The 57,671-nt window shown below is 45.1% G+C and carries 52 protein-coding genes, 1 tRNA gene and 1 pseudogene (1 of these 54 running past the window's edge); 22 read left to right on the top strand and 32 right to left on the bottom strand.

The features are described 5' to 3' along the window. From ACFPFU_RS24685 to ACFPFU_RS24670, 4 genes and pseudogenes are all read right to left on the bottom strand, one after another. A pseudogene (locus ACFPFU_RS24685) lies at positions 1-154 on the bottom strand (alpha/beta fold hydrolase); its annotated part reaches 515 nt to the left of the window's first position; the annotation flags it as partial. A 230-nt stretch (positions 155-384) separates the two neighbouring features. Continuing rightward, the gene (locus ACFPFU_RS24680; RefSeq protein ID WP_377069250.1) at positions 385-1,041 is read right to left on the bottom strand and encodes an NAD(P)-dependent oxidoreductase; all 657 of its coding nucleotides are present in this window, start codon (positions 1,039-1,041) and stop codon (positions 385-387) included. A 59-nt stretch (positions 1,042-1,100) separates the two neighbouring features. Continuing rightward, a complete protein-coding gene (locus tag ACFPFU_RS24675; RefSeq protein WP_377069248.1) occupies positions 1,101-1,511 on the bottom strand; it encodes an Rrf2 family transcriptional regulator in 411 nt (136 codons plus the stop codon). Between the two features lie 145 nt (positions 1,512-1,656). After that, a complete protein-coding gene (locus ACFPFU_RS24670; RefSeq protein ID WP_377069246.1) occupies positions 1,657-2,589 on the bottom strand; it encodes an AraC family transcriptional regulator in 933 nt (310 codons plus the stop codon). A 201-nt stretch (positions 2,590-2,790) separates the two neighbouring features. Here ACFPFU_RS24670 and ACFPFU_RS24665 point away from each other — a divergent pair, with 201 nt between their 5' ends. Further along, the gene (locus tag ACFPFU_RS24665; protein ID WP_377069244.1) at positions 2,791-3,363 is read left to right on the top strand and encodes a dihydrofolate reductase family protein; all 573 of its coding nucleotides are present in this window, start codon (positions 2,791-2,793) and stop codon (positions 3,361-3,363) included. A 467-nt stretch (positions 3,364-3,830) separates the two neighbouring features. Here ACFPFU_RS24665 and ACFPFU_RS24660 read toward each other — a convergent pair whose 3' ends face one another. From ACFPFU_RS24660 to ACFPFU_RS24645, 4 genes are all read right to left on the bottom strand, one after another. Further along, positions 3,831-6,236, bottom strand: coding sequence for an ABC transporter permease (locus ACFPFU_RS24660; RefSeq protein WP_377069242.1), 2,406 nt, complete (start codon positions 6,234-6,236; stop codon positions 3,831-3,833). Positions 6,237-6,381: 145 nt separating this feature from the next. Further along, positions 6,382-7,116 (bottom strand): DUF72 domain-containing protein, encoded by a 735-nt coding sequence (locus ACFPFU_RS24655; RefSeq protein WP_377069240.1) that lies wholly within the window; start codon positions 7,114-7,116, stop codon positions 6,382-6,384. 85 nt (positions 7,117-7,201) lie between these two features. Further along, a complete protein-coding gene (locus ACFPFU_RS24650; RefSeq protein WP_377069238.1) occupies positions 7,202-7,636 on the bottom strand; it encodes a DoxX family protein in 435 nt (144 codons plus the stop codon). 224 nt (positions 7,637-7,860) lie between these two features. Further along, entirely contained in the window at positions 7,861-8,325 is a 465-nt protein-coding gene (locus ACFPFU_RS24645; RefSeq protein WP_377069236.1) for a VOC family protein, read from the bottom strand. A gap of 208 nt (positions 8,326-8,533) precedes the next feature. Here ACFPFU_RS24645 and ACFPFU_RS24640 point away from each other — a divergent pair, with 208 nt between their 5' ends. Both ACFPFU_RS24640 and ACFPFU_RS24635 read left to right on the top strand, forming a co-directional pair. After that, on the top strand, positions 8,534-9,787 hold the full coding sequence (locus ACFPFU_RS24640) for a serpin family protein (RefSeq protein WP_377069234.1): 1,254 nt from the start codon (positions 8,534-8,536) through the stop codon (positions 9,785-9,787). 97 nt (positions 9,788-9,884) lie between these two features. Beyond that, the gene (locus tag ACFPFU_RS24635; RefSeq protein ID WP_377069232.1) at positions 9,885-10,277 is read left to right on the top strand and encodes a DUF302 domain-containing protein; all 393 of its coding nucleotides are present in this window, start codon (positions 9,885-9,887) and stop codon (positions 10,275-10,277) included. A gap of 8 nt (positions 10,278-10,285) precedes the next feature. On the opposite strand, the gene ACFPFU_RS24630 is transcribed toward ACFPFU_RS24635, so the two are convergent. After that, positions 10,286-11,824, bottom strand: a complete 1,539-nt coding sequence (locus ACFPFU_RS24630; protein WP_377069230.1) for an FG-GAP-like repeat-containing protein — start codon at positions 11,822-11,824, stop codon at positions 10,286-10,288. 128 nt (positions 11,825-11,952) lie between these two features. Continuing rightward, positions 11,953-12,600: an FAD-binding oxidoreductase gene (locus ACFPFU_RS24625; RefSeq protein ID WP_377069228.1), complete on the bottom strand. Its 648-nt coding sequence runs from the start codon at positions 12,598-12,600 to the stop codon at positions 11,953-11,955. Between the two features lie 413 nt (positions 12,601-13,013). Here ACFPFU_RS24625 and ACFPFU_RS24620 point away from each other — a divergent pair, with 413 nt between their 5' ends. Both ACFPFU_RS24620 and ACFPFU_RS24615 read left to right on the top strand, forming a co-directional pair. Beyond that, on the top strand, positions 13,014-13,628 hold the full coding sequence (locus ACFPFU_RS24620; RefSeq protein ID WP_377069226.1) for an NADPH-dependent F420 reductase: 615 nt from the start codon (positions 13,014-13,016) through the stop codon (positions 13,626-13,628). 219 nt (positions 13,629-13,847) lie between these two features. Then, on the top strand, positions 13,848-14,885 hold the full coding sequence (locus tag ACFPFU_RS24615; RefSeq protein WP_377069224.1) for a hypothetical protein: 1,038 nt from the start codon (positions 13,848-13,850) through the stop codon (positions 14,883-14,885). Here the strand turns inward: ACFPFU_RS24615 and ACFPFU_RS24610 are convergent. Next, positions 14,850-16,079 (bottom strand): hypothetical protein, encoded by a 1,230-nt coding sequence (locus ACFPFU_RS24610; protein ID WP_377069222.1) that lies wholly within the window; start codon positions 16,077-16,079, stop codon positions 14,850-14,852. The genes ACFPFU_RS24615 and ACFPFU_RS24610 overlap by 36 nt on opposite strands. Before the next feature lie 232 nt (positions 16,080-16,311). Between ACFPFU_RS24610 and ACFPFU_RS24605 the strand changes: the two genes are divergently transcribed. After that, complete coding sequence (locus ACFPFU_RS24605; RefSeq protein ID WP_377069220.1) at positions 16,312-17,415, top strand: DegT/DnrJ/EryC1/StrS family aminotransferase; 1,104 nt, start codon at positions 16,312-16,314, stop codon at positions 17,413-17,415. A 648-nt stretch (positions 17,416-18,063) separates the two neighbouring features. Here ACFPFU_RS24605 and pgi read toward each other — a convergent pair. Together pgi and ACFPFU_RS24595 are read right to left on the bottom strand one after the other, a co-directional pair. Beyond that, positions 18,064-19,710, bottom strand: a complete 1,647-nt coding sequence (gene pgi, locus ACFPFU_RS24600) for a glucose-6-phosphate isomerase (protein ID WP_377069218.1) — start codon at positions 19,708-19,710, stop codon at positions 18,064-18,066. Positions 19,711-19,795: 85 nt separating this feature from the next. After that, positions 19,796-21,160 (bottom strand): HTTM domain-containing protein, encoded by a 1,365-nt coding sequence (locus tag ACFPFU_RS24595; protein ID WP_377069216.1) that lies wholly within the window; start codon positions 21,158-21,160, stop codon positions 19,796-19,798. Between the two features lie 602 nt (positions 21,161-21,762). Here ACFPFU_RS24595 and ACFPFU_RS24590 point away from each other — a divergent pair. From ACFPFU_RS24590 to ACFPFU_RS24575, 4 genes are all read left to right on the top strand, one after another. After that, positions 21,763-22,671 carry a sensor histidine kinase gene (locus ACFPFU_RS24590; protein WP_377069214.1) on the top strand — a complete coding sequence of 303 codons (909 nt, stop codon included), beginning with the start codon at positions 21,763-21,765 and terminating at the stop codon, positions 22,669-22,671. A gap of 104 nt (positions 22,672-22,775) precedes the next feature. Further along, positions 22,776-23,438, top strand: coding sequence for an MCP four helix bundle domain-containing protein (locus ACFPFU_RS24585; protein ID WP_377069212.1), 663 nt, complete (start codon positions 22,776-22,778; stop codon positions 23,436-23,438). 260 nt (positions 23,439-23,698) lie between these two features. Further along, complete coding sequence (locus ACFPFU_RS24580) at positions 23,699-25,483, top strand: alpha-amylase family glycosyl hydrolase (RefSeq protein ID WP_377069210.1); 1,785 nt, start codon at positions 23,699-23,701, stop codon at positions 25,481-25,483. Then, the gene (locus tag ACFPFU_RS24575) at positions 25,480-26,475 is read left to right on the top strand and encodes a DNA topoisomerase IB (protein WP_377069208.1); all 996 of its coding nucleotides are present in this window, start codon (positions 25,480-25,482) and stop codon (positions 26,473-26,475) included. The genes ACFPFU_RS24580 and ACFPFU_RS24575 overlap by 4 nt, the downstream gene beginning before the upstream one ends. Before the next feature lie 15 nt (positions 26,476-26,490). On the opposite strand, the gene ACFPFU_RS24570 is transcribed toward ACFPFU_RS24575, so the two are convergent. The 6 genes from ACFPFU_RS24570 to ACFPFU_RS24545 all read right to left on the bottom strand — a co-directional run bounded on the left by ACFPFU_RS24570 (position 26,491) and on the right by ACFPFU_RS24545 (position 33,839). After that, on the bottom strand, positions 26,491-27,981 hold the full coding sequence (locus ACFPFU_RS24570) for a sodium:solute symporter family protein (RefSeq protein ID WP_377069206.1): 1,491 nt from the start codon (positions 27,979-27,981) through the stop codon (positions 26,491-26,493). A 44-nt stretch (positions 27,982-28,025) separates the two neighbouring features. Next, positions 28,026-28,994, bottom strand: a complete 969-nt coding sequence (locus ACFPFU_RS24565) for a dihydrodipicolinate synthase family protein (protein WP_377069204.1) — start codon at positions 28,992-28,994, stop codon at positions 28,026-28,028. Between the two features lie 19 nt (positions 28,995-29,013). After that, positions 29,014-30,174, bottom strand: a complete 1,161-nt coding sequence (locus ACFPFU_RS24560) for a sialidase family protein (protein ID WP_377069202.1) — start codon at positions 30,172-30,174, stop codon at positions 29,014-29,016. 10 nt (positions 30,175-30,184) lie between these two features. Continuing rightward, positions 30,185-31,792 carry a fucose isomerase gene (locus tag ACFPFU_RS24555; RefSeq protein ID WP_377069200.1) on the bottom strand — a complete coding sequence of 536 codons (1,608 nt, stop codon included), beginning with the start codon at positions 31,790-31,792 and terminating at the stop codon, positions 30,185-30,187. A 134-nt stretch (positions 31,793-31,926) separates the two neighbouring features. Then, positions 31,927-33,180 carry an FG-GAP repeat domain-containing protein gene (locus ACFPFU_RS24550; protein WP_377069198.1) on the bottom strand — a complete coding sequence of 418 codons (1,254 nt, stop codon included), beginning with the start codon at positions 33,178-33,180 and terminating at the stop codon, positions 31,927-31,929. 14 nt (positions 33,181-33,194) lie between these two features. Continuing rightward, positions 33,195-33,839, bottom strand: a complete 645-nt coding sequence (locus ACFPFU_RS24545; protein WP_377069196.1) for a hypothetical protein — start codon at positions 33,837-33,839, stop codon at positions 33,195-33,197. A gap of 323 nt (positions 33,840-34,162) precedes the next feature. On the opposite strand from ACFPFU_RS24545, the gene ACFPFU_RS24540 reads away from it, so the two are divergent. Together ACFPFU_RS24540 and ACFPFU_RS24535 are read left to right on the top strand one after the other, a co-directional pair. Further along, on the top strand, positions 34,163-35,530 hold the full coding sequence (locus ACFPFU_RS24540) for a Gfo/Idh/MocA family oxidoreductase (RefSeq protein WP_377069194.1): 1,368 nt from the start codon (positions 34,163-34,165) through the stop codon (positions 35,528-35,530). Positions 35,531-35,694: 164 nt separating this feature from the next. Next, a complete protein-coding gene (locus ACFPFU_RS24535; protein WP_377069192.1) occupies positions 35,695-36,783 on the top strand; it encodes a hypothetical protein in 1,089 nt (362 codons plus the stop codon). A gap of 12 nt (positions 36,784-36,795) precedes the next feature. Here ACFPFU_RS24535 and ACFPFU_RS24530 read toward each other — a convergent pair whose 3' ends face one another. The 4 genes from ACFPFU_RS24530 to ACFPFU_RS24515 are packed head-to-tail and all read right to left on the bottom strand — an operon-like array spanning position 36,796 to position 38,971. Further along, positions 36,796-37,353 carry a DUF1349 domain-containing protein gene (locus ACFPFU_RS24530; protein WP_377069190.1) on the bottom strand — a complete coding sequence of 186 codons (558 nt, stop codon included), beginning with the start codon at positions 37,351-37,353 and terminating at the stop codon, positions 36,796-36,798. Between the two features lie 2 nt (positions 37,354-37,355). Continuing rightward, entirely contained in the window at positions 37,356-37,787 is a 432-nt protein-coding gene (locus tag ACFPFU_RS24525; RefSeq protein ID WP_377069188.1) for a hypothetical protein, read from the bottom strand. Between the two features lie 14 nt (positions 37,788-37,801). After that, positions 37,802-38,521: a hypothetical protein gene (locus ACFPFU_RS24520; protein ID WP_377069186.1), complete on the bottom strand. Its 720-nt coding sequence runs from the start codon at positions 38,519-38,521 to the stop codon at positions 37,802-37,804. 21 nt (positions 38,522-38,542) lie between these two features. Further along, positions 38,543-38,971, bottom strand: coding sequence for a hypothetical protein (locus tag ACFPFU_RS24515; protein ID WP_377069184.1), 429 nt, complete (start codon positions 38,969-38,971; stop codon positions 38,543-38,545). 163 nt (positions 38,972-39,134) lie between these two features. Between ACFPFU_RS24515 and ACFPFU_RS24510 the strand changes: the two genes are divergently transcribed. Beyond that, positions 39,135-39,350 (top strand): hypothetical protein, encoded by a 216-nt coding sequence (locus tag ACFPFU_RS24510; protein WP_377069182.1) that lies wholly within the window; start codon positions 39,135-39,137, stop codon positions 39,348-39,350. Positions 39,351-39,357: 7 nt separating this feature from the next. Here ACFPFU_RS24510 and ACFPFU_RS24505 read toward each other — a convergent pair whose 3' ends face one another. Together ACFPFU_RS24505 and ACFPFU_RS24500 are read right to left on the bottom strand one after the other, a co-directional pair. Then, a complete protein-coding gene (locus ACFPFU_RS24505) occupies positions 39,358-40,431 on the bottom strand; it encodes a metallophosphoesterase (RefSeq protein WP_377069180.1) in 1,074 nt (357 codons plus the stop codon). 124 nt (positions 40,432-40,555) lie between these two features. Next, complete coding sequence (locus ACFPFU_RS24500; protein WP_377069178.1) at positions 40,556-41,593, bottom strand: hypothetical protein; 1,038 nt, start codon at positions 41,591-41,593, stop codon at positions 40,556-40,558. 287 nt (positions 41,594-41,880) lie between these two features. On the opposite strand from ACFPFU_RS24500, the gene ACFPFU_RS24495 reads away from it, so the two are divergent. Next, complete coding sequence (locus ACFPFU_RS24495) at positions 41,881-42,885, top strand: polysaccharide deacetylase family protein (protein ID WP_377069176.1); 1,005 nt, start codon at positions 41,881-41,883, stop codon at positions 42,883-42,885. A 109-nt stretch (positions 42,886-42,994) separates the two neighbouring features. Here ACFPFU_RS24495 and ACFPFU_RS24490 read toward each other — a convergent pair whose 3' ends face one another. Beyond that, positions 42,995-43,963 carry a Kelch repeat-containing protein gene (locus tag ACFPFU_RS24490; protein ID WP_377069174.1) on the bottom strand — a complete coding sequence of 323 codons (969 nt, stop codon included), beginning with the start codon at positions 43,961-43,963 and terminating at the stop codon, positions 42,995-42,997. A 392-nt stretch (positions 43,964-44,355) separates the two neighbouring features. Between ACFPFU_RS24490 and ACFPFU_RS24485 the strand changes: the two genes are divergently transcribed. Next, a complete protein-coding gene (locus tag ACFPFU_RS24485; RefSeq protein ID WP_377069172.1) occupies positions 44,356-45,105 on the top strand; it encodes a carboxypeptidase-like regulatory domain-containing protein in 750 nt (249 codons plus the stop codon). Here the strand turns inward: ACFPFU_RS24485 and thrC are convergent. From thrC to ACFPFU_RS24460, 5 genes are all read right to left on the bottom strand, one after another. Beyond that, positions 45,083-46,375 (bottom strand): threonine synthase, encoded by a 1,293-nt coding sequence (gene thrC, locus ACFPFU_RS24480; RefSeq protein ID WP_377069170.1) that lies wholly within the window; start codon positions 46,373-46,375, stop codon positions 45,083-45,085. The genes ACFPFU_RS24485 and thrC overlap by 23 nt on opposite strands. 27 nt (positions 46,376-46,402) lie before the next feature. Next, complete coding sequence (locus ACFPFU_RS24475) at positions 46,403-47,341, bottom strand: homoserine kinase (RefSeq protein WP_377069268.1); 939 nt, start codon at positions 47,339-47,341, stop codon at positions 46,403-46,405. Positions 47,342-47,348: 7 nt separating this feature from the next. Then, on the bottom strand, positions 47,349-49,796 hold the full coding sequence (gene thrA / locus ACFPFU_RS24470) for a bifunctional aspartate kinase/homoserine dehydrogenase I (RefSeq protein WP_377069168.1): 2,448 nt from the start codon (positions 49,794-49,796) through the stop codon (positions 47,349-47,351). Positions 49,797-50,117: 321 nt separating this feature from the next. Continuing rightward, positions 50,118-50,795 carry a head GIN domain-containing protein gene (locus ACFPFU_RS24465; protein ID WP_377069166.1) on the bottom strand — a complete coding sequence of 226 codons (678 nt, stop codon included), beginning with the start codon at positions 50,793-50,795 and terminating at the stop codon, positions 50,118-50,120. Between the two features lie 145 nt (positions 50,796-50,940). Next, positions 50,941-51,621, bottom strand: a complete 681-nt coding sequence (locus ACFPFU_RS24460; protein ID WP_377069164.1) for an SDR family NAD(P)-dependent oxidoreductase — start codon at positions 51,619-51,621, stop codon at positions 50,941-50,943. Between the two features lie 92 nt (positions 51,622-51,713). Here ACFPFU_RS24460 and ACFPFU_RS24455 point away from each other — a divergent pair, with 92 nt between their 5' ends. The 3 genes from ACFPFU_RS24455 to ACFPFU_RS24445 all read left to right on the top strand — a co-directional run bounded on the left by ACFPFU_RS24455 (position 51,714) and on the right by ACFPFU_RS24445 (position 53,931). Beyond that, the gene (locus ACFPFU_RS24455; protein WP_377069162.1) at positions 51,714-52,589 is read left to right on the top strand and encodes a mechanosensitive ion channel family protein; all 876 of its coding nucleotides are present in this window, start codon (positions 51,714-51,716) and stop codon (positions 52,587-52,589) included. After that, positions 52,576-52,914, top strand: coding sequence for an MGMT family protein (locus ACFPFU_RS24450; RefSeq protein WP_377069160.1), 339 nt, complete (start codon positions 52,576-52,578; stop codon positions 52,912-52,914). The genes ACFPFU_RS24455 and ACFPFU_RS24450 overlap by 14 nt, the downstream gene beginning before the upstream one ends. A gap of 318 nt (positions 52,915-53,232) precedes the next feature. Further along, complete coding sequence (locus ACFPFU_RS24445; protein WP_377069158.1) at positions 53,233-53,931, top strand: sugar transferase; 699 nt, start codon at positions 53,233-53,235, stop codon at positions 53,929-53,931. Positions 53,932-53,944: 13 nt separating this feature from the next. On the opposite strand, the gene ACFPFU_RS24440 is transcribed toward ACFPFU_RS24445, so the two are convergent. After that, positions 53,945-55,417 (bottom strand): sodium:solute symporter, encoded by a 1,473-nt coding sequence (locus ACFPFU_RS24440; protein ID WP_377069156.1) that lies wholly within the window; start codon positions 55,415-55,417, stop codon positions 53,945-53,947. Between the two features lie 53 nt (positions 55,418-55,470). Between ACFPFU_RS24440 and ACFPFU_RS24435 the strand changes: the two genes are divergently transcribed. The 4 genes from ACFPFU_RS24435 to ACFPFU_RS24420 all read left to right on the top strand — a co-directional run bounded on the left by ACFPFU_RS24435 (position 55,471) and on the right by ACFPFU_RS24420 (position 57,578). After that, entirely contained in the window at positions 55,471-55,758 is a 288-nt protein-coding gene (locus ACFPFU_RS24435; protein WP_377069154.1) for an ATP-dependent Clp protease adaptor ClpS, read from the top strand. Between the two features lie 10 nt (positions 55,759-55,768). After that, positions 55,769-56,389 (top strand): recombination mediator RecR, encoded by a 621-nt coding sequence (recR, locus tag ACFPFU_RS24430; protein ID WP_377069152.1) that lies wholly within the window; start codon positions 55,769-55,771, stop codon positions 56,387-56,389. 138 nt (positions 56,390-56,527) lie between these two features. After that, positions 56,528-56,601 (top strand) — tRNA-Ala (locus tag ACFPFU_RS24425). Positions 56,602-57,062: 461 nt separating this feature from the next. Next, positions 57,063-57,578: a Crp/Fnr family transcriptional regulator gene (locus ACFPFU_RS24420; protein ID WP_377069150.1), complete on the top strand. Its 516-nt coding sequence runs from the start codon at positions 57,063-57,065 to the stop codon at positions 57,576-57,578. Positions 57,579-57,671: the final 93 nt, after the last annotated feature.

The raw sequence follows: 57,671 nt of genomic DNA, 5'->3' as shown, positions 1-57,671 counted from the left end.
TTCTGGCCGCTATCCTATAACCTACAGGCGCTCCGTAATCTTGCATATAAAGGTGAAATGATCCTAATGAAAGCGCATCTGTAAACTTCTCCATGACAGCAGAAAGCTGATCAAAGGTATATGGATAGACTGTCCGGTCCGGCATCGCACTGTAGCCAAAACCGGGTTAATCGGGCGCTACAAGATGATATTTATCCGACAGGTCCAAGATTAGATCCCTATACATATGGGAAGAAGAGGGAAACCCATGCAGGAGCAAAAGGGTGGGTCGGCGGGAATCCCCCGCCTCCCTGTAAAATATATCCAACCCATCTATCCGTATGGACTTATAAAATACCCTCCCCTTCGTTGATGTCGGCAACTCGCTGGTTTTCATACCTATAGTCAATAAGCTACCGTAAAACGACGATTGATGAACGCACCATTCTCCAACTCATCCAAGAGGGCCACAACAAGGTCTTCGGCAGAAATCCTACTAACTCCCTTGTCATCAAACACCGGCTGGTCAGTACCCTGCCTGTATTTTCCCGTCCTGCCTGTCGTGATACCTGCATGCATTTCAATGGCCGGAGAAAGAAATGTCCATTCCAATTCGGTCTCCTTTTTCAGGATGTTCAAATAGTCCCTTGCAGCAGTGGCACCTGCTTTCCAGGCAGAAGGGAACTCAGGCGTATCCACCAATTGTACCCCCGGTGCTATTTCCAGGCTGCCTGCCCCCCCTATCACCAACAGCCTTTTCACACCTGCTTTTTTGGCTGCCCTTTGGAGGGCCATTGCCCCTTCCAGATATTCTTCATAAAGTCTGGGGTTTTCCCAACCGGGATTGTACGCACTGAGTACAGCTTCATGTCCCTCCAATAAACGGCTGGTATCCGCCGCATCCAATATATCCCCTTGTACCACATCAAGTTGGGGATGATCCAATTTTACCTTGGATGGGTCTCTGACGATAGCGGTCACTTCATGCCCCCTTTCCAGGGCTTCCCGAACAAGATGCGGGCCTACAAATCCGGTGGCCCCGATTACTGCAATTTTCATCATGGTGTTTGTTTAAGTTTATTTTATTGTAATATTTTTTATTACAGTTTTGGTCAAAAAAATTAATCGAACTTCCTGACAAAATCGGCCAGGGTCAATTTTTCCAACCGCCTTTCCAGATACTCTTCTACATCTTTGTACAAATCATCCAGATGATGGTTGATTTGCCTGCCTACGTCGCAAAGGGGGTTGGGCTCGTTTTTGTTTTTTCCAAGCAAGGGTGTCTGCTTTACCGCCCGGTAAATCTCCGACAACAAGATGGCCTGGGCCGGTTTGGCCAGTATAGTCCCTCCTTCTTTCCCTTCCTTGCTTGTCACCAAGCCTTGTTTTTTGAGATTGCCAATTTCTTTTCTGACCGTTGCGGGGTTGATATTGATACTGCCGGCAATAAAAGCGGAAGACAATACTTCCCCTTCAAAACGCTTTAACAGGGTCAGGATGTGAAGAGAAACAGCAAACCGGGCATTGCTCATACTGTAATATTTTTGATTACAGTACAAAGATGAAAGAAGCATTTGGTATAGGCAAGCGATTTGGAAAAAAATTTACTGCCGTTATTTTCCTTACTGCACCCAGTCCCCATCAGGAAGGACGCTTTTAAAATGAGTCTTTCTTGGATTAATATGTGGCCAACGGCCTTTCCGAAGTATTATTTGTTTTCTCCAAACGGAACCGGACCGGGCTTCTCCCTGCCAGTCTCTTGAAAAATGCGGAAAAATAATCGGGGCTTTCGAAATTAAGCTCGTATGCAATCTCCGCTACCGTTTTATGCGTGGACTGTAAAAGTGCCTGCGCGTAGTGTAAACGATTGGTATGAATAACCTGGAGGGCGCTTTTGCCACTTACTTTTTTGATGGTTTCGGACAGATGTTTTGGGCTGATATGCATCATGCCGGCATAATCCCTAACCGTATAGTGTTCCCTGAACTGATCACGAACCAAATGCGAAAAAGTGTTGTAAATCTCTTGATTCCTATCAATGGGAGCTTTGGGACTGGCAATGGGGTATTTTTGTTTTGCCTTCAGCAATAGAATATTCAGGTAGCTTTTGATGATGTCTGCGCTCCATTCACCCGCTTGCTCGTATTCATAATAAATTTTTCCTGCCAAATCGTACAGTTCGGCCATTTCATGTCTCTCCAGTATGATTGCAGGAAAATTCAGGTGATCAAAAAAGGGATAATCCCTGGAAAATTCATGGTTACCCGGAGCGGTCCCCAAAAACTGGGGGCTGAAAAACAGGCTGTAACCCTTGCAATTATGCAGGGAAATGGCTTGGGACAATATTTTCTGCAACCTGTGCGGACTCACCAAGGTCAGCCGGTTTTCCTGCGAAGGGAGCTCAAAACGGTCCACCTGAATATTACAGGCCTGGCTAACATCCAAAGTGATCTCAAAGTAGTTTTGCCGATAGGCTTCTAAATCCTCAAAGCATTCATAGGGAATCTGTTCATACTTTAGGACAAAAAAACCGGATTGCTTGGGCCTTATACCTAACTTTAGCTTTTGTACAAAATCATCTATGTGCTGAAACTGTATCACAGAGGCCATAAAAGATTATTTTAGGGTGGATGCTTTTTAGGTGCTTTAGTAAACAGTGGGGATCCGCGAATGGTTCAAGTGATGAAATCGAAAAACAAGTCGGAAATAACCCTTATTTTTGGCAGTGAATTGAGACGGTTTGAATCAATTTCCCGTATTGAAAATATCGCATAGACATTTGGCGCATATCAACCATTATCACCATAGAAAATGAGAAAAGTAATTCTTAACCTTGCCGTATCATTGGACGGCTTTATTGAAGGACCCCATGGGGAAATTGACTGGTGTATTTTTGATGACGAAGTAGCGGATGAACTGAACCGCTTTATCAGCAATGTGGACACCATACTTTACGGCAGAAAAAGCTATGAACTGTTCGGAAATTACGTACCAGGTTCCGACGGTGATGAAAGTGAAAAGGCTTTTTATGAGAAAGTCGGCCAAATGAAAAAGTATGTGTTTTCCACCACGCTGCAGGAAGCAAAAGCTAACGACAGTCTGGTCAGGGATCAGATAGCGGCCCAAGTCCAACAAATAAAGCAAGGAGATGGCAAAGACATATGGCTTTTCGGGGGAGCGGGTCTGATCACCAGTTTCATCAACCTTAACCTTATAGATGAGTACCAAATCGGGCTCCATCCGGTGGTGTTGGGGGGCGGCTTACCCCTCTTCAGGGACATCAGGGAACGCATCAACCTGAACCTGGTCCAATCAAAGGCTTTTAGATCCGGAATGACTTTATTGTATTATCATCCGAAAGACACGGAGGTATCTGCCGCATAATCCATTTAATATTCATCGAAATCGTAAAAGATGAAAATTCAAAGAACCTTATGTCCCTGATCCAATCCTCCCCACATGCGAAACTAAAAAATGATCCATAACTTCCAGCCTTCCTGATGAAACCAAAAGGAGGTTTTCCAGACGATATCTGATTGTCAATTATCTCCTTCGGTTCATTTGTTTATAATTTGTTTTTCAATGGCCATAACTTGTCGCGCACGTCAGATCGGGATAGCTTAACCCAACCAGCCTCGAACTGGTTTCGGGGAACTTACTTCGGGAAAAGCTCGCATGTTTCGGTTTATGCCCATGCGCCAATAAAAAAATTGAAGTCTGCCGTTCCAATAAGATTGCTGACATCCGGCCCGCCTTAAGCGGTAAATGTGGAAAAAGATATTGTTGATGATCTGCGGACTTCAATACTTGATGCCTCAATGGTCCGAGAAAAAGCCAAACATGGTAGCATCTTACTCGTTCTTCAGTATCTCAGCCGGATTTTTTCGTGCCGCTTTTAGTGAGTGTAGCCCTACAATAAGCAGACAAAGGGTCAATGCCACTAAACCGGCCAGCACAAATAAGCCCCATGGCATATCTATTTTAAAAGAAAATGATAGCAACCAGTTATCTAGAAACAGCCAGGCGGGAATGCTGCCCAGTAGGAAAGCAACAGCCATTAGAGCCATATATTCCCTGGAGACCAATTGCAGTATCTGTGTTACCGAAGCCCCCAGTACCTTTCGGATACTCAGTTCCTTTATTCTCCTGGAAATGGTAAAAGATGAAAGCCCAAAAAGTCCCATGCAACTGATCAAGACGGCCATACCCGAAGCGAAACCAAAAATCCCCTGTAACTTCCTGTCTTCATTGTAAAACCTTTCGATAACTGTATCCAGAAAAGCAAACTCATTGCTTTCATCTGGATAATTACGTTTGAGCAAGGCGCCAAGGGTGGCTTTGGCTTCCGCAACGTCAGTACCCGGCTCCAGCTTCACATTGACGATAGGAAGCAACTCCGGATCATAGTACATGATGAGTGGCCGGATATGCTCACGAAGCGGCCTGGCATGAAAATTACTTGTCACTCCTACTACTGTCAGTCTATCCTCATCATAATCCAGAATTTCCCCTATGATTTCATCGGGATTTTTAAAGCCAAGTTTTTCAACCAATGCCAGGTTTACCAATGTCTCACCGGACACATCCCGGATATTTCTTCCGGCAAGCAGTCTCACACCGTTGACCTCTAAATAATCCTTGTCAATCAATTTAATCTGGGCTTCATACTCTTGCTTTTCGTTCTCACCCCCATATTCGATCGATGAGGTCCATAAACCCGAAGCAGCGATGGTTTCATTGCTCAGACTGACTGCTTTTACAAAAGCCTGTTGCTCCAATTGCGCCTTCAAATTTAGATTGCGCTTCATCGGATCCTTATAAGGTGTTTGCGCGTAGAGCACAACTTCCCTATTGAAACCCAGTTCCTGGTTAGAAAGAAACTGTATTTGACGGTGAATGACCAATACGGAAATGATAAAGGCGATAGAAAGTGTAAACTGGAGCACCGTTAGATTTTTTCTTAAGAATATTCCGAAGCCCCCTCTTACAACAACATTTTCCTGTTTCATCGCCCTGACCGGCTGGTAGTTACCAAGGATCGCCGCCGGATAAAACCCCGGTACAAAAGTCAAAAATAAACTCAGGACTACCAGAAAACACATGTTCTCCAAAGAAAGGTAGTTAACCGCCATCTCTTTGGGTAGATAATCCTCAAAGTAGTGCTCAATCAATTCACACATTAACAGAGAGCATACGATAGCTATCCATATCAACACAAAGGTCTCCACCAGAAACTGCGTTACCAATTGTTTTTTATTGCTTCCCAACGTTTTACGGATACCCACCTCTTTGGATCTGTTGATTGCCTGGGCTGTTTCCAGATTGATAAAGTTCATGCAGGCGATCAGGAGAATAATCATCCCTATGATCAAAATCCCTTTCAAGAAAGTTTTATTGGCTCCGGTGTTGGAGTAAGTAGAGCCGAAATGAAGTTCTGATAGCGGCTGTATGAAAAATTCAGTACTCCTTCCTTCCTCAAATTCTATGTATTTCTCTACAATATGCGCGAGACCGACGGCCATGTCTCCTTTGGGTCTTTTATCTTCCAGCAACAGGAAAAGCTGTGAAGCGGAATTGACGGATTGCCAGTTGTCCATATTGAAGCTATCCTTGCTTTCAAGTGTGGCAAGCGTGCTTTTGGAAATAAAATCAGTAAAAGTAAAATCCGTCCTTTCGGAATAATCCCTTACCACTCCTGTGACACGAACGGCAATGCTGTCACGATAGACATATAGTATTTCCTTTCCTAGCACCTCTCCGGCATCCGAATCGGGGAAATATTTCGCCAGGCTGCTCTCGGTCAGCACCACAGAATGGGGATGTTCCAGCGCTATTTCAGGATTGCCCGCCAGCCATTCCCTTTGGAATATCCGGAAGAAGCCGGGATCGGCAAACGTTACCTTATCCGTCCTCCCCATGTTCATTTCCTGGGAAGGCACCAGTACCATCGTGCCATATAGTGTATAAAAATGCGTTATATCCTCTATCCCCGTTAGTTCCTCCGCTATCACTTCACTTAATGGAAACGGTACACCGGTGTTGACCCAGGACTGGTCCCAATAGCGGGTGGTAGTGGTCACCCTGAATATGTCGTCCTTCCTGGGATGAAAAGTATCAAAACTATAGGAATAAGAAATGACATTAAAAACAACAAAACAAACAGCTATTCCGATGGCCAATCCCAAAATATGGATGGCTGTCCTTACTTTATTTTTCAGAATATTTCTCCAGGCAATTTTGAAGTAGTTTTTCCACATACTATTTCACATTTGGATTGAGGATCACGATGGGCTTACTCCTCTCCCCAATTTTACGCCATCCCTAAAAGACCTGGATTCCCCCGGAAAAGCCGTTTCCTTTCCAATTTTTATTCACTTATCGAACAATTTTGTCCGTCTGCGGTCATTTTTCCACCATTTCCTTCAGATCCTTCGCATTAAATGCCGCGTAACCCGATTGGTCGTTGTCAAAATAAACATAGACCTCTTTACTTTCCTTCTGCCATTCCCGACAGCGGTCGGCCCATTCTTTAAGCTTTGCTTCAGAGTAACTGCCCTGGTACTTCCCTCCAGGCCCATGTAAGCGGATATACACAAAATCCGCTGTGACCTGCAGGGGAGAATGGTGTCCGCCAAGTTCATAGATACAAAAAGCGCAGTTGTATTTCGTCAGCACCTCATAAACCTCCTCATCGTACCAGGTTTCGTTCCGGAATTCAAAGGTATAGCGATGCCCGGAGGGAAGTCTTTTAAGAAATGACTGCAGCCGCCCGGTATTGATGTTCCAGCCGGGAGGCAGTTGAAAAAGAACAGGGCCGGTTTTCTTTCCCAATTTATCCACGTTTGAAAAAAAACGGTCCATTACCTTCTGATCCGCGTTCAATTTCTTCAGATGGGTGAAGTGTCGGTTACCCTTAACGGAAAACAGGAAATCCGCAGGAACTGATTCCTTCCATTTTTCAAAGGTTTTTGGGGAAGGAATCCGATAAAAAGGATTATTGATTTCAACAGTGTTGAAGTGTTTCACGTAATAGGCCAACTGATCCTTCTCTTTCGTATCCTCTGGATAAAAAGTGCCTATCCAGTGCTTATAATGCCACCCGGAAGTACCGATATGTGTTTTGTTCTTTGTGCCCATCTATGAAACCTACCGGAATACTATGGTTACCGGGGTCTATCACAGAAAAAATGCCAGACTTCCGGTAGGCCGGAAAAGAGAGCGTTTATCTTCCTGAGCTCTTACTCAAATAATTATCTGCTGAAAACTTCCCCGGTCCCAATAAAAACACAGCGAGAAACCCCGACATGTACATATAGGCCAATTCCCTGACACCAAATGGATCCGATGCATGGGCAATCAATACGGCGACAACAAAACCAAAAGCCACAAAAAAAGCGACAACCCGCGTAAAAAGACCCATAATCACAAAAACTGGACAGATGGCTTCAACGCTGCCCATCACCAGCATGGTCAGATTTTCCCCCAACCCCAAAGGATCGGGATAGCTGATTTTTCCTCTCCACCAATCTATCAAAGTGGGCCAACCATGCCGTATGCTGAGCGGAAGGCCAAAAAGCAGCCGCAAAGCCAACAATCCCCAATCCCCCGTCTTATCGGCACTGCGGGTATTGAATAGCCAATCCATCAATGGTTTCATGTGTTTATAATTTGTTTTTTAGCGGTCATATGGAACCAAGCCTATTGTAATCATCCCACTGCGTGACGATCTCGTCATGCTCGATTTCATATGATTATATTTTCTTTTCAATGGTCACAACTTGTCCCACACCCAAATCGGGATAGCTTAGACACAACCAAATTCCACTCCCCCACCACGACAACAATGACAACCACCTTAAAACAATAAAAACGTCCCCCTCCTCAGGTCGGGATAGCTTCTCCCCAACCAAGTTCAGGACAATAATCATAGCTCACCATCCATTTGATGCCAAAATGGTCCTCAAACATACCAAAATAAGTCCCCCAAGGCACCTTGGTCAAAGGCATTTCTATACTGCCGTTGACAGATAAACCTTTGTACAGCCTTTCCGTTTCCTGTCTGGTGGGAGCGGACACGTAGATATAGAAATTGTTTCCCATTTTAATTTTTTGCCCCATAGACTCAAGTACATCGCTGGCCATAAGGAGGCTATCTTCTCCAATGGGCAACCCAATATGCATGATTTTGTTCAATTCGTCGTCGGACAATTGGTCAGTTCCTTCCATGGGCATGTCTTTAAAGCGCACGACACTGTCGAATTCCCCTCCAAAGACGGATTTATAGAAATTAAACGCTTCTTCCGCATTTCCTGCAAAATTCAAATACGAGTAGATTTTTATGGTCATAGCTGTCAAGATAAATTTAGTGGGTACACATCGTTATTTCAAAAAATCACTTAACTAAAATAAAATATTTCATGCTGACTGCATATGGTGAAAATGCGACAATTTAGTGGGGCAATTATGACATCTGCCGAAAATTTCCCGATTCCCTGTAGCAAAATCAAACCAAGCCACGTATAGAGGGCAGTATTAACCCAAATAACTATAACTCATGAAAAAGTGGTATAATTTAATTCTGGTATCCGTCTCCTTTTACCTGGTTTCCTGTGATTGGGGAGGCGCTCAGGACGAAAACATCACCCCCAATCTCAGGACTTTACAGGCCTATGAAAAAGAAATGGTATTCAGCAGTTCCCAATTTGCTATCGACCTTTTTCATCAACTGCAGGAAGCCGGTCATCCCAATCAGTTTTATAGCCCCTACAGCATTCATCAGGCATTGTCTATGGCCATGAACGGGAATGAAGGAGAGGTGTTGGATGAGTTTGTGGCCCTGCTTCGTTATGAGGGCATGAGTTTGGAAGAGGCCAACAAAGCGGCAAAAGAACTCACGCAGTTCTTGCTTGATGTCGACCCAAAAGTTAAGATGTCCATTGCAAATGCCATCTGGTACAAACAGGAATTTGAGGTTCATCCTGCCTTCAAGGAATCTGTGACCAACTATTATCAAGCTGAAGTGGCAGGGCTGGATATGCTCAATCCACAGTCTCCCAATATCATCAACCAATGGGTAGAGGCCAAAACTCACGGCCTCATCAAAGATTTGATAGACCAAATTCCCGCGAATGCTGTGATGTACCTGGTCAATGCCATATATTTCAAGGGGGACTGGAAATACCGTTTTCAAGCTTCGAAAACACAAAAAGCACCTTTTCATGTCAGTCCTTCCCAGCAGGTGCAAGTTGATATGATGCAAATGGAGGGGGCCTCCGCTTTCAGGCATTACAGTGAAGGTGATTTGCAGTACCTCGAGATTCCTTACAGCACCGGACAATACAATATGGGCATCATCACTGCTGAATCCCATAATCTAGACGAGTTGGTGGCCGGTTTTACTTTTGAGGACCTGGAGAAATGGCGGGAGAATGCCCAGGAAGCCAACTTTATTCTTAAAATGCCCAAGTTCAAAATGAGTTATAAAATGGACAATATGAAGGAAGATCTTATTGACATGGGGCTGAAAAAACCATTTGCTCCTGATCCGGAAAACTTCACAAAACTCTTTGATCACCCCACAGAACCGATGTATATCAGCAGGGTCATCCATGATGCCATCATCGAAGTAGACGAAAAAGGCACCGAGGCCGCGGCTGCTACCGCTGTGGAAGTGGGCCTCGTTTCGGCTGGCCCGCACACCCCTCGTCCTTTTGTTCTGGATAAGCCTTTTGTTTTCTTTATACAGGAAAACCACAGCGGTGCCATCCTGTTTATGGGTAAACTGGGCAATCCCCAACTCCTTGAGTAAATGGCTTTCCAAATCCGTCATGGAAACTGTGTGTCATTTGTCACAATGATTGCTGTGGAGATGCTATAAATTTGTTCGTACACCAAATTCCGAAGCAATGACATATCACATCAGTAAAACACTTACCCCACAGTCTTTTTCCCAATTAAAGGATAAAGTCACCGCTGCCCTTCAGACAGAAGGTTTTGGCATACTGACGGAAATTGACATACAGGCCACCATGAAGAAAAAGCTGGACAAGGACTATAAACCTATGCTGATTCTGGGAGCCTGTAATCCAGGTTTCGCCGACAAGGTACTGAGCATAGATCCTAACATGAGTGCTATGTTGCCCTGCAATGTAACCATCAGGGAGATGGAGGATGGAAATATGGAAGTCTCCGCCATAAACCCAGAGGCCGCCATGGTACCAGTAGGCAATGATGCAATCGTTCCATTGGCAAAAGAAATCGGTGAAAAACTCAGAAGAGTAGTAGATCAAATCCAGTAATCCAACTATTATTCCATAGGCCAGGTTCCGTACCGGCCATCATACCTGCTCCCCATATAGGCGCCCCATTTGACGGGTTGCCGTATGGGGATGTTGGTTTTCACCATATTGATCTGCATGCCATCAAAAGCGTAGGTATGGTAAAGATTGTCGCTGTGACAAAAAACCACATCCAAATAGCCGTCATTATCCAAATCTCCCACCCAGGGAGTGGAAGAATTGTTATGACCGGGTAAAGGCGGGATCAGTTCGTACTTTTGTTTATTGGCAAAATCCACCACCCAAATTGAATTGGTAAAGACTTTCCTTTCTGCCTCTTTCCCTTCAAGGTTTACACTCATAATGACCTCATCCAACCCGTCATGGTTCACATCATATGCCAATGGCGAACTGGTTTGAAACTCTCCAAAAGTTTCTTCAAACCGCACCCGGCCTTTGTGGCCTTCTACCAGGATGTGTGTCGACTGGGAAAAGAATGGCCAAAACCCTTTGTTGGCCGTGATAAAAAAATCCAAAGGCCCTCCTTTAAAAAAGTTACCCACCCCTACTGAAGCATACATTTCAGTTCCCTGAACCTGATACTTCCAAAGCTGTTTTTTGGTCTTTCCTTCAAAAGCATATACCGTACCTTCCACACCGCATGCTATGATGCTGTAGCGCCCGTCACCCAAGATGTCTACCCAGGCCACAGGGGCGATAAAACCTTTATGAGGACTTTCAGCCAATTTGATGGCCTTGGATAAATCGCCTTTCAATACTTCTCTGAGACCGCATACATACAAACTCCCCCCAACAGTCTCCCCTCCTGTTCCGAACACCACTTCGATCTCTTCCACTTTATCGCCGGGAGAAAGCGCTATGGAATGGTAAGTCTCTTTGCCGTCTGGCATGGGAGCTTCTCCTATGATATGGCCGTTGGAAGCATCGATCGTCATCAGGTGCCCCACAGGCCGGTCCTCATCATAAGGCACCTTCAATACATCTCCTCCGTTGGAAACCAGAATATCGGCCAAACCATCCCCGGTTTGGTCAGGAATGAGTTGAGGATTGTAAAAGTTAAAGTATTTTTTCTGTATCAATGGCCGCAAGTGCTCTTTGGCAAACTCCCAAATCAATTCCCCCGTTTTTCCGTTGACGGCAAACAGGTTGGCTGACCGGCCACCAATGACTACATCCTGAACCCCGTCCCCATCAATATCCATCAGCAGTGCGGAACCGAAAATATGATCACTGGCCGGTAGGCTCCAGAGAATGGTACCGAGCTTTCCATCCAAGGCTACCACCGCAGTATCAGTGGCCTGAAACTCCAGCCTTCCCATACCCACAATGATGTCTCCTACCCCATCACCATTGAGATCTGCCACCCGGGGCGAAGAAAAGGTTCCCAGGTGAGGCAAGTACAGTGACCATGCCAGCTCACCGGATATATCTTTTTTGTGGGATTCTGCTCGATTATGCAGGGAAACACCGGGCTTCGCTATAAACACGGCTGCCAGAATAACAAAAGCCGCCACAGAAAACAATAATACATTCCCCCTTCTCAGCATAGCTCAAACCCTAAAGGCCGTTAACTATACTAAAAATAAGAAATTGGGATAAAATATTGAATACCAACCTATAAATTATTAACCGGCTGTCTACGGCAGAGCAGGGATAGCATCATCCATTTGGTTCCTTATTTTTCAAATACCAGAGAATCCGGGTCTGCCCCTAAATCCCTCAACGCACCTTGGACTACTTCCATAAAAGCAGGAGGGCCACAGAGATAAAAATGCTGGCTTCTAAAATCATTGATCATTTTCTGTAAATAGGCTTTATCAATCAAGCCCCTGTCGAAAGCGGTGTGCTCACCTTTCTCGATGATATTGTAAAACCTATCCCCCAAAATAGATTTAAATTCATCATATAAAATAATGTCATCGTCGGTTTTGTTGGCAAATATCAACTGGTTGTTCCCTACTTCATTCTGCTTGTTAAGATGTCGAAATATGGCGATAAAAGGTGTAATCCCAGCACCTCCAGCAATGAATACGCCCTCACCTTTATAGGATATGGCTCCCCATGCATCACCGATTTCCACCCTGTCACCCACTTGGGCATCCCTCAGTTTTTTGGTGACCCCCTCATGGTCCGGATAGGTTTTAATGGTAAACTCAAGATGCTTGTCTTCAGGAAGGCTGGTGAAAGTAAAAGGACGCTTTTCCTCTTCCCACCCTTCCATAAGCAGGCCCAGTTCCGTCGCCTGTCCTGGTTTGTAGGAATAACCTTCCGGTTTTTCCACAGTGAATGCAAATGTGTCATGAGTCACCTGCTTTTTATCCAAAATTTTTAAACTGAAGGTCGCCATTTTAATTGAAAGGGTTCTACATATGATAACTTTTTTCTATATGCTGTCACTATCAAAGATTAATCCAAAAGGCAAATTTCACCTTCCCGGTCTGCTGATTACAGCCGCCGAACCAGGACTCAAAAGATTGCACCAATATATTTTTGGATTACATAATATCTATATTGTATTTTATTTAATATTTCAAAGTTTTTCAATAATTTATTTTGCATTAATGTTATTAATAGCTAATTTTCATCAATTAAATCACCTAAAAACGAAAAATAAAGACAGTGATTGCATATCAATTTTTATAAAAACAGTGTGAATTTCACCAAAGTTTCCAATACAATGGATTGAAAACAATGAACATAAATCAAGTATTGTTAATTTAAACATTTTGGAATATTATGAATATAGCAATTTTAGGAGAGACCAAATTAGCAATAACTTTGGGCACCAGGTATCTCTCAAGGGGCATGGATGTTTTTTATGGAGTCACAAAGAATTTTGTATTCACCGACATCGAGTGGAAAATTTTTAACAAGTCTGTCGATAGAATGCTGTCATACGAAGAGGCCATCGAAAACGCCGATGTCGTTTTCATATGTTGTGAAAACAAATCCTTAAAGAAAATCTGTCAGGCCTTATCGACTGTGGAGGTTGAAAGCAAAATCATCATCGATTGTACAAATGGTATTTTTTCCACCGGATTCAACTGCAACTCCTCCCTGTTAAAAAAACATGCCGGAGATCAACGGGTATTTAAAGCCTTTAACAACCTCGGTCTGGATTATCCGGGTTCTGATCCCCTGGGTGTGATCAAAGAAACCTATTACTGTGGCGAGGATTGTCCCGAAAAATTCAAAGTCAAAAAGCTTATAGAACTGATCGGGTTTACCGCCATTGATGCAGGGGAATTTGAAAGTGCCCTGCTTTTAGAAGCGTTTTATCACCTAAAAGTGAAGATTTCTTCTCTGAAAGCAGAAAAAACAGACTATCATTTTAAATTAATCTCATTGTAGGATAATTTACCTCAACTCCAGAGTGACGATTCATCAGCTTGATTACCCAAAAATACAATGTTTGAATTGATCGCCTGAACCTAACTTGGCCGCCAAAGAGCATGCTGGTGTATTACGAAGGTTTTTCTTGGAAAAATGAACGTGACCACCTCATTCTATACGGATACATTCCCTATCTTCGGGAAGGCATGAACCATTGATCTTTAGAAACAGATAAAAATGGCTGAGTTTCTGTATTTTCTTGGGGTAATGGCCAAAATGCTGCTTGTTAGCTTGGGTTCCGCGGAAGGGGTTGTTAATGATGATTTTCCCAAGGCTTTTGAACAGCTGGCTTCCGAAGCGAATACGCTCCGGATCCGCGGCAATTTTGACATTGACCAAACCGGGGGCCACCTGCAGGGCATACAGCCTTATAGCAAAAATGGCCAAAATTATGTCTACATGTCCGGCAGCTCTTCAAAAGTTGCGTTTATGACCCTGGCACAGCTGGGAGATGACACCAAAGTCGTGGCCGTAGACACCCTAATGCTTGATCCTTACAGGCATGCCGGAGGTTTTCAGATTTTTGACCAATACCTGGCGGTGGGCATTGAGGACAACCACTTAAGAAACACCTCCAAAGTAGTCATATATGACCTCGAAGAGGTACCAAAACCATGGATAAAACCGTTGCATGTCATCGACAGGGATGGTGAATACGAAAGTGTAACAGCCGGGGCAGTGGGGATCACCAAAGTCAGGGAACATATCCTCATTGCCGTTGCCAACTGGGACTGCCGCAACATTGATTTTTATGTTTGCCCATGGCGGACGTTTCAAAAAGGAAGCGGCGTTTTTCACCTTATCCAAAGCATGGACACGGCCCAGATGCCAAGGGAAAATTGGTCAGACCCACAATGGCATTCTTACCAAAATCTCAATCTCTTCACGGATACGGGAGGGGAAGTATATATGGTTGGTTTTGGAAAAAATGAAAAAGACCAACATGTGGCAGACCTTTTCCTGCTCCAAATAGCAACTGATTTTTCTGAAATTCACCAACCCATGTCGGGAATGGAAAAACCCGTTGGGCTCAAAAAACTGGCGGCAAAAACCTTTTTTCCTTCAGGGTCCGCGGATTTTAAGGCAGGAGCAGGCTTGGGCTGGCTTCATGATGGAAGTATAGGCTTATTTGCCTGCCCCTACCATATCGACGGGAAGTCCGCCATCAATATTTTTTTATCAAAACCTTACCCCCACCATCCAGCTGGCCATTAACAAATTATATACAGCCAGGTTGCCTGCCAAGGTCATTTCGCTGGCTTCCGGCAGATACCCCAGCTGAAATTCGGACAACAGACCGATGGACGCGGGCTTCCCGAGGTCCAGCCCCAGTTTAACGGCAGGATAATAATGAGGCCTGATGAAGTCGATCCTCGCCCTTAGCCCCTTCACATTATTTTGCCCGTCTTCAGGAATATTACCACTTGAATCATGATCCCTGTAAAACCTGCTTGCTCTGGCTAACTCAAATCCCAGACCACCATAAAAATCAATTTTCTCCCTTCGGACTATGGAATGATTCAAGAACAACGGCACGTATATCCGTTGATACCGCACCTTTTCCCTGGAAACATAGGTGGTGACGGTGGTCCCATACTCGCTCTCAATAAAGGTGGAGAAAGAGGAATATCCGATTCCCAGATCAAAAAACATCTTGGGATGTCTTCTGCTCGGCCGCATCCTAAGCAATCCCTGCAGATTGACTGCCATGGCATTTTCAAACTTGTCGGCCCGGGTGTGAACCACCTCCTGGGCCAGCAAAGAATGGTGAGTGCCGCCCGCCATGAAGACGGGCCTGACCACCCGTGAGGGAATCCTTTCCACATGGATAGTATAGGCAGCCTCTTCACATTTGTGGTATTTTTCCAGCATGCTGATGAGGTCAGCTTCAAAAAGCCGGGTCCTGATAATGTCATTTTTCAACTTCGTCCCACAGTGACCGGCCATATGACGGCTCAAAACCCCAATATAACTGTTGTGGACTTTTTCCGCATCAGTTTGATAAGTCATCGAATATTTTTCTACCGGCTTTAATTCCACAATTTCAAGCGGGTTCTGAATATAATACTTACCGGCCCAAAACAACAGATCAAAGTTGCCCGAAAATATGACTTGGGCAAATACCCTTTCCTGGATACCCGGCAGTTTTTTGCTTTTAAAATGCCTTCCGTTTTCCAAAGAAAAGCCGGTGAGCTGGGAAGGCGTATATTCCTCGGATTGACCCGCCGCAGTTACAAACCTCACCCGTCTATATTGAACATGGTCATAATTCCGGGCAACCGTCCCCGGTATTTTTTCTCCATCCAACAGAATGATGTGGTCTCCATGAGCATTTTGAGCAAAAACCGGTGCTGACCACAGCCCTAATCCTATACTTGCCATCAGCGCAACAAAAACATTTTTTTCCATCACATTTTACATTAAAAGTTATATAAAAAACACAATATGGAAAATTAATATATACAAATAGTCTATCTAAAGAATAATATGCCAATGATAATAAAAATACATTTATTATCATGCTGTTGACAGCAAATTCTCAATCCCACATGTTAAGTTACAGGAAATGAAATGTTTTGTCTTAAATTTATTAGCTCATTCATATAAGGTAACGGTTAAAAGAAACGGTCGTCGCGAACGCATGATAAAATTTCTGGACTTAAAATCTATTAATGACAGTTTTGAACCCCAGTTGACATCAACCATTCAGAGGGTGCTGGCCAGAGGATGGTACTTGGGTGGCGAAGAGAAGGATGGGTTCGAAAGAGAGTATGCGAAATACACCGGAACAAAATACTGCATCAGCACGGGAAATGGCCTGGACGCCCTTTTGCTTATCCTTAGGGCTTATGTAACGATGGGGGAAATAAAAGAGGGGGCTGAGGTCATTTTACCTGCCAATACTTTTATTGCTTCACTTCTCGCGGTCTCGGAATGTGGATTAAAACCTGTGCCCATTGACCCCTGTCCGGAAACCTTCATCATCACTGCCGCTGAAATAGAAAAAAAAATCAACGACCATACAGGCGCCATCATGCTGGTGCACTTGTATGGTAGAAATTCTTATGACACCAATATCGCCCAACTGGCAAAGAAATACGGCCTTAAAATCATTGAGGACAACGCCCAGTCAGCGGGGTGCTGTTACAACGGAAAAAGAACGGGCAGCCTGGGAGACGCCGCCGGACATAGTTTTTATCCCGCCAAAAACCTCGGTGCCCTGGGCGACGCCGGCGCGGTCACGACCTGCGACCCGCAGCTTGCCGAAATCATACGCGCGATGGCCAATTACGGCGGACGGAAAAAGTACAGCTACCCTTATAAGGGGATCAATTCCAGAATGGACGAAATACAGGCAGCGGTACTCCGTCTGAAACTCAACAGGCTTGACCGGGACAATGCAAAAAGACGGGCGCTGGCGCTACGCTACCGGGACCGCATCACCTCAGAAAGGTTCAGCCCCCCCCTTTTTCCTGCAAACCCAGAGGAACATGTCTGGCATCTGTTCACGATACAGTGCAAACAGAGAGACCGACTCAGAAGCCATTTGCTGAAAAAAGGTATACAAACCCAGATACATTATCCAATACCTCCCCACCAACAGGGAGCTTATTCCGGACTGGTGAATTATCCCTTGCCCATTACCGAACAAATCCACAGGGAGATTTTGAGCCTGCCTCTGCACCCTTTGTTACCGGAAAGCCAAATCATACAGATAGCGGACGCTTTGGATGACTTCCGCTAATCTCCCTTAGGGACCATCATTGGCCGGTTTTCTCCCGCAGTCGCACACCATCACGTGTAAGCTGAAGTTTATTCAAAACAGGCAGCTTCCCTCCAAAAAGTATTCTGTCAACCCTCAAAAAAAACCCGGAAAGTAGGATGTGGGCTTTTCCGGGTTAAAAAAAATCAGATAGATGCTGGTTTATTATTCAGGCCGCATCGCTACCCCCCGCTCCCTTCATGTGGATGTTATTTCGGCTGAAATTTTCCTGACAAAGGAATTTGATAATCCTACTCAATATACAAAAAATATTGTTTGGATTGCAAATTTATTATTCTAAAAAATTTTATAATAATAAATTATCGAAATGTAAAATATAGTAAAAGTTAGTTTTTTAACGAAAAAGTATTCTAAAATTGCAAAAACCATTTTTAAAAATTATATTTTAGGGTTATAACGCTATTAAAAACGACATTCACCAAATTAATCACATTTCGATATACAAATAGATAGCGATGGGCCCCAAACGCTATACCACCTATTTTTTTTAAGAGTTATTTTATTTCTTTTTCCAAGTAGACGCCGAGATAAAATGCCACTTCCTTGCCCTAAATGAATGGTTTCCGGGAGAAGCGGTATCGGCTTACTCTCCCCGGAAACCTCTTTATTTTATCTCTTTCTAAATGCTTTAAACGCATTGATCAGCCCGTTGGTAGAGGCATCGTGGCTGCTGATCTCTTCTTCACCTTCCAGTTCCGGCAGAATTGATTTGGCCAGTACTTTACCCAATTCCACACCCCACTGATCAAAGCTGTAGATATTCCAAATCACTCCCTGCACAAATATCTTGTGCTCGTACATGGCGGTCAGAGCACCCAAAGTAGATGGATCGATCTTTTTCACAAGAATGGAGTTGGTCGGCTTATTCCCCTCAAAAATTCGGTGTGGGGCTATTTTATCGATTATCTCAGGTGTCTTGCCTTCTTTTCGCATCTCCGCTTTCACCTCTTCCAGGCTCTTCCCGTTCATCAGTGCCTCGGTTTGGGCAAAAAAGTTAGACATCAGCTTCATATGGTGATCTCCGACCGGGTTATGGCTTATGGCTGGAGCGATAAAATCACAAGGTATCAATTGTGTGCCCTGATGGATAAGCTGATAAAAAGCATGTTGCCCGTTGGTCCCCGGCTCACCCCAGATTACCGGGCCAGTGGTATAAGTCACCCTGTTGCCATCACGGTCTATACTTTTGCCATTGCTTTCCATGTTTCCTTGCTGAAAATACGCTGGAAAACGGTGCATATACTGGTCATAGGGCAGTATGGTCTCTGTGGCTGCCCCAAGAAAATTGGTATTCCATATACCTATAAGGGCCAATAATACCGGCAAATTTTCCTCAAAAGGCGTATTTCTAAAATGCTCATCCATATCATAGGCTCCTTCTAAGAGCTCCCGGAAATTGTCAAATCCCAAGGCACAGGCAATGGTAAGTCCTATGGCAGACCAAAGCGAATACCTTCCGCCTACCCAGTCCCAGAATTCGAACATATTGTCCAAGTCAATTCCAAACTCCGTTACAGCGGCGGAGTTGGTAGACAAGGCTACAAAATGCTTGGCCACCTCCGCCTCATCATGGGCATGTTCCAAAAACCAGTTCCGTGCAGTGTGGGCGTTGGTCATGGTCTCCTGTGTGGTAAAAGTTTTGGAGGCAATGAAAAAAAGTGTGGTCTCGGGATTCACCTTTTTCAGAACCTCCGTAATATGGGTCCCGTCCACGTTGGAAACAAAAAAAACTTCCAAGTTGGGGTTCTGATAGGGTTTCAAGGCTTCTGTCACCATAACCGGCCCCAGGTCACTCCCCCCTATACCTATATTTACCAGATATTTAATGGACTTACCAGTGTACCCCCTCCAGGCACCTTCAGACACCCTATCCGCAAACACTTTCATTTTGTCCAACACCTTATTGACATCCTTCATCACATCCTTTCCCTCCACATAGACGGGGCTGTTGCTCCTGTTTCTCAAGGCCGTGTGCAAGACAGCCCTGTTTTCGGTTCCATTGATGGTTTTTCCCGTAAACATCCCTTCAATAGCCCCTTTCAGTTCAACCTGTTCCGCCAGGAGCAGCAGTTCCTTTCTGACCGTGTCATTTATTCTGTTTTTAGAATAATCCAAGAGAATATCCTTGAATCTTACATGGTATTTTTCATATCTGTCAGGATCCTCTTTAAAAAGATTTTTTATTTTTAGGGGATCTTCTGCAAGGGTTGAGAGATTTCTCCAGGCCCCTGTATGTGTCGGATTGATGTTTTTCATCGTAGGTGGTGATTTGACAAGTTAGGGCCGTAAAACTAAAAAAAATCCAGGGTTCTAAAAAGCTAAAGGTGAATTGGCTGAAATTTCACCGTACCTTCTTCTCCCGAAGCGGCATTATCCAATCATGGCTTTTAAACCAGTGCCAGGGCTCCCCTGCCAAATTGACTTGGGGATCAATTAATGGCTGCAATGGCCTACCATTGAGGCTGGCCCTGACATCCGCGTAAACAGCAACCTCTCCCTTTCCTTCCTGTCTGAATTTTTCTTTTAAATATTGGGCATATTGCCAGGTCATGTCCGGGCGTGTGCTGATCCCCGCAATCTGTTTGTGCGTAAGATGTTCCTGAGGCTGGAGTATCCTTTCTTCTCCGTCAGGAAAGACCACCCTGAAGCTTGCCTTTCCATATTTATGGCGAAGCATCATGCGCCAAGCCATCCGGTGTCCCTCTTCTGTCCAGTTCACGTTCCCAGGGTAACTATAATGTCTTAACGGCAACAGGAGCATCAATGCTATGCACACAAGAAACAACATGCAAGTAAGTTGTTTTTCATGCTTATCCGTATGCTGCCATACCTTAAGGGATTGAACCGGCTTATCATTTTTGAAAAAGAAAGACCGTACAGAAGCCGGGGAGAAAAAGAACACGCTCGTGGCCAGCATGAGATAAGGGAATATCCCTATCTGAAAAACAAGACTGTTAAATAGGTGAAAAAACAATGCCGCTGCCAAAGCCCACCACCGTGTGCGCCTCCACCAAACTGCCGGCACAAAGAAAAGATCAAAAGCCACCCCTCCATAAGCCACCGTATATTGTACCCACTCCTTTGTCAGCATAGGGCCGACCAGAAATATATCCGCCTTCGCTTCAAACCATAGTTTGACAGGTTTTGCTGCCAACCAATCCGCCTGCATCTTGGCAATTGCCGCATAAGTATAGACGATCAACAACAGCAGCATAAAAGTCAACCGTGTCCAGTTGGGCACAAAATACTGCCGTTTCACTGCTCCCCGCCACACATCAATGGAAAAATACCCATTGGCCGGTAACACCACAAACAACCCTGTCAATATTACCAACAAGTAATAGTGGTTGTTATAGCTGGATTTCTGCATCCAATAGACAAATGTCCACATACAAAAATAGAGGACAATCGCTGGCCGGTAATACCATCCCAGCATCACCAATATCCCGACGCCTCCCATCAGCAAATAGTAGTAAATCATCCCCTCCCCCGGAAGCGGCTGTAACCAGGGAAAGAAGGGGATAAATGAAAAGGTGAATTCGGGTTCAATAAAAACCTGTCGTACCCAGCCAGTAAAGACAGCGCCGACTCCCTCAAGAAAAAGCAGCAAACCAAAAACCACCCTGAAAATGGCCAAAGGGGCAATGTCTACCGCTTTAAACAAGGTAAACACCAGGCTATTCCATACGTGGCGGACCGATTCCATAGATGGGGAGATAAAATAATATCGCTTAAATATAAGGGACTTTCTCCTTTCTGCATGGCAATACTTAAATGAAATCGAGCATGACGAGACCGTCACACAGTGGGATGCCCCGATAGCCCGATAGCGGGGGGGGGGAAACATGCGAGATTCCATGCCTGCATGCTGAAGTGCATTACGGCACGCAAGCATGTGGCCTATTGAGAAAAAATTATAATCATATGAAATCATGTTTGAAACGATTTTTATATAAGAAACCCATATATCCATAAAATAAAACCAATTGTTTGCTTCATAAAGTTGGGCAGAATTGTTATATTAAAAAGTATGATGCCCCCGTTTACATATTGTGCGGAAATTGTAAATGAAGTCACCAAAAGATATAATAATCCTAACCTTATTTTTTCCCATAGATGAACTTATATGCTTGCACCCAATCCAAAAAACTGTTAAGGAAGGGGGGGGCTTCACCCCTAATTCTTATTTTTTTCTGTTTTTTTATTTCAACTTTTCCTGGTCAAATGAGTTTTGGGCAGTCTGGAAAAGTTGAAGCAAAAGTTCTTTTAATCGCCGCCCCATTTGGGTTAAACCAAGAGGAATTGGCGATGCAACAGAACCAAATTGAAAATGAAAGGATCTTCCGGAATTGGCTTATCATATTGTTTTTCATAACATTAACTGCATTTATCATCAGCATACGCTCCATCAGCGCCCAGAGAAAAGCCAGGATGCTGGTAACATTTCAAAAAGAAGAATTAGAAAAACTTAACAGGGAACTCCTCAAAGAACAACAGAAAACAAGGAAAATGGTAGAAGACCTGAACGAGGTAAACCAAACCAAGGATAAGCTCTTCAGTATAGTCAGCCATGATCTTAAAAGCCCCATCAACAGCCTCAAAGGGTTACTTCAATACACAGTGGACGAAAATTTGAGCCAGGAAGAGTTTTCCTTGGTCTCTGTCAGACTGAGGTATGAGGTAGAACAAGTCCATTTTACCTTGATTAACCTGCTGCATTGGGCAAAAAGCCAAATGAAAGGCATCACCACAGACCCGGAAGAAGTACCCATCAATGAATTATTGGACGATACCCTAAGTCTTTACCAGTCTGTAGCAGACATCAAAAACATAAAAATACATAACAGACTTTTGCCCGACACCTTGTGCTATGCTGACAAGGAACACTGCCTTGTGGTGCTCCGCAACCTGATCAACAATGCCTTAAAATTCACCTATCCAAATGGCAATATTTATATCTATAGCAAGCGGACAACAGCACAAACCTGGGAAATTACGATAGAAGATGACGGGATGGGCATGGATGAAAATACGCAGAAAAACCTTTTCAAAGCTCATTTTGAAAAACACCGATACGGGACCGCCGGCGAAAAAGGTACCGGTCTCGGCTTGCAACTTTCCCGGGATTTTATTGAGAAAAACAAGGGTACCATTTACGTGGAAAGCGCCCTCGGTAAAGGCAGCAAATTTATTCTCACCTTTCCCGCAGCCAATTGATCCTTCGCATCCCAATCAACTTGAAAATGAGAATAATTTACTATATTGACCGCAAATACTTTTCTTTTAGGATAATATGGTCTAAACAACAGGTTGAAGCGGTTATGAAACAAAACACGTTCATCTCATTTAAAATCAAGATTGCCATTGTCTTAACGCTTATTTTATTTTTGATTTTGGTTAAAAGCCTCATTGATAAGAGCAATGTGGACAAACTGGAGGAATCTTTCATCACCGTCTACGAAGACCGGCTGGTGGTGCAGGATTATATCTTCCATATCTCCGAACTCCTATTCAGGATGAGACTCTTGGTTGCTGATACGGAATCAATGGAGGAATATATCTCCGTAAAAAAACAAGTGATGGATTACCATGACCAAATCCTGCGAATCATTGAAGAATTCGAAAAAACCCGGCTTACTGCAAAAGAAGAAGAATACCTGGTCGAATTCAAAGATCTGGTTTCACAAAAACTTGAAATTGAAAGCTATTTCACCAACCTTCACGAAGAAGATAATGCCTATCAACAAAGCGTGGCCAAGTTCAACACTGATTTTGAGCGGGTATTTTTCGACTTGAGGGAGCTGGCAAAAATACAACTTCGGGAGGCGGAAAAACTCACTGACCAATCCTACCGGATCAAGGCCCGCTCGGATATATGGCTGCAATTCGAATATGCCGTGCTTTTTATCCTACTGATTATCATCGGGATACTGGTATACACCTCAAAATCATTACGTCGGAGAAACTTCCATGCTCCTTTTTAATTTACAGCCATTTGGAAAAATCAGTTAACATTGACACTTTTTTATAGGAGGTGTTCTTCCGCTCCCGGATCTGAAAAGATAACCGGTGACCACCCCTTTTTCCTTTCCATCCAGTCCCTACCATTTTGTCCCTAGGGCACGGCCGCTTATGTGAGCCTGTTGGCAAACATTCTCATTATTGATCCCGCTATATCATTGTATTGACGACAAGCAACAATTTTAGGCATGGGATTTGAAATCGATTTTCTAAAATTTTCTTTATGAAAATCTCCAATGGAATGGGGGCAGTCCCGGGAACAGAAGGTGTTACCTTCCGGGTATGGGCTCCTTATGCCGACAATGTTTTTGTTTTCGGCACCTTCAATGACTGGAATGAAACTTCTGATCCCCTGGAACATGAAGCAGATGGCTATTGGGCTACACTGCTTAAAGAGCCCCAACCGGGAGACGAATATAAATATGTGATTCATAACGGAGACCAAAAACTGGTTAGGAATGATCCATATGCAAAAAAAGTGACCCATAGTAACGGGAATTCCGTGATATACCAACCGGAATTTCAATGGGAGGACAAAGACTTTCAAATCAAACCTTTCAATGAACTGGTCATTTATGAGCTTCACATTGGAACGTTCTGGCAAAAAAACAATGAAAAGGTAGGGGATTTTTTCACCGCCTCGGAAAAACTTGGGTACCTAAAAGACTTGGGCATCAATGCGATAGAGCTTATGCCGGTGGCAGAATTCACGGGTGCAAAGTCTTGGGGGTACAACCCCGCTCACCCATTTGCCATTGAAACAGACTACGGGGGACCCGAAGGCTTATGTCATTTCGTCAACGAGGCCCACAAGCACGGGATAGCCGTCATCATGGACGTAGTGTTTAACCATTTTGGTCCGGGGGATACCGACCTCTGGCGTTTTGATGGTTGGTATGAAAATGGGAAAGGAGGGATTTATTTTTATAATGATTTCAAGTCCACAACACCTTGGGGGGAAAACCGGCCTGATTATGGGCGAAAGGAGGTAAGGAATTACCTGCGGGACAATGCCCTGATGTGGCTGGAGGATTATCATTGTGACGGGTTGCGGTACGACGGCACGGCATTTATCAGGTTTTTGAAAGGGGGTATTTCAACCGACAGAGTGGAGATAGAGGAAGGATATCAATTACTGCAGATGATCAACGGGGAGATTAGGGAAAAGTACCCCCATAAGATACTTATAGCCGAGGATTTGAAATCTGAAACCATCGTTTCCACACCCATCAAACACAACGGACTGGGGTTCCATACACAATGGGGTACTGCTTTTGTCCATACCCTTAAGCGGATACTGTTGGAGATTGATGACCAAAGGAGAAGCCTTCAGGAAGTGGTGGAGGCCCTTCTTTTTATATTTAATAATGATGCCTTTCAAAGGGTAATTTTCACCGAATCGCATGATTCGGTGGCCAATACCTCCTCCAGGCTTCCGGAAGAAATCCAACCAGGGGAAGCTCACGGGGAATATGCCAAGAAAAAGTCCACCCTAGGCGCCATCACCTTATTCACTGCCCCCGGTATCCCCATGGTTTTCCAGGGCCAAGAGTTTCTGATGGACAGTTATTTTAACATCGACCATGCCTTGGATTGGGGTAAACTGGAGGCATTTAATGGGATTCACGATATGTATCGGGATTTAATCGGGCTTAGGAACGGCCATAAAGATGAGATGGTGGGGCTCACCGGGAACCTTACCGAAGTACTGCATTTCAATCAGGACAATTTGGTCATTGCCTACCAAAGGGTTCATTATGATCATCAGCATAAACCTGTCATAATCATATTGAATTATTCGCACCAAACGCATAAGGGGTATAGGATCGGAATTCCTTATGATGGATCATTTCAAGTCCGTTTCAACAGCGGTTGGAAGGGATACGATGAAAGTTTTGCCGAAGTGGAACTGGTGAAAATTGAGGCGGAAGGCCGTTCGTTTGAAGAAAAACCCTACTCTATCCTTGTAGATATTCCACAGTACGGAGGCATTATCCTGGCCAGATGAACCCTGCAATAAAACATATCGACGAATCTTCACTATGTATTTCCCGAAAACGACGTGGCCGTGGCTTTGTCTATCTGGATGAATGCGGAAATAAAATTGAGAGCAAAAAAGTTCTCAAAAGAATCAGGAAAATCGTCATTCCTCCCATGTGGTCCGATGTGATGATCTGCAAATTTGACGACGGGCATATCCAGGCCGTTGGAAGGGATGCCAAAGGCCGGAAACAGTACATTTACCACTCCGAGTGGGAAAAACAGCAGCAGGAGGAAAAATTTGCCAGGATGGCTGAATTTGGAAACAGGTTACCGGCCTTGCGAAAAAAAACCCAAAAGGACCTCCTGCAGGAGGATTGGGCAAAATCAAAAGTCCTTGCCTTGATGGTAGAAATACTGGATGAATCGGGAATTCGCATTGGAAATCAACAATATACACGTCAAAATGGAACATACGGACTTTCCACTTTAAGAAGGAAACATATCATCGAAGGCCGGGAGCTGGTTTTCCATTATAAGGGAAAAAGTAAAAAAGAACAAAATGTCACCATTGAAGATCCTGCATTGATCAAACACATCCGGGAGGTAGCACAACTTCCCGGTTATGAAATCTTTCGTTACAGGGATGAAAACGGAAACCTACAGAATGTAGACAGTTATGATGTCAATCAATACCTTGCGGAAGCCATGGGGGAAGGCTTTACCAGCAAAGATTTCCGAACATGGGTGGGTAGCCGGCTGGCCTTGGAGCTGTTCCCCGCAGCCCTTCAGCTCAAAGAAGAGGAGCCAAGACAGAAACTGGACAACCTACTGATCAGGCTGGTAGCCGATGAGCTGGGCAATACGCCTACCGTCTGCCGCGGATATTATGTACACCCGCTTTTACTTCGCAAGATTGAAGCTGGGGAAATCCCGCGTCACAATCCTTTCAGAGACAGCGGCAAAGCCCACGGGCATACTGCTTCCGAAAAACTGCTGATGAAGCTGTTGAAAGCATGATATCACCCATTCAGCCTAGACCGCGGACCTTATTTTGTTGGCAAATGCAGAACACAAAAAGCCGACAAGGAAAATCACCGCCGTTCCAAAAACAATGGTCAGGTTAGCATGAAAAGAACTTCTAAAGGTGGCCCCCTCTTCAAAGATCACGGGGGAAAGACTCATCCAACCAATCACCAGTACACCGAGTACAACCCCGATGGCAGCATATTTCCTTCTGATGTTTTTGCCGATATATCCCAAAAGAAACAATCCTAAGATCCCCCCGCTGAATATGGCAGAAAGCGCCCACCAGGCGTCCAGCGCACTGGTAACGCCGTTGAAAGCCAGTGCAACCAAAATGCTCAGTAGCCCCATGGCCAAGGAAGCTAGGACCAATACCCGCATTTCTCCTTTTTCAGAAAGACCTGGATGGATGTATTTTTTAAAATGATCTGTAAGAATAATCGTGGCAGAGCTGTTCACACTCGTGGAAATGGTACTCATGCCAGCCGCAAAAATGGAAGCAATCAACAGCCCCGTCATCCCTACCGGCAAACCATTTACAATGAAGTAGGGGAAAATTTTATCGGCATTTTCTATTGATGCTAAATCCTCGGGAAGCAGACCTGGCCTGGCCTGATAATACGCATAAAGGGCTGTTCCGATGAAGAAAAAAAGCAGCGACACCGGTACATACAACAAACTTCCCAACAGCGTGGATTTAACCGCTTCTTTTTCCGTCTTGGCGCTGAGGTAGCGTTGCACGTAATTTTGATCCACCCCGAAATTTTGCAGGTTGATGAACAAACCATAGATCAAAATCACCCAAAAAGTAGCTTCGGAGAGGCTCAACCCAAAACTGCCGAGGCTGAATTTCTGATCGGATGCCGCAATGGTGAATACCTGTGCAGGTCCTTCCGGCATGGAAAAAAGGATGATGACCACACAGGCCAGTGCCCCTGTAATCAAAATTATTCCCTGAATAGCATCCGTCCATATCACCGCTTCAAATCCCCCCAATATAGCATAAACCAATACACTTATGCCGGTTACGATGATAATCATCGGAATACTCCAGCCAAAAAGGGCATTCATCGGCAGCGCCAACAGGTACATGATGGCCCCCATTCTGGCCAGCTGGGTCAACAGGTAACATATTGAGGCGTAAATCCTGGCCCATGAGCCAAAGCGGGTTTCCAGAAAATAGTAAGCCGAAGCGCTCTTGATGCCGCGGTACAGGGGCACAAAAAACCTGACAGCAAGAATGGCCGCCAGAGGAATGGACAAACTGAAAACAAATCCGTTCCAGTTGGACAAATAGGCATTTCCCGGAAGGGCCAGAAAACTGATACTGCTTACAAACGTGGCAAAAATGGACATCCCGATGGCCCAGGAGGGAAGTCTGCCCCCTCCGGTGATAAAATCATTGGCTGACCTTTTTTTGAAATAAAAAGAGGCCCCAAAAATAATGATGGCCAGCATATAAAGTAAAAAAACGGATAAATCTATTAAAGGTAATTTCATTCAGCAATGCTTTTGATGACGTTAAAGGGAGATAAGAACGGCCGTTACTTAAAATATTCAGGGTTTATGTTTTTTGCACCGGCTCCATAAAATTTGAAAGCTTTCAAGGACCGGACTTTTTGGGCGATCATCCTTTTTTGATCATCAGGAAATGATTCCATGGGTGAAGCCACATATCCGTCACACAGGCCCAAAGAAGAAACCGCCGCCTTTAAACCTTTCAGGTAGCTTGATCCATAGGTCCCCAGATTATAAATATTGGCAGAAATCTCCATGGCCATTTCCTGTAGTTCCAGGACTTTTTCCATATCCCTGTCTTTCGCTGCCTGGTAGAGGTCCACATATAGACCCGGAAACATGTTGGCACCTCCACTCACTCCTCCGTGCCCCCCCATAAGGACCGAAGCGGCCATCATTTCCTCCGGCCCAACCAAAAGAGAAAAATCAGAACGGTTCCGAAGGGCGTACACCATCGAATTGAAATAAACCGCGTTGGCGGAACTGTCTTTCAGACCATAGATATTATCATGCTCGGAAAGCTTCATGACTACTTCCTGAGAAATCATGGTCTTGGTATGTGAAGGCATGTTGTATAAAAACAACGGCAGGGGCAGCGCATCAGCAAGCCGCCTGAAATAAACCTCAAGTTCCGGTTGTCCTAACCCGAAATAATAGGGAGGCGCGGCTACGACCGCATCCGCTCCTGCCGCTTGAGCGGCTTGGGCCAGGGAAATGCTTTCCTCCACGGAAGTATCCGTGATACCCACCAACACAGGAACCCGGCCCTGAACCATCTCGCAGGTTTTCCGGATCAAGTCCCTGCGTAAACCATAGGAGATATTGGTACATTCTCCAGTCGTTCCTAATACAAATATCCCATGGACACCTCCCCGCAAAAGATGTGAAACCATATTTTCAATTCCCGGTATATCCAGTTCATTTTCACCCAGCAAAGGGGTAATCATAGGAGGTATGATCCCTTGCAGGGGCCGGATAAAAGTTCTTTGTGTCATTTTTGAATGGTGTATTATTTCAAAGTTTTTCCGGGTCAATAACAGCGTATTTCACCGACTCCCGGTTATAAGTATAGGTAACATGCACCAGCCCGTCGGAGGATTGGATGATAGCAGGATAGGCATACCCGGCTTTGATTGGTTCATTTTCCAATGTCATGACCGGCTCCCAATCCTGTCCGTTGTCAGAGATGGCAAGGTTAAGGATGTTTCTGCCTTTAGGTTCCTCCCCTTCTTTGGTACTGTGATTGTAAATGAGCAAATGTCTCCCATCTTTTAAAGTAACGGCATCCGTTCCGGAGTTGGGATTGGGGAGCGAGGTAGCCCTGACTTCAGACCAGGTCCGACCATTATCCTCCGACCAGCTTTCTGCGATCACATCCTGTCTGGTTCTGCACAACACCTGCAAGCGCCCATCCTCATGGGTCAGGATGCTGGGTTGTATGGCGTCGAACGCAATGCCGTCGTTGACGGGACCTATCACTTCCCAGCTTTTGCCTGAATCCCGGCTGATTTCAAAATGCACCATCCACCGTACATCCCCGTCCTCTGATATTTCTATACTGGACGGGCAGACAATCATACCATCGTCCAACTGAACAGGTTTATTTTTGATAGGCCCGAGCAAATGGCCTATTGCCGGATCCTCACCCAGCTTTTGGGGAGAAGTCCAGGTTTTGCCTTCATCCCCGGATGTAATCAGCATTCCCCACCATGTGGTCGGGCTGGGCCCTACCTTGTAAAACAGCATTAAGGGACCGCCTTCCGGGCGAAAAAGCACAGGATTCCAACAGGGGTACCTGAGTGTGTCATTTTGCACACCATTCGCCACTTCCTCTGGCCAGGTCCATTGACCGTTTTCCAGCCGGCTTACCCGGATTCCCACATCGGGGTGCTTTTCGTGCGTACCCGCAAAAAAGGCCGCCACCAACCCCTCCGGTGTTTCCACCAAAGAAGACGCATGTACCTGCGGGGTAGGCTTGTTGTCCAGCTGATAAATCAGTTCAGCATGGACAAGCGCTCCCTGACCTACTTGTTGCAGCGGTGGTAAATAATAGTGACCGGTAATGTCATTGGCGGATAGCTCCCGGCTATTTCCAGTCTGCTGCCGGGAGTCACTCGAAGAGCATGACCAACAAGACAGGATCATTAAAGGCATTATCCAAGCTAAAGATCTCATGGGACTGGTATTAAATGTTTCCACAAAACGCCACTTTTAACCCGAGTTCATGCATTGCTGCCGCTTTGATCCTGCATGCTTCCAAAGCCTTTTCTTTGCTATCCGCATAGACCACCTGGATATGGTTCGCTTTATGACGGGCCATCATTTGGTCCCTGCTTACCCCATCCAACACCGCATGCATGATTGGCCATTGGGGAGTGGTCATCTGCCAACGTCTGGCGGTTTCCTCCTCCGGCAGGGATACCACCTCGCCCACACCCAAATCACAGTGCAGCCGGTCATTCATAATATAGACACGACTCCATACGATGTGCCCGGGACGGCTGATGCCTTTAAGACTCCCTCCCCCCAAACCAAAATACATGGGGGGCTGCCTTTCACTCCTGGCTCCTTTATAACCGTGAATAAAATGGGATGGCGGCGCCGCCCCTGATATCAAAAATACCCATACGAAGGCATCCAGACTGTTCGAGGTAAATTGTTCTCCCCATCTCAGGTCATGAAGTGTATTGTCCCCATTCAGACCCAATTCGTTCCAAAGCCGGTAGGTGACCAAACCATCCAAGCCCGCGCACTCATCCACTTCATTAAAGTGCGGCAACGCCTTTCCTGCATATAGCTCCCTGCCTTTCATGGAATAAGCAGGAGGTCTTTCCGTATTATTGAGCAGGCCTTCGGTCAAATCACTGGCCGGTACCAGGTCCTTAAGTCCTTGTTGATACTGTATCCCAATGGTATCACATCCAAACTCGTCAGCCAGCCGGAGTGCGGCAATGTACATCTTGCACTGTTCAAGGGTTTGTTCTTTGGTCAATTCAGTTTTGGGATCTGAGCCCCATTCGAATGTCATACCCTTTTCCTGAAGCCAATACAAAACGGCGTGCGCCTCATCCTTGCTGACATCGCGCATGGCAGCATATAGCGTAGACTGGCTCAGTCTCTCTTTGAAAATACCGGTTGGATGCAGCAGGTGGTCAGGAATAATGGCATTGAACATGCCCATACAACCTTCATCAAACACCCCCATAATGGCTTTTTCTTTTTTGAAAGCCGCGGCAAAGGATCGTCCCAATTCAAGTTCCCGCTCTGAAATATCCCCGGGGGCAAAATCCCTTACATGGCTCATCTCATGAGTGACTCTCCCTCCGTTCAACCATTCAGTTAAGCCATTTATGAAAAAGTCATCCTTAAAATCCTTGCTCCAAAGGGTGGAATAGGTCACGCCTGCTTTGGTCAGGGAGCCGTTCAAATTCAGCATGCCTACCAGGCCGGGCCATTGCCCACTCCAATTGGCCAAAGTGAGTATGGGCCCTTTGTGGGTCGTTAACCCTGCCAAAACATGATGAGAATATTGCCACACGCTTTCTGCTACTATCAGAGGTTTATGAGGATCCATGTTTTTAAACACCTCCATTCCCATCTTTTGGGAATCAATGAACCCATGCTTTTTGTCTTGGTCATAGTCATGGGCACGGACTGCTTTCCACCCCAATCCCTCCAAAACCTGCCCCAATGCGTTTTCCATCTCTTCCTGGGCCTGCCAGCAAGTTTGATTCGCTGAAAGCCTTAAATCGCCACTGGCTACTAAATAAACCTCTTTTTTATTTTCACTCATTTTATTGTTGTTTTATACGACAGGGTTTGCCATTAACAAAGTAATCCATAAACCGGCAATTTACTTCCCTGTTCTTCCCTGTTACTTTATGGTTGTTATACTGATTTTTTCTTATTAAGGCCCTTCAAACAGAATTAATTTACTTTTTCCGGAACATTCCCGCCTTTGGGATTCTCATACCAGATCACCCCTAAACCTTTCTTGCTGCCGTCTTCTGCGGTTTCCTCAGAAGTCAGAACATCCAAATCCCCGTCCCCATCCATATCTACCAACACTACCAGATCGTATTTCACCCCTGGCGCCCCACTGATATCCACGACTTTTGGAGAATCCGAGAAAACGTCTATGATCCCGATGATTCCCGATCGTCCGCTGGCCCCTTCAAAAGAAGCCACCATATCCACACCCCCACCTCCATTGATGTCCCCAAATGCTACGGATTTTCCGCGGGTGCCGCTGCCTACAGGATAAGGGATAAAATTGTTTTCCCAGGTTTCATCTTTTTTAAAATAACATTCCCACCCCCTCACCAAATCCGGTAACATGATAGCAGAAAAAATTTGACCGTTTTCTTTGTTCTGTGGAGGTACGAAGCCTAAAAACATCGGCTCTCCTTCCTGGAGACCGATAAAATGATTGGCCCAAGGCTCAAACAAGTTTCCTGTTTCCGGTCTTTCCAGCCACCTCAGCCCTGTCATCTCCCCGTACCGGTCGGAAAGAAGGATATCCTCATTACCATTCCCGTTCATGTCCACCAACTCAATCGACATCACCCACCCGGCCGGAGACAATTCATGGTATTGCCACTCATCAAGGTTTCTTGGATCGGAAGGTGACTCCATCCAACCCAAGGTACCATTGGGATTTTTGGATCCAACTACTAAATCAATGCCGTTGTTTCCGTCCATATGGTGTGGTCTGCCGAACATCCAGCGAGTCATCCCTATGGTTACGGGAATATCCTGGGAAACCCAATGTTCCGATCGGTAATATAATTCCCAATCCGAAGGTCCCCAATGGACAGTGATTCTTTGGTGACTGCCTTCAGAAAGGGTCACCAAATCCATGTACCCATCTCCATCCAAATCAACTGCAAAAGCATCCTCCACATCTGGAGAAGGTACTTCTATGTACGTCCACTCCAAATCCGGCTCCCCGGGGTTAATGTATAACCTGGTCACACCTCCTTCTTCCCAGCCCACGACGATATCCTCGTGCCCGTCGCCATTCACATCAGTCAATTTCGTGCCATCAGCCCCTCTTGACGAGCTATCTATAACATGCATCTTCCAAGGAACTTCCTGGTCTGACAAACCTTCCCCAGCCATCCAGGCTAACTTTAGGAAAAAGCATCCATAAAGCAGATAAAATGTGTAAAGTATTGTCATTGCATGCTGATTTATCACTCCATAGCTAGATTAAAAAAACGGGCTTCCTCCAGTGTATCCGCGTCATGTGAACATATAAAAATCCCGACTAAGGCATCAGATGGAACGTCCGGCAGCGTATGAGCACCTATGGTGACCAATGGGTCATTTTCCGATCTCGCCCCACGCATGACAAATTCATTCCCCTTCCTTTCCAACTCTAACACCTGATAATGGCTCTCCGGAGCGAAAATCTCGTCTTCCGGATCCCTCATTTCCATTCCCTTTTGCTCTCTCCATTGAAGTACCGTCAGCCCGTCTCCGTGGACTGTGGCCGTAATGTGTGCCGCATCCTCATCCCTGCTTTCTCTGCACATGATACCGATCTTCCGATGTGGGTCTTTCCCTTCCCCTACAAAATCCATTTGTGCCCTGAGTTTGAAATCTCCATGGACTTCCTTAAAAAGGTAATGAAACTCGTCCCTCGCAAACCAAATATTGTAGCCGGCTCCTTTCAAGGTATAGGTTTCCGTTTCAGGGTCATAATGGGTTTCACCCTTCAGGACCGGATTGCCGATATCCTGGCTATGATCAAATATACCTATTTTGTTGTCATTGCAACCATACAGGAGACAAACCAAAACAGCTACGAATTTCGGGAAAATCGAATGTGTTTTCATAGGGGGCATAGGATGGGGAAGTGGATAAATGTTATCAGAAATATAAACAACAAACATATGTCATGGGCCATTCATGTTTTTTTTGCGGACGGTTTTTCTGTACCGGAACACCGGGTTTCGGGTTAGCCATTGAATCGCCTGTACTTCTTGAAAGCAGGCCATCAATTTGGGTAATCTACAGGATTAAGCTGAAAAGTACTACAACATTTGGCCGTTTAAAAGAAAAATAGTCCAAAAGTCAATCTCCGGAATAAAAACATCTCCACTGCCTAAAAATTTTTATATATTGACTTTTAAAAAAAATTGATAAACCCATTATTTCAATGAATCATCTCAATATAAACAGAAGGAAATTTATTAAAGGGAGCACGGCATTGATGGCCTTGACCGCTTTTGGTGCTCATGGAATGGAATGGATGGACAGGAATGAACCTTACCGCGTAGGGCTGATCGGGACCGGGTGGTATGGTAAAAGTGACCTTTTCAGGCTGATACAAGTAGCTCCCGTAGAAGTCATCTGTTTGGCAGATCCTGACAAAAACTTATTGGATGAGGCAGGTGTCCTGGTCAGTAAAAGACAAAAATCCGGGAAGGTCCCAAAAAAATACAATGACTACCGTCAAATGCTCCAGGAAAACCCCTTGGATATTGTACTGGTAGGCAGCCCTGACCATTGGCATGCACTCCATGCAATAGATGCTATCAAGTCAGGCGCCCATGTTTACCTTCAAAAGCCCATCAGCGTGGATGTGATAGAAGGGGAGTCCATACTGGCGGCTGCCAGAAAATACAACAAAGTGGTGCAGATAGGCACCCAAAGAAGAAGTACCCCTCACTTGGTGGATGCCAAGCATAAAATTGTGGATGCCGGCCTTCTGGGAAAAGTTTCCCATGCGGAGATGTGCTGTTATTATCACATGCGGGCCAACGGTACCTCTGAAGTACAGCCTGTACCTGATTTTTTTGATTACGAACAATGGACCGGCCCTGCTCCGATGAGACCTTTTGACGGATTGCCGCATCGCAGGTGGTGGCGTACCATGATGGAGTATGGCAACGGGATCACCGGTGATATGTGCGTGCATATGTTTGATGCGGTGAGATGGACACTGGGTCTTGGCTGGCCTAAGAAAATCTATGCTACCGGAGGAATTTATGTGCAGAAAGGTGGTAAATCCACCATCGCTGACACCCAGACTGCCACCTTTGAATATGATGAGTTGGATTGCGTATGGAACCACCGCAGTTGGGGCACCCCGCAGGACCCTGAATACCCTTGGGCCTATAAGATTTATGGAGACAAGGGCACCCTTAAGGCCAGTGTGATGAAATACGAATTTGTTCCTCATGGAGGTGGGGAAATCATCTCCCAGGAAACCCTATATGAAAAGGAAGAATACCCTGAAGACCTGAACGAAGACGGCATGGAATTACACGCGGCTCCTGCGACCAGACGACAGATGCTCAACTTCCTGGAAGCCATCGAGAAAGGTGGAAGGCCTGTGGCCGATGTTGAGGAAGGACATATATCCACTGCCAGCTGTATCCTTGCCAATATGTCCATGAAGCTTGGCAGGCCGTTGGTATACGACCCTCAGAAAATGGTGGTGGTAGGCGACGAAGAAGCTACTCAAATGCTCAGAAGGCCCTACAGAGATCCTTACATTCATCCGGAACCCACTACGATATAAGGGTCGAAATCAATCAATTCATTGTGGCGGAGCCGAACATACATAGATTTGGTTCCGCCCATCGCTTCACTTGAAAGGCCGATTACGGACCCCCTGTCATCCGATACGGCTCCCCTCAATGATAAGCTCATTTCTTTAATCGAACAGCCCAAACCCCCAGCAAAATGAACAGACTCGTCTTGGCCTCGCTGATGGCATTAATCATAGGCACCACCGCTTTTGCACAGCAAAAAAGAAACACCCGTGTGGAGATACGGGGTGATAAATTTTATATCAACGGCACACCCACCTACGAGGGGAGAACCTGGAAAGGCCACGAAATAGAGGGGCTGCTGATGAACTCAAGAATGGTCCAGGGTATTTTTGATGATCTGAATCCCGAAACCATGGGCAAGTGGAAATATCCCGATACGGGAAAATGGGATCCGGACAGAAACACCGATGAGTTCATTCAGAACATGGAAAACTGGAAATCCCATGGCATGCTTTCATTTACTATTAACCTCCAGGGAGGCAGTCCTGAGGGATATTCAAGGCAACAGCCTTGGCATAACTCTGCTTTCACCGAAAAAGGGGAATTAAGACCCGATTTTATAGCAAGGCTTGAAAAAATCCTTGACAAAGCAGATGAGCTGGGAATGGTGCCTATAGTAGGTTTCTTTTATTTTGGTCAGGACCATCGGCTCGAAGATGAAAAAGCGGTCATTAACGGTGTGAACAATGCCATGGATTGGTTACATGAAAAAGCCTACAGAAATATCCTTGTCGAAATCAACAACGAATGCAATATCAGGTACAGTCATGAGATCCTCCAACCCGAACGCGTTCATGAACTGATCAAACTGGCCAGGGAAAAAGAAAAGAACGGTTATAGCTACTATGTCAGCACCAGCTACGGCGGAGGTTTTGTACCACTGCCTAATGTGGTCCAAACCGCTGATTTTCTGCTGCTGCATGGAAACGGCGTATCAGATCCTGACCGGATTGTGGCCATGGTAGAAGAAACCCGGGAGGTCGAAGGCTACCGGCCCATGCCCATTTTGTTCAATGAAGATGATCATTTTGATTTTGACAAGGACTGGAACAATTTCATAGCAGCGGTTTCTGCTTATGCTTCCTGGGGGTATTTTGATTTCAGAATGAAAGATGAAGGATTCGAAGAGGGTTATCAGAGCGTACCGGTGGATTGGGATATCCGTTCGGAAAGGAAAAAAGGCTTTTTCAGGCTAATGAAGGAGATTACCGGATATTGATTATTCTAACAGCTACAAATTGCGCAGTTGAAATTTTTCAAATAGGGCTTTAAAGCCGTTCCCCTCCGGGGCTGCTGCCATTATTCCCACTTGCATTTCAACTGATGGCGGAAAATAGGCCAATCGCAACATTTGAAAGCGCTCCGCATCTATGCTATAACTTATCTCTAAAAAGTCATGTTCTCTTCTCATTTTCAGCCAGATAGCCGTTGGCGCGGTTTCCAGTGATTTTACCGACCAATCCGAAAATTCCCGGGTCACCACCACGCTGGCATGCTGTACCCCATTTACATATTCCACACCTGCTTTGACCCAATTTTCGTTGTCCAAGCGGACCATCAGACCGGCCTGATCGTATTGGTCCCGGTATTCGGCCACCAGCTTTACGGTAGCTTCAAAATCCCCTTTTTGATTTACATACCAAAAATGACCATTATCACGGACAAAACCATAATGGGTTTTTCTCCAGAAATCAGTTTTTGGATCTGCATGTAAAACGAGGGTTTCATGGGAAAAAGACCACTCCTGCGGCGGGTTGTGCCAAAAAAATTCATATTTATGCCCTGCCATGACTAATATCCATATTCAAGTTGTCCCGCCCATCCGGACAGGTTGAGTAATACCCTTTCGGAACCTGCCATCTGTAGTGAAGTCAGATTTACCCTTAAGGTGCCGTGATGGGTAATGGCACAGTCTCCGTCCTGGGCCAAGGCCAGCCTCACATCTCGTTCCGGCGGAAATACATCATTGTCCGCCTCCACGATGGCAAGATGAAACGAGGCATTTTCAGTACATCCGGCATAGTTAAACCTGATTTCGATACAATTACTCAGTATCTCGGCATGGGAAATAACCACCGGATCTCCATAGGTAGCGTCCAGTTCATCATCCCAAACGGGGACGCGCTGACAGGTGATGATCTCCTCATCTGCTGAACAGGATAAACAACATGCCAGGGTGAACAGACCAACGCTGATAAATAGTTTATAATAATTGCCTGACATGTTTAAGCACTCCCTTATTGTTCTATTAAAGTAACTTTTATTTGATTATAATACAAGACAGTCAACCCTTCAAACCCCGAGTCGGTCCCCACAATCAGCCAGATGCTGCCATCTGCATCCGTAGTGATGGGAAAGGGCCTGTCCGCATTGCTTCTTGAAATTAACTCATACCGAAATTCCTCTCCCTCTATGCCGATGGTTCCTATTCCAAACATGTCTTCGCCATCCTGAGCCTGATTTCCTTTGTCGATATTCATCCTGAGATAATCTTCCACCCCTTCCTCTTCCACTACCGCCTCCGGTTCGCTGATGGTGGCTCCTGCTTTTAAATAAACGGACGCCCCGGGGCTACCTCCTATCCCCACAGATTCTTCGGGATATTGGGAAGCGATCTCCAGGTCAAATACAAGATTGTAAGTGGTGGAAGGTTTCAGTCCGTCAATTTTTCTTTTGAGAAACATAAAAAGGTCATCACTCCTGTTGTGCCCTTTCATCATGATGGCCCATTCAGCTTTTCCTGTCTCTTCCGGCAATTGTTCATGTCCAACTTCCAGTTCATAAATATCCTGCCCATCCACCGGAAGATCAGCAAAATCACCTGCCCATCCCTCCATGTTCTCCTCAAAACGATAAACATGTTCTGTCTTCGGCTGACCGGGATCGGCATCATCGCTGTCACAGGCCAGCAGTGCCCACGAGGTCAACGTTATTGCGCAAAAAATACTGTTCTTCATACAATAATCTATTATAACTTTTTATTCTATTACTCTACCAAGATGAATTTCTCCGTTTCCGTTAAGCGTGAGCGTTTCCCCATTGTAATGGTGGTAGCCTGCCTCTAAAATTTTTTGTAACAATGCATTTGCATACTGGCTGTCACAGCAGATTTCCTCCTTTTTCTGTAAGGTTCTGATTTTAAAATACCCGTTTTCTTCGGACTCATATATTCCAAAATACCGATTGGCATCCAGATTAATGGTAAAAAGGGAATCGTTGACGAATTCCAGCACATATTTTGACCTACTGGAGAGGAGTTCACTGTCATGCGACTCCACAAACCCCTGAACCTGCCATCTGCTTCTGGATAAATCAATATGGCTGACAGGTCCCTCATCCCTGTCTTCATCACAGGCATAAAAGAGCATGCCCATGAGCAAATAAACGCAAAGTAACTTTCGCAGCATATGAAATTTATATAATAGTTGGTTACAGTTTCCCACTTTGTGGTAGGTTATCGCATAGTGTAGACGCAAAAATCTTACCTATTGCTACAGATCGGATAAAAATTTTTGTGGCATGGTTTTTAGACTTTTACCCTTAACCAACTAATTATAAACATCACCAACTATGCAAAAGAGCCAATCTCCCCATCGTTTCCCTCCGTACACAATCAAATTTGGTGATGGAGTGGACAAAAGAAGTAACAGAAAGACTCCCGGAACTTCAGGAGGAGGCCCGAGACCTCCCAGGAGAGATGAATATCCTGACCGGGAAAAGAAAGACGAGGAAGTAGACAACCTCGACAAACGGAAAAGCAAGGAAGACCGCAAAAAGCAGAACTAACCGTATATCAATCCAGCTCAAACGTAAAGGACTTGAATGGCCCATCACCCCAAGCCAGATGACGGGTACTTGGTGAAATGGCAAAAAAAGGTGAAAAAGTGGAGACGCTTACTTGATTGCCGTCAAACTCAAGTAATCTAATCCATCCATCTCCACCATTGCCATACCAGCCCCCACCGAGAGCCTGGGCATTAAATGTCATTTGGTGCACTTTTTTCCCCGCAGCATTAAGATCGGTGCGGAAGCCCACGTGGCCATCCATATCGTCGGGGGCTCCAATGTGGCCCGAGAAAACCATTTGAATATTGGCAGATGGCTTCACCAACTTCTCCCAAACGGCTTTTCCGTAATTTTTATCTGAAATGGGGTAACCCTCCGTTTCAATGTGTTCGTTGTTTCTGTTCAGATAGCTATGCGTTAATAAAATCACGGTATGGTCCTGATATTCATTTTTTGAAACCACTTCTTTTGCCCAGTTCAGGTTGGCCTCTCTGGGAGCGAATTCCAATACCAGAACCAAAAACCGCCTGCCATCCGGCGCCTTGAATTCATAAGCCGCGTTGGTGAGGGTAGGCATGCCTTCTTCATCCAGTGCATGTTCTCTTAACAGCTTCTGCGTGTGAAAATTTTTGTCAATGGGAAAATAATCGTTGTAAGAGGTTTTCCTGTTTTCAATGTTCTTTATTCCATAATCATGGTTGCCGGTGGTAGCAATAAAAGGCACTTTATCATCAAATGCTCCCATTGATTTTGATACGGCTTCCCACTGGGACTTGCCAGGTTGGTTGCCTATTTTCCCATCAGGGTTCAGTATGGCATTGTGTTCTACCAAATCCCCGACATGCAAAACCAGTTGTATATTCAGTGGGTCTATGTTTTCCACTACCCAATTGGCCATCAGGTCCAGTATAGGCTGGTTTCTTTTGAATTTCACATAACTCTGGGTATCGGGGAAAAGCACCAGGGTCCAGCCATCATCACTTTTTAAAGTAGGGGCTTCATAATCCTGCTGCGCACAAAGTGGACCAATAAAACCGACAAAGAACCAAAATACAATACTGAGAGCAAGAACGTTTTTCATTTTCAGGACAAGCTTTTATTGAGTTCTAAATTTACCAACAACTAAAAAAGTACGGCAGCTTTCTATAAAAAAACTCCGCCAATGATACTGTCTTTTGACCAATCAAATCAAATTCATCTTGACATCAGTTCACATTGATCACCATTTTGCCCAATGACACCACCACTTTCAATAACCTGTCATGGATATTTTTGCGGGCTTCCGGAAAAGACTCTTTGTTATAGCAGTCTGTGTAATCACTGAGATGAAGAAACAGCTTCGATCCTTCATCCGTCATTTCCACCGTGATTTTTAAACCGCTGCTGTATTCCAACTGAACCATGTCCATCTGCTCCAGTTCGATTTCACTCTTCCGGCCGGTAAGTTTATTGGAAAAAAGTCTTTTCTTAAAATCAGATATAGAAACCAACTCCTCATGCATGGCATCAGAGGGAGGATGAAGCCTGAACCGGTCAAATATTTTCTTGTTCTCACCTTCTGAAGAAATGTTGAAAGTCTTCTCTGCATACAGTTTGTACCGGACCTGAATGTCCACATGGTAATCGTACAGTCCCTTTTTTTGGGCCTTAAGCCCGGCCATCATTTCTATAAAAAAACGCAATATCTCCTTGATATTCTCACCGGATTCCAGGTTCATCATCACATGGTTTTTTTCATCAAATGCCAAAAAAACCACTTCTTGATCCACACTTGAGATGACTTCTTTCAAATGGTCATATCCGGCATGGGATTCCCTATAAATCCCTCCGTTTTTAGTGATGATCTTGTCTATCTGCTGAGAAAGCACCAAGCCTTTTACTACCAACCTATCCGCCTCGTTCTGGTTTGTGCGCAAAAAATAGTGGGCAAGCATCGCTGCCTGTTGGTGGGCATTGAAAACAAGAAACTTCCCATCCGGATGAGGGTAGCCGATGATCATCCTTTGTAATCCATGATCAAAACCAAGGACAAAATCAAAATCCGAGCCTTTGATGCTTTCCAATGCAGGGAGCAAAAACTTATAATTGAGGTTTTCATCAGAATGCTTTGCGGGATCATAGTAATTAAATTGCAGGCCTGCATGGTTGTCCACATCACTGAATTTTTGCTGTTGGGCTGTTTGGGGCATAAAAAACAAACCTTTGATTTCATTTATTTCTTCAACAGGTTGGGTATCTTCCATTTCTATATTTGCTTTCAATAATTAGGGATGATCATGCAAATCCCCATATGGGGAATGTTGCCCAGAGTCAGGAACACGCTTAGCAAAAACATTCGAACAACTCAAAATTATATTTTATAAAAGGACAAAGCAAATTTCAAGGAACCGCTTTCTCACATCCCGTCAAAAAAGGCGTAAATCAACGGCATCAAACATGAAATTATTTCTACGGAAATAGGAACATTTGACTTAAATGAAGTATTGTATTTGTCATTGGCCATATGTTAAACCATTAATTATTATCCCCTATGAACCTGAAGAATCTTTTTTTGAGCATTTCCTTCCACCTTTTTATTTTTTGTCAGATTGGATTCGGACAAACCTATGCCGAGAAGCTGGGCTACCCAAAAGGAGCAAAGGTTTTGATCATCCATGTAGATGACACGGGCATGTCCTACGAGGCCAATGAAGGCACCATCATGTCCATGGACCATGGGGCAGCCAATTCCTGTTCCATCATGATGCCTTGTTCATGGGTACCGGATTATTTTAAATACCTCGAAGAGAACCCTGAGACGGATGCCGGTGTACATCTTACCCTTACCTCCGAGTGGAAAGGGTACCGATGGGGCCCCGTGGCCGGCCATATGACCCCTAGCTTAAAGGATGAACAAGGCTATCTTTGGCCATCCGTAAAAGATGTGGTCACCCATGGAAATCCGGAAGAGCTTTATATTGAGATCAAGGCCCAACTCGAAAAATTCCGGAGTATGGGCTTTGAGCCAACGCATCTGGACTCCCACATGGGTACTTTATTTGCCAATGAGGCTTTCTTACAAAAGTACATCCAGCTCGGAATTGAAAACCGGATTCCTGTGATGTTTCCAGCCGGCCATGCCACACTGATTCAACAGGAAACCGAGTATTCCGATCAGCAGATGCAGGCGTTGAGAAAAATGGGAGAGGAAATCTGGAAATCCGGTCTCCCCGTCCTCGACGACCTTCATACCAGCAGCTATAGCTGGAAAATATCCCCGGAAATAGAAGGGGATGATGACAAGATCAGGGCTTATAAAACGGCGAAGTTCAAAGAAACCGTGAAAGCGTTGAAACCCGGAGTCACCCAAATCATTGTCCACAGCACCAACAGCACGCCGCATTTCGAAAAGATCACTCCCAGCGCTTCTCTCCGAAAAGGGGATATGCTGGCCATGATGGATCCTGAATTCATCGACTTTCTGGAAAAAGAAGGGATCATCATGACCACCTGGAGGGAATTGAGGGAAAGAAGACTACAATTGGAGTTAAAATAGAAACCTGGTTGGACGCGGATGCGGCAAAGATGTCAGCCACTTATGTTGCGCAGATGGGTACGGTTTTGTTTCACCTGTGGATTCCGCGCAATCCGTGGGGTATTTTACCTTATCGCATCACTTCCAGGCTGTTCAGTTCCGGGCTTCCTCCACGGTTGCCGCATCCGGCTGCCACGTAATAGTTGCCTCCGATCTCAACCACCTGAAAACCATGACGGCCCCTTTCCATCCGGTTAAGTAACGACCATCCTTTTCCCGGTACAAAAAACTCCACTTCATCATGGGCCGGAACCTGATTGCCGCTTTCTCCTCCTGCGATGATAAAGCCCTCCCGGTAATTGACGGTTGAACTCCCGGCCCGCTCCGTGGGCAGGTGGAATTCATCCGGTAGGGTTTCCCATTTTTGGGCAGCAAAATCAAAAACATCCACCTCGGCATAGGTGGATTCAAAACCTACCCCTTCTTTGGCAAAGGACTTTCGCCCACCCACAGCATACAGCTTGTTATCCACCACGACTGCCTGAAAATGATCCCTTACACGGGGCAAATCCGGCAATTTCTTCCATTCCCCCGTTTTGGGATCGTATTCATCCAAATAATCCCTGTTGTCTGCCCAATGGCCATCTTCAATACCTCCTACTATATAAAATTTATCCTTATGGACGACAACCCCGGCGGCGCCCCTCCTGCGATCTTCGGGGACAGCGTGGCTTTTTGTCCATTTGTCCTCTACAGGATCGTAAATGTAAACATTGGGAATCGGCGTCTCATGAGGATACCCACCGGTGAAGGCACCGATCACATATATTTTGTCATTATAAGTGACGGCTTGAAAATGATGCATCTCCAGGGGGGCGGTAGACCTTACGGACCACCGATCGTCTGCAGGATCATATTCTTCCACCGGCTTCATACCGCGGCCTCCCAAAAGGTACAGTTTGCCGTCCCATGCCGCGGCGGCACATTCGTGTCTTGCCGTGCATTCCCCTTCAGGACTCAATGTTTTCCACTCCTGGGCAAAGACAAAAGTCAATGCCATAAATTGAAAAAGAAAGGTCAAATAGGTTCTTTTCTTCATATTCGTTGAGGATTTAAATAACAAAGGCTGAATTTACAAAATCCATCCCATTTTTCGGCATCATGTTTAAAGTATCGAAAAGCCTGACAGCCGGCTCCCTCCATCTTAATCCGTGTATCTATTTGACCAATGGGGAAAACGGTACAGGCAAACCAACGCTTTTCAGAGCCATCACCGGCAACCATGACTTTTCCGGAGATATCAAGACCGGGAGCATTTCCATCAGAATAACACCCTTTTATTTGAAATTCCCGCGTAGAATTCCTGAATCGGGGAATGCGATCAAATCTTATATATTGTTAAAAACGCAGTTAACAAATGTTAACTTCAAAAAATTTAAAATGGCAGAATTTATTTTTAAATGAATTTCCTCTATACTTATTTTTTACAATATGAGACAGAAAATATTTGTTGTCTGGCTGTTGATTCACGCCATCAGTCCTTCGGGGAGGAGCCAGGAAGAAGGGTATTGGTTGAAAGGCAGGCTTATGGATAAAAATTCCCAAAAGCCCGTTGAAAGTGCCCACATTTTGGGGCCTAAACAACAGGCCGTTTCAGACAGTAACGGCTATTTTTCCATATGGATATCCGGTCCAACACAGCTCCAAATCTCCCATATAGGCTATACAAAACAAACAACCGAAATCAATTCCAAACCGAAAGAAGTTATGGTGATCAAGCTGGAACCGGCAGAAACTGAGCTGGACCCCTTTACCATCCGGGCTTTGCCGGAAGAGGATCAATTTAAACAAATCATCATCCAAACCCCACCGCCTGTCAACAGGGAAGCCGCTATGGCCGCAAACAACCTGGATTACATCAAAAAAATCCATCATTTGGGCTATATGCACGATCTGAACAGCTATGATACCTTCTTCAAAAACATCAAAAGCCCCTATGAGGTGAGTTTTTTCTCCACCAACCCCTCCATTGGTTTGCTCCAAGTCATCAAAGTGCTGAAAAGAGGTTCGGCAGTGCCTTCAAAAAGCAACGCATCGGGACAGTCCCCCCGGGGCTCCTATATCCCTACTTGTATAATAGGAATAAGGGCAGCTATAGGCGGTACTTTGAAAACAAAGAATGAGCCCCTCAAAAAGATCATATGCAGGCGTGTCGAACTTACGTCAATAGATACTTTTTGAAGGCTCCATAATCATTCGGAAGCTGGTCCACTTTCTTTTTCCCTTTCAAAAATGCCGCCAAACGGTCAGGCAAACTGATCTTTGTACCAAGCGTTTCCTCTACCACCGCCTGGAATTTGCCGGGGTGTGCCGTTTCCAAAAACACCCCTTCATAGGCATCGGGATGCTGTGCCATAAAATCCGTCAACCCCAAATAGGCAACCGCCCCATGGGGGTCCAGCGTATAGCCAGAGGTAGCTTTTACGGCTTTCATCGCCGAGCGGGTCTGTTCATCGGAATAGAAAAAGCCCTTTACTTTGGCTTTCAATCCCGATTCGTCTCCTCCAAACAAAGCCAACAGTCTGTAAAAATTACTGGGATTCCCCACGTCCATGCTGTTGCTGATGGTCTGTATGGAAGGTTTGGCTTCAAAAGCACCTCCGGCGAGATAGTCCGGAACCACTTTATTGACATTGGTGGCAGCGATAAACTTATCTATGGGAAGCCCCATTCTTTCTGCCAAAATACCGGCTGCCAGGTTGCCAAAATTACCGCTGGGGACAGCAAAGGCCACTTTCTCCCGCTTTTTCTGAAGCCTGGAGTAGGCATAAAAATAATAAAAGCTCTGCGGTATCCATCGGGCAATATTGATGGAATTGGCAGAGGTGAGGATCATCTGTTGATTCAGTTCGGGGTCCAGAAAAGCCTGTTTCACCATCTTCTGACAGTCATCGAAACAGCCTTCCACCTCCAAGGCGGCCACATTTCCACCCAATGTGGTAAATTGTTTTTCCTGAAGCTCACTTACCTTTCCGGATGGATAGAGAATCACCACTTCGACCCCTTCCACACCATAGAAGCCGTTGGCCACGGCGCTTCCGGTATCTCCCGAGGTAGCCACCAGCACCTTCACCTGTTGCTTGCCCAAGAGCAGGCTCATCAGCTTAGAGCAGAATCTGGCCCCAAAATCCTTGAAAGCCAATGTAGGCCCATGAAAAAGTTCCAGTGTATACACATGATCTTCCACCTGGACGAGAGGAGCATCAAACTCCAGCGTGTGATCCACCAGTTCCTTGATTTGCTGCTCCGGAAGATCTTCGGCAAACAAAGCCCGGGTAACTTCGTACCCTATTTCCCTAAAGGACAGCTGGCTTATATTTTCGAAAAATGACCCCGGCAAACGCGGAATATTTTCCGGCATGTACAGACCTTGGTCAGGCGCCAGGCCTTTAATGACTGCTTCCTTTAAGGAGACAAGGTGATTTTGATCATTGGTACTGTAAAACTTCATGTGGATATTCCTTATGGTAGCATCAATTTACTGTTCTTCTTCAATAATGTATGCACCCCGTGTATTGATAGCGGAAACATACAGGTCAATGGGGAGTCCAATTTTTTCAAAGACTTGCTGGCTCAGGCGGCTGACCTCCCAGGCGATTTCCTCATTGGGAGAGAGGATAAAAATGGTTGGCCCCGAGCCTGATATGCCGCATCCTAAAGCCCCGGCTGCCTTTATGGCTTCCTTCACCTCATCATAGCCGGGAATCAGCACAGACCTGGATGGCTCGGCGATCACATCATTCAAAGAACGGCTGATCAAAGACATGTCCTCCTGAAAAAGCCCGGCCACCAAACCGGCTATGTTTCCGGACTGCGTGGTAGCATCTTTCAAAGAAACATTTCTCCGCAATACACTTCTGGAATCAGAGGTATTAAGCACCAGATGGGGATGCACCAAGGTACAGTACAGGCCCCTTGGCACATTGAGAGGTATCACGTCCAAGGGGTGATAATCCCTGATCAAAACAAAGCCCCCCAACAAAGCAGGGGACACGTTGTCGGCATGGCCCGCTCCACAGGCTATCCTTTCCGCCTCTATGGCAAAAGGCAGCAGTTCCTTTTTTTCGAAAGGATTTCCCAACAACCTGTTTACAGCCACTAGGGCTGCCACCGCGCTGGCCGCACTGGATCCCATTCCACTTCCGAGGGGGAGTCCTTTGTATAATTCGATCTCCAAACCCCCTTCGAAGTCCATTTGTTCCAGCATGGCATGGATGGCCACACCACAGGTATTTTTATCGGCTTCATAAGGCAGCTTACCCTTATCCCCTTCTATTTTGGTTACCCGGATGCCTGGATTGCCTGAAAGTGAAACGGTGACCTTATCACCCAAATCATCCACAGCAAAACCCAGGATATCAAAGCCGCAGGAGACATTGGCCACAGTAGCCGGCGCGAAGGCAGTAACTTTTTGCATTTCCATATTACCTAGAATAATTTCCCAACCTAATAATATCTGCAAATACCCCCGCCGCCGTCACATCGGCTCCCGCACCGGGTCCCCTGATGATCATCGGAAATTCATGGTACCGCTCTGTAGTAAACAGGATCATGTTATCACTTCCTACGAGTGAATAGAAAGGATGCTGGCTGTTGACAGACTTCAATCCCACAGTGGCTTTGCCGTTTTCCAATACTGCCATGAACCTTAGCTTCTCATTCTTTTTGTTGGATTCATCCAGCAACGCTTTGAAATGGTCATCATGGCTTTTCAGTTTTTCCAAAAACTCTTCCACTGACTTGGTGTGGGCACAGTCTTCGGGAACCATGCTTTGTACAGAAACATCATCAAAATGAAGCTCCTGTTCTGCCTCCCTTCCCAGAATCAAGATCTTTCTGGCTACATCCATACCGCTCAGGTCATCACGCGGATCGGGTTCAGTATAGCCTTTTTCTTTGGCCTGGGCCACCACCGAGCTAAAGGGAATACCTTTGCTCAGCTCGCTGAATATATAATTCATGGACCCACTTAAGACACCCTCAATCCTGATTACCCTGTCTCCGCTTAGAATCAGATCCTGGAGCGTGTTGATCACCGGCAAGCCTGCCGCTACATTGGTTTCATAAAAGAACTTGATGTTTCGCTGGCCGGAAAGTTTTTTAAGGGATTTGTATTTCTCCAGCGAACCTGAGTTGGCTTTTTTATTGGGGGTTACTATGGCCACTTTAGACTCAAGCACCCTTTCATAAGTATCTGCCACCTCTTGGCTGGCGGTACAGTCCACCAACACCGAGTTGGAAAAATTCATGCTGTTCATGGTGTTCAAGAACACCTGCAGGTTCATGGGGAGATCTTTTTCGGAAGGGACCGGCATTTTCGACAGATCGAACCCATCCTCATCAAAAGCCATGTATCTGGAGTTGGCCAAACCATGGATTTTGATATCCAGCATATAATCCTCCTGCAATTTGGCCAGCTGGTTATTGATCATGCTGATCAGTGTTTTACCTATCAGTCCTACCCCTATCAAAAATATGTGCAAAACCTTATTATCGGAGAGAAAGAAGGCTTCGTGCAAGGCATTAAGTCCCTTTTGCAGGTCTGACTGCGTAATGACCGCGGATATATTCAGTTCGGAACTCCCCTGAGCAATGGCCGATACATTGATGTTGTTTCTTCCCAAAGCCTGAAAAAGCCTGCCGCTGGCTCCGGGGTGGTGCTTCATATTTTCACCTACCGCCGCAATGACCGCCATATTGGGCATAACCACCACCTTGTCCATTTCCCCCGCCAATATCTCGTAGTGAAACTCCTGTTCTATTACTTCTTTTGCTTTTTTTGCATCGGCACTCTTAATGGCAATACAGATGCTGTGTTCAGAAGAGGCCTGGCTGATAAGGATCACATTCACGTGCGACTTGGCCAAGGCTCCAAACACCCTGCTGCTCACCCCCACCACCTCTACCAGGCCCGAACCCTGGATATTGAGGAGGGAGATGTGGCTTAATGAAGAAATGCCTTTGATCAGCTTCGTGGTTTCTGATTCTTCACAGATCAGCGTGCCAGGTTCCTCGGGTTGAAAAGTGTTTTTGATATAAATCGGTATTTTTCTCTTCATAGCAGGCTGCATAGTGGCGGGAAAAACCACTTTGGCACCGAAATGCGAAAGTTCCATGGCTTCATTATAGCTCAACTGCGGAATGGTGATGGCTGAATACACCAGCTTAGGATCAGCAGTCATCACGCCGGCCACATCGGTCCAGATTTCAAGCGAGCCGGCTTTAAGGGCGGCCGCAAAAATGGCGGCGGTATAATCAGACCCGCTCCTTCCCAGCGTTGTCGTTTCCCCCTTGTCTGTAGAGGCCACAAAGCCGGTTATGATCAGCAAACCCTTGTTTTTGGAATAAAAATCGTAGATCAATTGGTTGGTGGTGGGAAAGTTTACTTTGGCATTGCCGAAAGCATCATTGGTCCTGATCACCTCCCTGGCATCCAAAAAAATGGTATCCAGCCCTTTCTCCTTCAAAGCTTCTGCCAGGATAAAGGCAGAGATGCGTTCACCGAAGCTCACCACATAATCTGATGTTCTGGAGGAAAATTCTTTGATAAGGTATATACCGTGATAAAGGTCTTCCAGTTCATTGAACCTTACCTTCACATAGGTCAGTACTGCTGACTGCTTTTGCACAGGGATCAGTTGTTTCACCAAGTGGAGGTGGCGTCTTTCCATGGCCAGCAACATGGCCTGATAGTTAGGGTCATTATGTTTAGCCAATTCAGCGCACTTTAGCAGATCCTCCGTCACGCCTCCAAAGGCTGAAAAAACAACCGCTATCTCTCCCTGGGCGGATTCTTTTTTGACAATGGAAAGCACATTTTTGATCTTCTCTAGATCAGTTATGGATGAGCCGCCAAATTTTAATATTTTCATTGCTACATGTATGGTTAAAATGTACGAAAAAAGTCTGCTGGAGACCTTAAAGGGAAAGGGATTATATCGTCATGCATACGGGATTACCCCGTAATGGCAGTAAAGGTTGCAGCGGTAGCGGTATTGCCGGCAGAAAAAATAGTACAGCGAAACCCCCAAGCAGGCTCAGTCACCGATATACCTTTCAATGTTTTTACTGCGAAAATCATGCGTTTTTATTTGAAGCAACAATTCTAAGGACAATTTTTTTATATCACAAGTTTTTTATGAGGGAATTAAAGCAGCACTTGAAAGGGAGACGGGCATCTCCCCCACTTGTTATCATGGTCCATCTATGGCTCCACCGGTGTTGACTTTCACATCCACCAGGTTGGGATTACCCGTGTATTTAACCCTGCCCCTCGTGGCAGCGGTCCCTTTGATGGATTCGAGTACCTTAAAAGTGCCGCTGGCATTGGTATTTACCCGTACCTCCGCGTTGTTGGCTTCAAGGCCGTCTCCATCTATTTGGGCATTGGTAAAGGCATTGAAATACAGCTGATCGGCTGTTCCCCTCAAAGACATCTGGGAATTGGTCTGTGCATCCAGTGAAAGTGAACGGGCTTTTACCGCGGCTTCCAAGTAACCGTTGGTAGCCGTATTCAACTTAACTGTCTGGGATTCCAGAGTATCCCGGACGAAAACCTTGGCACTGGTTGAGACCGATACGTCCTCCAGTTTAGCATAAATGATCTTCACTTTTACCGTACTGGACCTGGGACTGCTACCGGAGATTTTTAAATCCAGCGTACGGTTTTTCACTTCTGTTTCCACTTTATCCAAAGCAATTCCCGAGGCGGTGATTTCTATTTCATGGGTGTTCCCCTTTATTAATTCTGCCTCTATGGCATTGGAAACCTTGATTTTGTCAAAGGCCTTTAAAGTCCTCGATTCCTGGGATGTCTGGGCCATACAGACGGAAACAAGACAAATTAAGATGGCTGTAATGCTGAGTTTCATGGTGTTTGTTTAAGTTGACTGGGATTTGAGATCATCTTTACTGCCTAGAACCTGCCAGGCTTTCCTGGTGTTTTGGGCAGATTCCTTATTATAACGAACTGCACGCCAATATCAAACCTGACAGGTTTTCTTGAGCTGCTAATTATCAAAAGACCCCTCCATACAATTTGAAAGTCATATTCCTTAGGGCGGTGTTGGTGGCCGCATAATGCATAGCTTCCGCTATATCCGCCGGACTTACCCACTTGGTGAAATCCTCCTCCGGCATGGCTTCTCTGTTTTGGGGGGTATCAATGATACTGGGGACAAACACATGGGACCGGATATTCATTTCCGCCATCTCCTGCGCCGTAAGTTCCGCAAGATTAATCACCAGACCCTTGCTCAAAGCATATGCCAAAACATCCTTCCCTTCTTCAGAACGCATGGCGGGCTTGGCTCCGACAAACAGGACCGTACCATTGTTGGCTTTTTTCATTACAGGAAGAAAATACTTCACCATATTGAATGCGCTGAAAAAATTCAGTTTGAACATTTTCTCCAAATCTTTGGCTGCGGTATTCTCAAAACTTCCTGACGCAAAACCTCCCACCAGCAATGCCATGCATTCCACTTCCCCATACTGCATCACGTATTCCTTGGAAAAAGCTTCCACGGCTTTTTCGTCAGTCACGTCGATCTGGTAAACGTCATCGGCTTCTTCCACTTCATCCCCGCTGTCCGGTTCTATAATCGCTATCACTCTGAATCCTTCCCTTTTAAATTTGCCGACCACAGCCTTTCCTAAATTGCCCGCACTTCCGGTTATAATCATATTTCTGTCCATGCTTGTGTTTTGTTTGAATACAATCTGGTATTTTTGTTTATTATTAGGTCAAAGCATAAAATTAGAATTAATTTTTCAAAAACAAGATGAACATGGGGAAAAGCGCCATAGAGGCCAAAGAAACCAGAAACAGAATCTTTTTCATTGTAAAAGTCATCCTGTATTTCCTGCTCACCATAATTTCCGAATATTGGGATATGCCGGAGACCTTGTTTTTTGCAAGGGTTTCCAACCTATTTTCGGCCCTGTCTTTTTTGCTCGCAGGAAACATCATTATCTCTTTGGGAAGGATTTTCCTGGTAAGATTTTACCTCCGCAAAAAAAGAGCGGATCCGCTCCACAGCAACTTCGTACTGGGGGTAAACCGGATTGCCGGTGTATTGAATGTCATCATTTTTCTGATCACATTGATGATCCTTTTTGATATCCGGCCCTTGGAGTTTTTATCCAGCATCACCATTGTAGCTGCTGCCATAGCCTTATTGTCAAAGGACTACATCACCAATATGATCAACGGACTGATTATCATGTTTTCAGATCAGATCACTCTCGGGGACCATATCAAGATCGGTGAAATCAAAGGCAAAATCCTGGACATCACCCTGCTGAATGTAGTGCTCTTAAATGAAGACGACGATGTGGTCATGATTCCCAACAGCCTTATCCTCTCCTCACAAGTCATCAACCATTCCCGGCAAAACATCAGGAAACTCACTTTTGAGTTCGAAATCAAGTTGCTTCCCACGCTGAATGTAAATGAGATGGAAGCCAAACTTAGGACGGTTGTGAACCAGTTTGGCAGCCAAATCAGCCCCGACTCCTTTGTACTTAAAACACTTTCCATACAAAAAGATGCCGTAAAACTCAAGCTCCAGGTCCAGCTGAACACCACGGGCAGGGCCGTGGAAAAAAATATCAGAAGAAAAATCAACCAATCCATAATAGCGCTTTCCAGTGAAAATCAATAGACAACAGTTTTTTGAAGATGTATACCAAGTGGTAAAACTTGTACCCGAGGGAAGGGTCACTACCTACGGGGCCATTGCCCATTTCCTTGGGGCCAAAGGCAGCGCCAGGATGGTAGGATATGCCATGAATGCCAGCCACCTCCAGGAGGATGTTCCGGCTCATAGGGTGGTGAACAGAAAGGGTCTGCTTACAGGAAAGCACCACTTTTCCTCTGCGGATGAAATGCAGCGTCGCCTGGAAAAAGAAGGGATCAGGGTTTCAGATGATCAAATACTGGATTTTGAAAAACATCTCTGGGATCCGAATGTCGAACTCTCCTTCTAATATTCTTTTAGCTCGCAGAATTACCCCGGGGATTCCCGTAGGATTGCACTGATAAAAGACGGAAAAAACCTTTTTCTAAATCCATAGGTGAAGCTGTGTTTGTGCCGAAATCCCTCACGGTGTTTTTTTATTATTTTTTAAACAAAAACGAAGATATGATATTAAAATTTAAAAAATAAACTAGATTTTTTAAAAATTTCAAAATAATAAAGCTAAATTTGAAATACGTTTTTATAAGTACAAAACACAAGTAAAGCAAATTGGCATGATTATAGACGAGTTTGCGTTCGACGTGGGATTGTTTAAAAGAAAAGTTCAATGGCAAATGTTTTAACTGAAAGAAAGCCCAAACCTGGAAACGGCAGAAAAAACCACACCAAAAGACTATCTTATGGGAATACATCCCATGGTTTTTTGAATGAATCCCAACTTATGCTGAAACGCTTTCTGGATGTAAGTATCAGTCTGGCCTTGTTTATCCTGGTGTTTTTTTGGTTGTTTCCCCTCATAGGCTTATTGATAAAAATAGGTTCCAAAGGCCCTGTTTTTTTCAAGCAACTAAGACACGGGAAAAACAATGTTCCTTTTTATTGTTATAAATTCAGAACTATGCGCCTTAACAAGGAAGCCGATACCAAGCAAGCTACCAAAAACGATCCAAGGGTTACCCGTTTCGGCGCATTTTTAAGAAAGTCAAGTTTGGATGAACTCCCCCAGTTTTTTAATGTGTTGAAAGGGGAAATGTCCATTGTAGGCCCGAGACCCCATGCCATTCCCATGAACAATAAGTTTTCCCAGGAAATAGACAATTTCATGTACAGGCACACTGTCAAACCGGGAATTACCGGACTGGCGCAAGCAAAAGGGTACCGCGGGGAAACCCGGGATTTCTTTGATATTTATTCCCGGTGCAAGCTGGACATTTTCTATGTAAACAATTGGTCGCCTCTGTTGGATATCAAAATCATTCTGTGGACTGCTGTTTCTTTGATTATGGGCAACGATAAAGCGTATTGACCCGACATTTGCTTTACCGTGGACTGAACATTTCCGTTGCATTTTCTTTTTCCCTCAATAACCACAGACCTAAAAACATCAATAACCCATTTAATATCAATATTTCAAACCCAAACCTGTAGCCCCAAAACCAATTTTCCGAATTAGCAGCGAAAATATAAGACAACAACGGCGCCGTGACTGCCGCGACAGGCACCCACCGGTCCTTCACCCTATATTCCGTAAAAAGACCAAAGGCGTACAGGCCCAAAAGCGGCCCATAGGTATAGCCTGCAATAATAAATACGGCGTTGATTACACTTTGATCATTGACCCACCTGAAAACCAGTATCATCAGAAAAACAACCATAGTAAAAAACAAATGCACTTTTTTTCTCAGTTGTATACTCTCCTTCTTGTCGTAGTGCTTATCTATCTGCAAAAAATCATAACAAAAAGACGTGGTCAACGCAGTCAGGGTGGAGTCTGCACTGCTGTAAGCTGCTGCTGTGATCCCCAATACAAATACAATCCCCGCGAATGCGGAAAAGTAGGATGTGGCCAACATGGGATAGAGGTCATCTGTTCTTTCCGGGACGGGAATCTGATTGACATCAGCGTGGAGGAATAACAACACCCCTAAAGCCAGGAATACCAGATTGACCGCTACCAGGATAATGGTAAACCAAAACATGTTTTTCTGTGCATCCCTGAGATTTCGGCAAGTAAGGTTTTTCTGCATCATATCCTGATCCAACCCCGTCATCACGATCACAATAAATGCGCCTGAAAAAAACTGCTTGAAAAAATTGGTTCCCTCTTTCCAATCCCAGTTGAACATGCTGGATCTGGGCTCGGAGGCAACAGTATTCACTAACTGATGGATCGAGGTGATGTCCAGGTCTTTCGCTATCAGGTAAATGCTCACCAATACCGCTGACAGCATAAAAAATGTCTGGAAGGTATCTGTCCAAACCACGGTTTTAATTCCTCCCCTATGGGTGTACAACCAGATCAGCCCCACCGTAATCAGTACCGACAGCCAAAAAGGGATGCCCCAGTGGTCAAAGAGTATCAGTTGCAGCACTCCTGCCACCAAAAATACCCGGATTGACGAGCCCAAAGTCCTGGACAGGATGAAGAAAAAAGCACCGGTCTTATACGACCAAAAGCCAAATCTTCCTTCAAGATAGGTGTAAATGGAAACCAGGTTCAGGCGGTAGTAAAGCGGCAGAAGCAGTGTGGCTATCACCGCATAACCTACGGTATAACCCAGCACCACCTGGAAATAATAGAAGTTGGTGTTGCCCACCTCACCGGGAACAGAAATAAAGGTGACCCCCGATAAAGAGGCACCTATCATCCCAAAAGCCACCAGAAACCAGGGGGATTTTCTATCGCCTGTGAAAAAGGTGTCAGACGAAAGGTTTTTTGAGGTGAGCCAGGAAACCAGGAACAACAGTAAAAAATATGATGTTATGACAATTAGTGTTAACTTGGAATCCATATTGCTGAAGGCTACGGGGCGATAAAGTTGTAATTAATTATTAACTTTGCAAAATGAAACCTTTAGAACATTTATTGGAAACAGAAGCAGAAATACTGCTGGAAGAGCTGGTAGACAAGGAGGAGCATGACCTGGTTGTTTTCAATGATGATTTCAACACTTTTGATCATGTCATCAAAGTATTGATGAAAGTGTGTAAGCACTCCCATGATCAGGCCGAACAGTGTACCCTCATCATCCATTATAAAGGCAAGTGCACCGTAAAAAAGGGCAGCATCGGAAAACTAAAGCCCATGTGCCAGTCTATTTTGGACGCAGGTATTCAGGCAGCCATCATTTAACGACCAATTAGTGAACTTTCCTTCCAAATTAATTGAGGAGGCAGTAACAGAAATCAGCCGCCTTCCTGGTATCGGCAAAAAGACAGCCTTAAGATTGACCCTACATTTACTCAAGCAGCAAGAACCTGTCGCAGAAGCGCTCTCGCAGGCTATCCTGAAATTGAGGAAGGAGATACGGTATTGCCAAGTATGCCACAACGTTTCAGACAAACCGGTTTGCTCCATCTGCGAGGGAACCCAGCGTCAGCAGCACATCATCTGTGTGGTTGAGGATATTCCGGATGTATTGGCCATCGAAAACACCGGCCAATACCACGGCTTGTACCATCTACTGGGCGGAATTATTTCCCCCATACAGGGAGTGGGGCCAGAGAACATCAATATCGCTTCCCTGTTGGAACGTATTGACAAACCGCACCTGGGGGAAAATGTAGAGGAGGTTATTCTTGCCCTGCCAGCCACGATGGAAGGAGATACCACCTCTTTCTACATCACCCGGAAACTCAAAGAAAAAGGAATAAAAGTAAGTACCATCGCGCGAGGCATCCCTATCGGCAGCGAACTGGAATACACGGATGAAGTGACCCTCGGAAGGAGTATTCTCACGCGGGTAAATTATTCAGCAGAATAATTTGGCGAATTAAATTCCCTAATTATATTTGCAGTCCGCTTTGGGGGATTAGCTCATCCCGATAGTTATCGGGAGCTAGAGTGTCCCGACAGGCGTCGGGAAGGCCATCGGTCCGGATCCTGGTGAAAATAACAATAAGGGGGATTAGCTCAGTTGGCTAGAGCGTTACACTGGCAGTGTAGAGGTCATCGGTTCGAATCCGTTATCCTCCACTTAGGGCAGGCCGCAAAGCCTGCCTTATTTATTTCACCAATTTTTTTAGCCATGTGTTACGGGGCAAGCGGAAAAGTTGGAGAGACTGATATTTTGGTCCACTAATTACACTCATTTTCACGGATTTTTTGGCTTTAAAAGCTTACAAAATATAGTAAATAGCAACTTTTAAAAGACTATTCATAACATTTTTAAGTTAAAATCCTTCGTGTCAATCCCCCGAAACCCGTTGACCGGGTCCGGGGCAGACTGTGAAAACCTGTCCCGGACTTGTTTCGGGATTCGTGGACAGTTTAAATCGAAGACCCGGAAATATTGCTTGATCCTGTAGAATGTCTACATTTTGTACTCATCGAAGATGCGGGCAACAGTTCTACGTTTCTATACTGTTTTACTTCACCGAAAGTCACAAAATCAAACAAAAAATAATTATTAATTTTACCTGAAATACTTTATTCCCATGCAGGCACTACACGATTACCTGAATCAATATGCTTCTACGTTAATCTCGGAAAAAGATTTTGAGATCATCAAAAGCCATTTTATTAAAAAAAGGATAAAAAAAAAGCAATATCTACTACAGGAAGGCGAAATATGCAAACACTTCGCTTTTATTGTAAAAGGGGCTATGCGCCAATACTATGTAGATAAAAAAGGTGTTGAGCACGTCGTTAATTTATATGTTGAAAATTGGTGGGCAGGTGACCGTGAGAGTTTTGTTATGTTTACGCCAAGTAAATATAACATAGATGCGTGGGAAGATTGCGAACTACTCCTCATTACAAGAGAAGACACATTAAAATTGTGCAAACAATGTCCTGCTTTTAATGAACTGTTATTGAAACTTGACGAGAGAAATAATATTGCTACACAAAAAAGAATAACTTCCATTATTAGTTCTTCTGCCAAAGTTCGCTATGATGATTTTGCGAGCTGTTATCCGTATCCCTCCGACAAACCCCGTCTTGTTAAATAAGGGGATTTTATTTAGGACGGTATTCTTCCCAGTTTGAGGGTAGGAGCTGGTAGAGGTCTTTTTGTTTATGGCTCTGGATTCTTTCGAACACAT

This window comes from Negadavirga shengliensis, assembly GCF_042652345.1.
In the GTDB taxonomy this organism is placed as follows: Bacteria; Bacteroidota; Bacteroidia; order Cytophagales; family Cyclobacteriaceae; genus Negadavirga; species Negadavirga shengliensis.
The sequence above is the reverse complement of the archived record's forward strand: the minus strand, read 5'-3'. Positions and strand labels throughout refer to the sequence as shown.

What these genes read in the sequence shown, in the direction of transcription:
- ACFPFU_RS24680 (WP_377069250.1), bottom strand. Translation starts at nt 1,041, where the DNA reads ATGATGAAAATTGCAGTAATCGGGGCCACCGGATTTGTAGGCCCGCAT.
- ACFPFU_RS24675 (WP_377069248.1), bottom strand. Translation starts at nt 1,511, where the DNA reads ATGAGCAATGCCCGGTTTGCTGTTTCTCTTCACATCCTGACCCTGTTA.
- ACFPFU_RS24670 (WP_377069246.1), bottom strand. Translation starts at nt 2,589, where the DNA reads ATGGCCTCTGTGATACAGTTTCAGCACATAGATGATTTTGTACAAAAG.
- ACFPFU_RS24665 (WP_377069244.1), top strand. Translation starts at nt 2,791, where the DNA reads ATGAGAAAAGTAATTCTTAACCTTGCCGTATCATTGGACGGCTTTATT.
- ACFPFU_RS24660 (WP_377069242.1), bottom strand. Translation starts at nt 6,236, where the DNA reads ATGTGGAAAAACTACTTCAAAATTGCCTGGAGAAATATTCTGAAAAAT.
- ACFPFU_RS24655 (WP_377069240.1), bottom strand. Translation starts at nt 7,116, where the DNA reads ATGGGCACAAAGAACAAAACACATATCGGTACTTCCGGGTGGCATTAT.
- ACFPFU_RS24650 (WP_377069238.1), bottom strand. Translation starts at nt 7,636, where the DNA reads ATGAAACCATTGATGGATTGGCTATTCAATACCCGCAGTGCCGATAAG.
- ACFPFU_RS24645 (WP_377069236.1), bottom strand. Translation starts at nt 8,325, where the DNA reads ATGACCATAAAAATCTACTCGTATTTGAATTTTGCAGGAAATGCGGAA.
- ACFPFU_RS24640 (WP_377069234.1), top strand. Translation starts at nt 8,534, where the DNA reads ATGAAAAAGTGGTATAATTTAATTCTGGTATCCGTCTCCTTTTACCTG.
- ACFPFU_RS24635 (WP_377069232.1), top strand. Translation starts at nt 9,885, where the DNA reads ATGACATATCACATCAGTAAAACACTTACCCCACAGTCTTTTTCCCAA.
- ACFPFU_RS24630 (WP_377069230.1), bottom strand. Translation starts at nt 11,824, where the DNA reads ATGCTGAGAAGGGGGAATGTATTATTGTTTTCTGTGGCGGCTTTTGTT.
- ACFPFU_RS24620 (WP_377069226.1), top strand. Translation starts at nt 13,014, where the DNA reads ATGAATATAGCAATTTTAGGAGAGACCAAATTAGCAATAACTTTGGGC.
- ACFPFU_RS24615 (WP_377069224.1), top strand. Translation starts at nt 13,848, where the DNA reads ATGGCTGAGTTTCTGTATTTTCTTGGGGTAATGGCCAAAATGCTGCTT.
- ACFPFU_RS24610 (WP_377069222.1), bottom strand. Translation starts at nt 16,079, where the DNA reads ATGGAAAAAAATGTTTTTGTTGCGCTGATGGCAAGTATAGGATTAGGG.
- ACFPFU_RS24605 (WP_377069220.1), top strand. Translation starts at nt 16,312, where the DNA reads ATGATAAAATTTCTGGACTTAAAATCTATTAATGACAGTTTTGAACCC.
- pgi (WP_377069218.1), bottom strand. Translation starts at nt 19,710, where the DNA reads ATGAAAAACATCAATCCGACACATACAGGGGCCTGGAGAAATCTCTCA.
- ACFPFU_RS24595 (WP_377069216.1), bottom strand. Translation starts at nt 21,160, where the DNA reads ATGGAATCGGTCCGCCACGTATGGAATAGCCTGGTGTTTACCTTGTTT.
- ACFPFU_RS24590 (WP_377069214.1), top strand. Translation starts at nt 21,763, where the DNA reads ATGCAACAGAACCAAATTGAAAATGAAAGGATCTTCCGGAATTGGCTT.
- ACFPFU_RS24585 (WP_377069212.1), top strand. Translation starts at nt 22,776, where the DNA reads ATGAAACAAAACACGTTCATCTCATTTAAAATCAAGATTGCCATTGTC.
- ACFPFU_RS24580 (WP_377069210.1), top strand. Translation starts at nt 23,699, where the DNA reads ATGAAAATCTCCAATGGAATGGGGGCAGTCCCGGGAACAGAAGGTGTT.
- ACFPFU_RS24575 (WP_377069208.1), top strand. Translation starts at nt 25,480, where the DNA reads ATGAACCCTGCAATAAAACATATCGACGAATCTTCACTATGTATTTCC.
- ACFPFU_RS24570 (WP_377069206.1), bottom strand. Translation starts at nt 27,981, where the DNA reads ATGAAATTACCTTTAATAGATTTATCCGTTTTTTTACTTTATATGCTG.
- ACFPFU_RS24565 (WP_377069204.1), bottom strand. Translation starts at nt 28,994, where the DNA reads ATGACACAAAGAACTTTTATCCGGCCCCTGCAAGGGATCATACCTCCT.
- ACFPFU_RS24560 (WP_377069202.1), bottom strand. Translation starts at nt 30,174, where the DNA reads ATGAGATCTTTAGCTTGGATAATGCCTTTAATGATCCTGTCTTGTTGG.
- ACFPFU_RS24555 (WP_377069200.1), bottom strand. Translation starts at nt 31,792, where the DNA reads ATGAGTGAAAATAAAAAAGAGGTTTATTTAGTAGCCAGTGGCGATTTA.
- ACFPFU_RS24550 (WP_377069198.1), bottom strand. Translation starts at nt 33,180, where the DNA reads ATGACAATACTTTACACATTTTATCTGCTTTATGGATGCTTTTTCCTA.
- ACFPFU_RS24545 (WP_377069196.1), bottom strand. Translation starts at nt 33,839, where the DNA reads ATGAAAACACATTCGATTTTCCCGAAATTCGTAGCTGTTTTGGTTTGT.
- ACFPFU_RS24540 (WP_377069194.1), top strand. Translation starts at nt 34,163, where the DNA reads ATGAATCATCTCAATATAAACAGAAGGAAATTTATTAAAGGGAGCACG.
- ACFPFU_RS24535 (WP_377069192.1), top strand. Translation starts at nt 35,695, where the DNA reads ATGAACAGACTCGTCTTGGCCTCGCTGATGGCATTAATCATAGGCACC.
- ACFPFU_RS24530 (WP_377069190.1), bottom strand. Translation starts at nt 37,353, where the DNA reads ATGGCAGGGCATAAATATGAATTTTTTTGGCACAACCCGCCGCAGGAG.
- ACFPFU_RS24525 (WP_377069188.1), bottom strand. Translation starts at nt 37,787, where the DNA reads ATGTCAGGCAATTATTATAAACTATTTATCAGCGTTGGTCTGTTCACC.
- ACFPFU_RS24520 (WP_377069186.1), bottom strand. Translation starts at nt 38,521, where the DNA reads ATGAAGAACAGTATTTTTTGCGCAATAACGTTGACCTCGTGGGCACTG.
- ACFPFU_RS24515 (WP_377069184.1), bottom strand. Translation starts at nt 38,971, where the DNA reads ATGCTGCGAAAGTTACTTTGCGTTTATTTGCTCATGGGCATGCTCTTT.
- ACFPFU_RS24510 (WP_377069182.1), top strand. Translation starts at nt 39,135, where the DNA reads ATGCAAAAGAGCCAATCTCCCCATCGTTTCCCTCCGTACACAATCAAA.
- ACFPFU_RS24505 (WP_377069180.1), bottom strand. Translation starts at nt 40,431, where the DNA reads ATGAAAAACGTTCTTGCTCTCAGTATTGTATTTTGGTTCTTTGTCGGT.
- ACFPFU_RS24500 (WP_377069178.1), bottom strand. Translation starts at nt 41,593, where the DNA reads ATGGAAGATACCCAACCTGTTGAAGAAATAAATGAAATCAAAGGTTTG.
- ACFPFU_RS24495 (WP_377069176.1), top strand. Translation starts at nt 41,881, where the DNA reads ATGAACCTGAAGAATCTTTTTTTGAGCATTTCCTTCCACCTTTTTATT.
- ACFPFU_RS24490 (WP_377069174.1), bottom strand. Translation starts at nt 43,963, where the DNA reads ATGAAGAAAAGAACCTATTTGACCTTTCTTTTTCAATTTATGGCATTG.
- ACFPFU_RS24485 (WP_377069172.1), top strand. Translation starts at nt 44,356, where the DNA reads ATGAGACAGAAAATATTTGTTGTCTGGCTGTTGATTCACGCCATCAGT.
- thrC (WP_377069170.1), bottom strand. Translation starts at nt 46,375, where the DNA reads ATGAAGTTTTACAGTACCAATGATCAAAATCACCTTGTCTCCTTAAAG.
- ACFPFU_RS24475 (WP_377069268.1), bottom strand. Translation starts at nt 47,341, where the DNA reads ATGCAAAAAGTTACTGCCTTCGCGCCGGCTACTGTGGCCAATGTCTCC.
- thrA (WP_377069168.1), bottom strand. Translation starts at nt 49,796, where the DNA reads ATGAAAATATTAAAATTTGGCGGCTCATCCATAACTGATCTAGAGAAG.
- ACFPFU_RS24465 (WP_377069166.1), bottom strand. Translation starts at nt 50,795, where the DNA reads ATGAAACTCAGCATTACAGCCATCTTAATTTGTCTTGTTTCCGTCTGT.
- ACFPFU_RS24460 (WP_377069164.1), bottom strand. Translation starts at nt 51,621, where the DNA reads ATGGACAGAAATATGATTATAACCGGAAGTGCGGGCAATTTAGGAAAG.
- ACFPFU_RS24455 (WP_377069162.1), top strand. Translation starts at nt 51,714, where the DNA reads ATGGGGAAAAGCGCCATAGAGGCCAAAGAAACCAGAAACAGAATCTTT.
- ACFPFU_RS24445 (WP_377069158.1), top strand. Translation starts at nt 53,233, where the DNA reads ATGGCAAATGTTTTAACTGAAAGAAAGCCCAAACCTGGAAACGGCAGA.
- ACFPFU_RS24440 (WP_377069156.1), bottom strand. Translation starts at nt 55,417, where the DNA reads ATGGATTCCAAGTTAACACTAATTGTCATAACATCATATTTTTTACTG.
- ACFPFU_RS24435 (WP_377069154.1), top strand. Translation starts at nt 55,471, where the DNA reads ATGAAACCTTTAGAACATTTATTGGAAACAGAAGCAGAAATACTGCTG.
- ACFPFU_RS24420 (WP_377069150.1), top strand. Translation starts at nt 57,063, where the DNA reads ATGCAGGCACTACACGATTACCTGAATCAATATGCTTCTACGTTAATC.